Raw genomic sequence first — 57671 nt, forward strand, 5'->3', positions numbered from 1 at the left:
GCCGTCGCCGCGGCGCTCAACGGCCGACCCCGCAAGACACTCGGCTGGATGACCCCCGCCGAAGCCCTCGACGGACACCTACGCTCAGCTCAACAAGCCGGTGTTGCGAGGACCGGTTGAGTCCGGGCAGAAAGCCGGGCTCGTACACAGGTCACAACCCCTGTGCGAGCCCGGCTTCTTGTGTGCGAGCGCGCTACTTCGGGGTCGGCGTCTTCTTGCGCGCCGGCGCCTTCGCCGCGGGCTTCCTGGCGGCGGGCTTGCGCGCTGCCGGCTTCTTCGGCGCCGGGGCCTTCGCCCGACGCTCGGCCAGCAGCTCCGAGGCGCGCTCGTCCGTGATCTCCTCGACGCTGTCGCCCTTGCGCAGCGACGCGTTCGTCTCGCCGTCGGTGACGTACGGCCCGAACCGGCCGTCCTTGATCACCATGGGCTTCTTCGTGGCGGTGTCGACGCCAAGCTCACGCAGCGGCGGGGTCGCCGCCGCCGAGCGACGGCCACGCTGCTTGGGCTGCCGGTAGATCTCCAGCGCCTCGTCCAGGGTGACGGTGAACAGCTGGTCTTCGCTCGTCAGCGACCGCGAGTCGGTGCCCTTCTTGAGGTAGGGCCCGTAGCGCCCGTTCTGCGCGGTGATCTCCTCGCCGCCGTCGGGGTCCGTGCCCACCACCCGCGGCAGCGACAGCAGCTGGACGGCCTGCTCCAGCGTCACCGTCTCCACCGACATGTCCTTGAACAGCGAGCTCGTGCGCGGCTTGGCCTTCGCCGGGGCCTTCTTCTTCGTCGCACCCTCGGCCGGGGCAGCGGGCTCGGGGAGGATCTCCGTCACGTAGGGCCCGTACCGGCCCTCCTTGGCGACGATCTCGTGCCCCGTCAGCGCGTCGACGCCCAACGAGCGGCCCTCCTGCGGCACCGAGAACAGCTGCTCGGCGACCTCGGCCGTCAGCTCGTCCGGCGGCAGGTCGTCGGGAAGGTTCGCGCGCTGGGAGACCCCGTCGCGGATCCGCTCCAGGTACGGCCCGTAGCGCCCGACCCGCACCACGACGTCGTCGAACATCGGGATCGAGTTGATCTCGCGGGCGTCGATCTCCTCGAGGTTCAGCCCGACTAGCTTCTTCAGCCCGCCCGCGCGCGCCACGGAGCCCTCGCTGCCCTGCGCGCCGCCGAAGTAGAAGCCGTTGAGCCAGGCCGTGCGCGAGTCCGTGCCCGACGCGATCGAGTCGAGCTCGTCTTCCATCGCGGCGGTGAAGTCGTAGTCGACGAGGCGCCCGAAGTGGTGCTCGAGCAGTCCGATCACCGCGAAGGCGATCCAGGACGGCACCAGGGCGCTGCCCTTCTTCCAGACGTAGCCCCGGTCCTGGATCGTCTTGATGATCGACGCGTACGTCGACGGGCGCCCGATTCCGAGCTCCTCGAGCATCTTGACCAGGCTCGCCTCGGTGTAGCGGGCGGGCGGGTTGGTCGTGTGGCCGTCCGGCCGCAGCTCGACGGCGGTCAGTGCCTGGCCCTGGGTCAGCTCCGGCAGGCGCGACTCGGCGTCGTCCGCCTCGCCGCCGGCCTGGTCGTCGACGGTCTCGACGTAGGCCTTGAGGAAGCCCGCGAACGTGATCGTGCGCCCGGACGCGGCGAAGACGCACTCCTCGCCGGTGCCGGCGGTCCCGGTGATCCGGACGCTGACGGTGGTGCCCCGGGCGTCGGCCATCTGGGAGGCGACGGTCCGCTGCCAGATCAGCTCGTAGAGCCGGAAGTCGTCGCCGTCGACCTCGCGGGCCACCTGGCCAGGAGTCCGGAACGTCTCGCCGGACGGTCGGATGGCCTCGTGGGCCTCCTGCGCGTTCTTGACCTTGCGGGTGTACTGCCGCGGGCTCGGGGAGACGTACGCCTCGCCGTAGAGCTCGCGGGCCTGGGTGCGGGCGGCGGTGATCGCCGACTCGGACAGCGTGGTCGAGTCGGTACGCATGTAGGTGATGTAGCCGTTCTCGTACAGCCGCTGGGCCGAGCGCATGGTCCGCTCCGCCGAGAAGCGCAGCTTGCGGCCGGCCTCCTGCTGCAGTGTCGAGGTCATGAACGGTGCGTACGGCTTGCGCGTGTAGGGCTTCGACTCGACCGAGGTGACGGCGAGGTCGCGGCCGTGCAGCGCCTCCGCGAGACGGCGGGCGCTGCCCTCGTCGAGCACGCGGGCAGCCGAATCTCCTGAGCTGCGCAGCTGTCCGTTCGGGCCGAAGTCGCGGCCCGTCGCGACGCGGTCGCCGTCGACGGTGAGGAGCCGGGCTCCGAACGTGCGGGGGGTCGCCTCGGCGCCCGCGTCCAGCGTCGCGGCGATGTCCCAGTAGCCCGCGGCGACGAAGGCCATCCGCTCGCGCTCGCGCTGCACGATGATCCGCGTGGCCACCGACTGCACACGGCCCGCCGACAGCCGCGGCATGACCTTCTTCCACAGCACGGGGGAGACCTCGTAGCCGTACAGGCGGTCGAGGATTCGGCGGGTCTCCTGGGCGTCGACGAGGTCCTGGTCGAGGTCGCGGAGATTGGCCGCGGCCGCGCGAATCGCCGGCTCGGTGATCTCGTGGAAGACCATCCGCCGGACCGGCACCTTGGGCTTGAGCGTGTCGAGCAGGTGCCAGGCGATGGCCTCGCCCTCACGGTCGGGGTCCGTGGCGAGCAGCAGCTCGTCGACGCTCTTGAGCGCGTCGCGGAGCTCGGAGACCTTGCCCTTCTTCTCCGGCGTCACGATGTAGAGCGGCTGGAACTCGTTGTTGACGTCCACGCCGAGGCGGGCCCACGACTCGCCCTTGTACTTGGCCGGGACGTCCGCTGCCCCGCGGGGAAGGTCGCGGATGTGACCGACCGACGACTCGACGATGTAGTTGCTACCGAGGTACGGCGCGATCTTCTTGGCCTTGGTCGGCGACTCGACGATCACCAGACGGCGCGTCGGGCGCCCCACGACGGTGGCGGGAGGCGTGGTGGAACGACGGCCCGCGCCCGCCTTGCGCGCAGGCGCTGCCGGCTCGGTGTCGGGCTTCGGGCTCGTTCCGGTCGTCACGTCGTAACCACTCCATCGTCCGCCGCGTGCGGCACTTCTGCGTCGTCCCCGTGTTCGCCAGTATCCACGGACGGGGACGCTCCTCCCGTCGTGCACGCCACGTGTTCTGTCTGTCACACACTGCGCGGCGCCGATCGGACGGACGGGAGCGTAACCGCGTCGTCAACCGAGCGTGTCACCCCCGCCTCCGGCCACTCGTCCGGCGCAACGCCCCGCGGACATGGACCGACCAGCTCGGCGAAGCGTCCCACACGCCGGGCTCCGGTGATCCGCAACGCGCTGCCGCGACCACCGCGAGCTGGGGATATGCCGGCGCGAGTGGCTGCGGCGATCAGCGCCAGATGCGTCTGCGGGGCGTGCGGATCGAGCAGCAGATCGACACCGCGACCGTCCCAACGGCCGGCCGCGAGCATCCACACCCGCAACACGGCCCCGTCGAGCTGCATTCCTGCCGGCACCGTCTTGACCGCCCCGGTCGTCCAGGCCTGTGCGAGGCCGACGAGGTCGCGGCGGAACGCGGTGCGCACCGCGGTCGCGCCGCTCTCGGTGACGGCCACCTGCGCGTCGATGCCGACCGCCGCGCAGGTGGCGACGACGGCCGGCGCCCGGCAGGGGTCGGCGAGCACGACCGACAGTCGTGCGGTGTCACCGGAGCCGAAGCGGACGATCTGTCCCGGGCCGCACAGCAGGCCCGCGAGGTCGCCCGGCCGCGGCGCACGGGCGCCTGCGGAGAAGAGCGACGGCTGTGACACGGGGGACACGGGGCGCACCGTAGAACACGCGTTCGAGATCGGACAGGCCGGTCAGCCGGGCGGGCTGCTGTTTTGAGCAGACAGTTGCTGGCAGTTGGCGGCCTTCGCTGCTGCCTTCTGCAGCCGCGGTGATGCGCTGAGGTCGGCGAGCGCGTCCGGCGCGCTGATCTTCCCGAGCTGCGTCTCGGCGTCGGTGATCGTGGCGAGGAACTCCTGCGGGTCGTCCGGATCGGCGGAGTCGACCTTCGCCTTCGCGGCCGTGATGTCGGTCTCCAGCTCGGTCAGGACGTCGTTGATCCGGGTGACGGCCTCGTCGCCCCCGCCCACGGGCGAGCGACCGACCTGGCCGAGCTGGGAACGGCTCTGCTGCAGCCCGGTGATGATGCCGTTGAGGTAGTCGGTGAGCTTCTGCTTGATGCCGGGCAGGTTCGGCGAGTCACCAAACTGCGGTTGGGCCAGCGCCGGGCCGGTGAACGTCAGCAGCGACCCGCACACCCGGTCCACCCACAGCACCGGGTCGCTGCCCGGCCCCTCGGTGGGGGCGGGCGCGGGATCCGCGGTGGGGGTGCCGGAGACCGTGGCCGTGCAGCCGGTCCCGAGCAGCACGGCGCTCAGCACGGCAGCGAGCGCCAGCCGGCGGTGGCGGGGCGCGGGGGGCATAAGCCGCTCCGGGGTCGAGGACGCAGATCCCCGGTAGTGTGCCCCGGCCCGCCGACCGGTGCAGTCGGCGGGCCTGCGGCGCGCCGGAGCGGAAACGACGACGGCCCCCACCCGGAAGGGCAGGGGCCGTCGACGTGCGGCTGTCCGTCAGCTGACGGGGTCGACCGCCGGGGTGTCGGCGATGGAGGTGGTGCGCCGCTTGGTGACGACCACCGCGGCGACGATGATCAGCACGGCGACGGCCGCGATGGCCAGCCGCACCGCTGGGTTGGCGTCGGCGCCGACCGAGAACGCCACGATGGCCGGGGCGATCAGCACCGAGACCAGGTTCATCACCTTGATCAGCGGGTTGATCGCCGGGCCTGCGGTGTCCTTGAACGGGTCGCCCACGGTGTCACCGATGATGGTGGCCTCGTGCGCGGGCGAGCCCTTGCCGCCGTGGTGCCCGTCTTCGATGAGCTTCTTGCCGTTGTCCCACGCCCCACCGGAGTTGGCGAGGAAGACCGCCATCAGGGTGCCGGTCGCGATGGCGCCCGCCAGGTAGCCGGCCAGCGGGCCGACGCCGAGGCCGAAGCCGACCGCGATCGGGGCGAAGATCGCCAGCAGGCCGGGGGTGGCCAGCTCGCGCAGCGAGTCGCGGGTGCAGATGTCGACGACGCGGCTGTAGTCGGGACGCACCGAGTAGTCCATGATCCCGGGGTTCTCCCGGAACTGGCGGCGCACCTCGAACACGATCGCGCCCGCGGCGCGGGTGACGGCGTTGACCGCCAGACCCGAGAACATGAACACGACCGAGGCGCCGATGATGACGCCGACCAGCGTGTTCGGGCTGAACACCTCGTAGAAGAACCCCGAGCCGGCGTCCTCGATCCGGACGCCCGCCGTCCGCAGCGCGGTGTTGATGGCGTCGCGGTACGAGCCGAACAGCGCCGTGGCGGCCAGAACGGCCGTCGCGATCGCGATGCCCTTGGTGATCGCCTTGGTGGTGTTCCCGACCGCGTCGAGCTCGGTGAGGATCTCCACGCCCGGGCCGGTGACGTCGCCCGACATCTCCGCGATGCCCTGCGCGTTGTCGCTGACCGGGCCGAAGGTGTCCATCGCGACGATGACGCCGACGGTGGTGAGCAGGCCGGTACCGGCCAGCGCCACCGCGAACAGCGACACGACGATCGAGCCCGAGAGCAGGAACGCCCCGTAGACGGCGGCGGCGATCACCAGCGCCGTGTAGACGGCCGACTCGAAGCCGATCGAGATGCCCGAGAGGATGACCGTGGCGGCGCCGGTGCGCGACGACTCGCCGACGTCCTTGACCGGCTTGTGCTCGGTGCCGGTGAAGTAGCCGGTCAGCCACAGGATCACGCCGGCGAGCACGATGCCGATGATCACCGCGACCGAGGCGATGACCCGCGGGTCCGCGGTGAGGGTGGCTACGGTCTCGTCGCTGGGGTTGACCAGGTCCGCGAAGCTCGACGGGAGGTAGAGGAACGCCGCGGCCACGCACAGCACCGCGGAGATCACCGCGGAGATGTAGAAGCTGCGGTTGATCGCCTTGAGGCTGCCCTCGCCCTCGCGGGTGCGGGTGATGTAGACGCCGATCACGGCGGTCAGCACGCCGATCGCCGGCACGATCAGCGGGAAGAGCAGACCCTGCAGGCCGAACGCCGCGGTGCCGAGGATGAGCGCGGCGACGAGCGTGACGGCGTAGGACTCGAACAGGTCGGCGGCCATGCCCGCACAGTCGCCGACGTTGTCGCCGACGTTGTCCGCGATGGTCGCGGCGTTGCGGGGGTCGTCTTCCGGGATGCCCTGCTCGACCTTGCCGACGAGGTCGGCGCCGACGTCCGCGGCCTTGGTGAAGATGCCACCGCCGACACGCATGAACATCGCGAGCAGCGCCGCGCCGAAGCCGAAGCCCTCGAGCACGCGGGGCGCCTGCCCGGCGTACACGAGCACGACGACGGCTGCGCCGAAGAGGCCGAGGCCGACGGTGAACATGCCGACGACGCCACCGGTGCGGAAGGCGATGCGGGTGGCCTTGTCTCGGCCCCCCTCCTCGCGGGCCGCAGCGGCGACGCGGATGTTCGCGCGGGTGGCCAGCCACATGCCGAGGTATCCGATCGACGCGGAGAACACCGCGCCGATGACGAAGAAGATCGACCGGCCGATCCGCTCGCCGATGTCGTCGGCGGGCAACGCGAACAGCAGCACGAATACGATGACGACGAAGATGCTGAGCGTTCGGAACTGGCGATTGAGATAAGCAGTGGCGCCTTCCTGGACCGCTCGGCCGATCTCCTGCATCTTGGCGGTGCCCTGGCCGGCGGCCAGCACCTCCCGGAGCAGGACGAAGCCGATGGCCAGAGCGGCGAGGGCCACCACCGCGACCACACCGACGACGATGCGGTCACCCGCGGCGAGCTCGAGGCCCGGCGCGACTGTGGCGGATAGGGACATCCGTCCTCCTGGTTCATGGGAACACTGCGCCCAGGGAACGTGACATGACGGCACCCCTGGCGTCTTACGCCCCCTAAGCCGCACGTCAGAATGCGGCGAGGGCGCGTGCAGTGTAAATGCCCTGCTCGGCGAAGCTGCCGGGGGACGTCCGTCACACCTCGGATCGTGGGTCCGTGCAGAATCGTACGAGTACGGAAGAGAGGCGAACTCGGACGGTGTCGCGTACGTGAGGACAACGTGACGGGCAGACACGGGCGGCGTACGTGGTGGGGTCCGGCGCTGGGCGCGCTCGTCGCGCTGGTCGCCGGGATGTCTCTCCTGGCGACCGACGGCGCCCCGCTCGCGCAGACCCTCGACCGCGTCTCCGCGGCGCCCCTGACCGAGGCCGCGCCGGCTCCGGCCGCTCCCCCCGACACACCCGAGGCGCCGCCCGTGGAGCGCGGGCTCGCGCAGGCTGCGGTGAACGCGGCACAGGAGCAGGCCGCGTCGGCGACGCAGCTGGGTGTCGCGGTGCTGGACCGGACCACTGGCGAGCTGGCCGTCGGCGACCGCGGCCACGAGCGGTTCTACACCGCGTCGCTGGCCAAGCTGATCGTCATCGTGGACGTGCTCGACCGCCGCCGGACCGAGGGTCTGAAGGTGACCGACGCGGACCTCAAGCTGTTCGAGCGGGCGCTCGGACCGAGCGACGACAGCGCGATGAGCGCGCTGTGGGAGAAGTTCGACGGGCCCGGGGCGCCGGCCCGCGTGAGTGCGCGGCTCGGCCTGGAGGGCACGGCGGCGCCGAAGCGGTTCGGCCAGTGGGGCGAGGTCGAGGTGACGGCAGCCGACTACGCCACGCTCTGGAAGTACGTGCTCGACGACATGCCCGCCGCGGATCGCGAACTGCTGACCACGGACATGGCTGCGGCGCCGTCGACCGCGAAGGACGGCTTCGACCAGGGCTTCGGGCTCCTGTCGTCCGAGATCCGCGGCGACGGGGCGGGCGCGGTGGCCAAACAGGGCTGGATGTGCTGCTTCTCCGGCCGGTACTACCTGCACAGTGCGGGCGTGCTGGGGCCGGAGAACCGCTTCGTCGTGGTGCTGCTCACCCGCCAGCCGCGGACGAAGGGCTGGCCGGCGGCCCGGTCGGAACAGACCGGGATCGCGACGAAGGCGGTCGCGGCGCTGCGCTGACGCCTCTTGTCGGTGGTGTGTGCGAACCTCGACGGGATGACCGGACGGGTGTGGGAGGCGGAAGCGCCGCAGGTTCCGGCCGGCTCGGGCCGGGGGCAGCGGCTGCTGGGCCGTGTGCTCGCCGGCAGCGGACCCTCTCCTGCCGGTGAGGTCGACAGTCCGCTCCGGCACGCCGTCCACCTGCCGCCCCGCGACGGTTGCGCGGTCGACTGGCCGGACTGGGTGCCGCCCGCCGTCCGAACGGCGTTCGTCAACCGGGGCGTGCGGCAGCCGTGGAGCCATCAGGCGCGCGCGGCCGAGCTGGCGCACGGTGGCCACGACGTGGTGGTGGCCACCGGGACGGCCTCGGGGAAGTCGCTGGCATACCAGCTGCCGGTGTTGACGGCCTTCGCCGCCGACCGGCGGGCGACGGCGCTCTACCTCTCGCCCACGAAGGCGCTGGCCGCCGACCAGCTCCGGGCGCTTGCCGCGCTCGACCTTCCGGAGGTGCGGGCCGCGCCCTTCGACGGCGACACCCCGCTCGCCGAGCGCGACTGGGCCCGCCACCACGGCCGGTGGCTGTTCAGCAACCCGGACATGCTGCACCGCTCGCTGCTGCCGCAGCACGGCCGCTGGGCCGGCTACCTGCGCCGCCTGCGCTACATCGTGCTCGACGAGTGCCACACCTACCGCGGGCTGTTCGGGTCGCACGTGGCGCTGCTGCTGCGCCGCCTGCTGCGGATCTGCGCCCGCTACGGGGCGCGGCCCACGATCGTCCTCGCGTCGGCGACGGTCGCGGACCCGGCGGCCTTCGCGGCACGGCTCACGGGCCGGGAGGTGGCAGCCGTGTGTACCGACGGGTCGCCCGCTGCGGGCCGCACCGTGGCGCTCTGGGAACCCCCGCTGCTCGACGAGCTGACGGGGGAGAACGGTGCGCCGGTGCGGCGCTCTGCAGGCGCGGAGTCGGCCCGGATGCTCGCCGACCTCGTGCTCGAGGGCGCGCGGACGCTGGCCTTCGTCCGGTCCCGGCGAGGTGCGGAGCTGACGGCACTCGGCGCGCAACGGGTGCTCGCCGAGGTCGACCAGGATCTCGTGGCCCGCGTGTCGGCCTACCGCGGCGGTTACCTCCCGGAGGAGCGGCGGGCACTGGAAGCCGCGCTGGTCCGCGGTCATCTCCTCGGCGTCGCCACCACGAACGCGCTGGAGCTCGGCGTCGACATCGCGGGGCTGGACGCCGTGGTGGTGGCGGGCTTCCCCGGCACGCGGGCCTCCTTCTGGCAGCAGGCGGGCCGCGCCGGGCGGGGCTGCGACGAGGCGCTGGTCGTGCTCGTGGCGCGCGACGACCCGCTCGACACCTACCTCGTCCACCACCCCGACGCCCTGCTCGGTACGCCGGTGGAGGGGTGCGTGCTCGATCCCACCAACCCGTACGTGCTGGGCCCACACCTCGCCTGCGCCGCCGCCGAGCTGCCCCTGACCGAGGCCGACGTCGATGCGTTCGGCGGGGCTGCGGCCGGGGCGGTGCTGGCCGATCTGGTGGCCGACGGGGTGCTGCGCCGCAGGCCGACGGGGTGGTACTGGCCGTCGTCGGCGCACCGGCCCACCGAGACGGTGGACCTGCGCGGGGCCGGGCAGGGGCAGGTGGCGGTGGTCGAGGTCGACACCGGCCGGATGCTGGGCACGGTCGAGGGGGCCGCCGCACCGGCGAGTGTCCATCCGGGTGCGGTCTACCTGCACCGGGGCGAGAGCTACGTCGTCGACGATCTCGACCTGGACGCCGGGCTCGCCCTGGTGCACGCCGCGGCGCCGGAATGGCGGACCGATGCCCGCTCGACCGCGGACGTCGCGGTGGTGCGGGTCGCCGAACATCGCGACCACGGCGCCGTACGCGTGTCGTTCGGCGAGGTCACCGTGACCACGCAGGTGACCGCCTACCAGCGCCGTACACCGGACGGCGTCGTGCTGGAGACCGTCCCGCTGGACATGCCTGCACAGACGCTCGCCACCCGCGGGGTCTGGTACGACGTCGACGACGACGCCCTGCTCGCCGCGGGCCTGCCGGCAGCCCGCATCCCCGGGGCACTGCACGCCGCCGAGCACGCAGCGATCGGGTTGCTGCCGCTGTTCGCGACCTGCGACCGGTGGGACATCGGTGGGATGTCGACGGTCGCGCACCCGCACACGGGCTGCCCGACCGTCTTCGTCCACGACGGCCATCCCGGCGGGGCCGGTTTCGCCGAGCGCGGCCACGCGGTGCTCGCGCCCTGGCTCGCCGCGACCCGCGCCGCGATCGTCGACTGCGAGTGCCGGGCGGGCTGCCCGTCGTGCGTCCAGTCGCCCAAGTGCGGCAACGGCAATGCTCCGCTCGACAAGGCCGGTGCGGTGACCGTGCTCGATGTCGTGCTCCGCGCCGTGGCGACCTGAGATCCGCACTGTCGGTGACGGCTCCGGCCGTCGCCGGCCGGCCCGTCGGGGGCCGAACCGGCCGGCGGCGGCCGCGGCGCGGTGGAGCCGGTCGGGGGTGGAGCGTCCGAAGACGCGCCGACCCCACCGCAGACTGGGGAGCGACATCGTGAGTCGCAGATCCGGCGTGAGCCGGACCGTCGAGCAGGTTCCAGTAGGCGCCGTGACGGGCCCGCATGCCAGCGGCGGTCGCCGATCGGACTGGTGGCGACGGTGAACGCGCGGTGTCGGGGCAGAGGCGGGACGACTCGAGATCGTCTCCAGCTGGGGCCCCGCCCGTCTCGACCGCCGTCCGTTCGGCTGTCGAGAACGACCGCTCGGCGTGATCTGCGGCACGCCGCCGGCGTCGCCGAGCGGACCCGGCGCCGGTACCAACGGTGACTCTGCGGGGCCGGCACGCGCCCGGCCACGCGCGGTGACCGCGCCGAGCACCGCGACGTGCAACGCCACCTCGACCTCGATGAGGGCCTCCCCGCCGCGCACGCGACACAGCACGATCCGGCCGCCCGTGCCCGCGGCGACGTCGCCCGCGCGCCGGCACGCCACCTCCTCGCCGCGCACCGCCTGCCCGGCCGCGGCGAGCGCGGCCAGATCCGCGGCGGCCGCGGCGCGGTGCCGCCCGCCGACGGCCGCGACGAGCCCGAGCACTGCGGTCGACAGCGCGACCAGCGCGGCGACCGTGATCGCCGCCCATACGGTCGCCATGCCGCAGTCGTCCGCACGCCGGCGTCTCATGGCCCACCGCCGGTGACCTGACCGAGTGCCGCACCCGGCTCGAGCACCGCCACGGCCCGGCCCGAGACGTGGACCGGCAGCAGACGCAGGGGCGCGGCCGTCACCTCGCCGATCGCCTCGTCGCCGCGCACCTCGAGCTCGATGCGGGCACCCGAGGGAGCCAGGCGTGCCGCCACCGCACGCCCACGGTCGGGCTCGCCGCGGGCGGCGAGACGGACCAGCTCGCGGGCCGCGTCCGTGCACCGGACCGACGCCGCCGCGGCGCCGATCCCGCCGACCGCCAGCGCGGCCGCGACGGTCAGGCTGCACAGCGCGAGCGCCGCCTCGACCGTGACCGCACCGCGGTCGGTCCACCGCATCCCCGTTGGCGTCCGCCGGGGTGGCAGGCCGGCGTCAGAAGCCGGTTGTGAGCGCCCGCTGCACGAGCTGGGTGAGGGCGGCCGTGACCGAATCGCCGGTGACGACGCTGTAGAGCAGGGCCGCGAACCCCGCGGCGGCGACGCACCCGATGGCGTACTCGACCGTCGACATCCCGGCGTCGTCGCGCAGTAGCCGGCAGAACCGCCGCCGGATCCCGGAACGGGCCGCGGGGAGGCCGACCGGGGTGGGGTCGGACCGTCCGGCAAGGGCGCGACGGGTGCGGCTGCGGGGCAGGGTGGACCGGGACATGAGTTCCTCCTGGTGGTGGTGCGATCGACGGTCGGGCTGGTCACCATTGCGGGAGCACCTCTCCGGCGAGGCCGATCACGACCGGCACGACGCCGAGCACGAGGAAGGCCGGGAGGAAGCACAGCCCCAGCGGGGCGGCGATCAGGACACCCGCACGCTGTGCCCGCGCCTCGGCGGCGTCCGTGAGGGCGGCGCGCACGCGGGTGCTTTCGGCGCGGGCGGTGCGTGCCAGCGCAGCACCCGTGGCCGCGGAGCGGGCCGCGGCCCGGGCGAACGGGGCTGCCGAGGGATCGTCCGCCGCGGTGCGCCATGCGTCGGTGGGATCCGCGCCCAGTTCGAGAAGTCCCGCGACCCGTCGCAGGACGACACCGGTGGAGCCGCCGAGTGGCTCGGCTGCCGCAGCGACCGCTGCCGCCACCGGCAGCCCCGCTTCGAGACAGACCGCCAGCTCTGCCCAGGCGGCGGCCACGTCGACGGCGTCGTCCGTGCGGGTGGGGCGTGCGGCGAGCCGGCGGAGGACGATCGGCAGGCCGACGCCGATCGTCGCAGCCAGAACGCCTGCCGTCGCTGCGCCCGTGAGCGCCCAGACCAGCAGACCGACGCCGACGCTCGATACGCCCCGACGGATCTGGGCTGCGCCGGTCGTCGGGGCCGGGCCGGAGACCATGTCGTGCAGGCGCACCGATCCGTGCCTGTGCCCGGACGTCAGCAGCGCAGCGGCGAGCGCCAGGGCGGCGAGAGGCTCGGCTGTGCTGGTCATCGCGGCACCGCCGACCGCAGGATGGCTCCTGCCCAGGCCGCGCCGGCCGCAGCCAACCCGACACCGCACACCACGAGCACCTGGCCCAACACACCGCCGCGCAGCACCTGCAGCGGAGCGGCGCCGACCAACTCGCCGAGGAGGATGCCGAGCACGGGCAGGCCGGACAGGACCGCTGCCGTGGCTCGCGGACCGGCCAGGGCGGCGCCGACGCGGCCTGCGTAGGCGAGCCGCCAGCGCAGGTCGGCATGCACCCCGGCAAGGAGATCCGCCAGCGGGACACCGTGCTGCTCGGCGAGCGACCATGCGCCCGCCACCTGCCGCAGAGGGCGGTCGACCTCCGGTCGGCGTGCCGCCTCCGCAGCGATCGCTGCACCCACGCCCTCGCCGAGCGACGCTGCCGTGGCCGCCGGTCCCAGCACGGCCCGGGCCGGTTCCGCGTCTGCGGCCACCCCACGCAGCGCCGTGGCGGGATGGGCGCCCGCCCGCAACTCCTCGGTGATGCGGTCGAGCGCGTCGGCGAGGGCCGCCGTGGTGGCAGCCGCGGCGCGGTCATGCCGGGCGCGCTCCTGCCGGCGACGCCACAGCACCGCTGCGGCCCCGCCGACCAGCGCACCCGCCGGACCGAGTGCCAGCAGCCCGGCGAGCGCACCTGATGCCGTCACGGCCGTCGCCGGCAGGACCCTCGCCGCAGTGGATCGGCCCGAGCTGCGCTGCAGCGTCGCCAGCCGGAGCGGCGCCGCGGGACCGGGCAGGACGAGGACGGCCAGTGCGAGCACACCGCAGGCCAAGGCTGGAGCCGGATTCACCACGGGAGCGGCACCTCCCGCTCGGCGAGGACGGCGCCGAGCGCCGTCCGCCCCTCGGCCCACCCGCCGGTGCGCGTCCACGCGGGGCGCACCTCGACCATGCCGTCTGCGCGTACCGGGACCCCGACGACGTCCAGCACGCGAGCCCCGCCCCGGAGCCGCCGCATGTGCAGGACGACCTGGACCGCGGCCGCGAAGTGGCTGTGCAGCGCCGAGCGGGACAGCCCACCCGTCGCGGCGAGAGCCTCCAACCGCGCGGGAACCTCCCGTGCCGAGTTGGCGTGCACTGTGCCGGCGCCGCCCTCATGGCCGGTGTTGAGCGCCGAGAGCAGATCGCAGACCTCGGCACCACGAACCTCGCCGACGACCAGCCGGTCCGGCCGCATCCGGAGGGCGTGGCGGACCAGGTCGCGCAGCGGCACACCGCCCGCTCCCTCGACGTTCGCGGCCCGCGCGACGAGCCGGACGACGTGCGGATGCCGGGGACGCAGTTCCTCGCTGTCTTCCACCAGGATGATCCGCTCCCGCGGCTCCACCTCACCGAGGAGGGCGTTGAGCAGCGTCGTCTTCCCGGTTCCGGTGCCACCGGAGATCAGGAGCGCCAGCCGGGCGGCGAGGACCGACCGCAGGAGCGCCTCGGCGGTGGCGTCGAGAGCGCCACCGGCGCGCAGGCTGCCGAGGTCGTGGGCAGCCGGCCGCAGCACGCGCAGCGACAGACAAGTGCCGTCCGCGGCGACCGGGGCGAGAACTGCGTGCAGGCGGACCCCCGAGTCGGTGAGCCAGCCGTCGACGCACGGGCTCGCGTCGTCGAGGCGGCGACCGGCCGCCAGTGCGAGCCGCTGGGCCAACCGCCGCACCCCCGCCTCGTCCGGGATGCGGACCGCCGCCCGTTCCAGCCCTGCGCCCCGGTCCACCCACACCATGCCGCCACCGCCGACGAGGACGTCCGTGGTGCGCGGATCGCGCAGCAACTCGTCGAGAGGACCGGCGCCGACGAACTCCTGCCGGACCACCCGCAGCGCGGCCAGGACGTCGAGATCGGTGACGACACCGCCGGTCTCCGCCCGGACGGCGGCCGCGACGGCGGTCGACGTCGGCTGACCACCTGCCGCCGCGAGCCGGGTGCGGACCCGCTCGACGAGCAGCGGATCCACACCGCGCGGTTGCGCGGGCGGGCCGTCGACCCGGTGCCGGTCGGCCGTGGCCGGGCGGGTCACGAGGCGGCCCGCCCCGCGGCCACGCGCAAGGCCTCGAGCACGGTGGCGGCCGCATCCGAGAGCGGGCCATGGGCCCGGCCCGGAGCGTCGCCGCGTTCCAACGCGCGGCCCAGCCCGCGCTGTGCACGCATCGCCGCCACGAGGGGCAGGCCGAGCGCCCTGGCGACCTCGTCCGGGGAGATGCCACCCGGTGCGGGCCCGCGCACGACCAGCCCGACGGATGGACAACTGTGCTCGGCGACGACGGCCGCGACCCGTGCCGCGGCGGCGCAGGACCGCACGTCCGCCGGGACCACCAGGACGGTCAGGTCGGCGGCCTCGAGCGCCGCGACGGCCGCCTCGGTGGGGTAGCGCGGGACGTCGCAGATCACCGTGTCGCCCGCGCGCCGGCCGGCGTCCAGGACCGTGCCGACCGCTGCCGGGGAGGGGCCGTGCGGCGACCGGTCGCACGACAGCACGGCCAGCCCACCCGTGCCGTCCAGCTCCGGTGCCGGGAGCGCGGCGTGCAGTGCATTCGCCGGCACCCGGCCGACTCCCGTGCCGACCCCGGGCCAGCGCAGACCGCCGACGTCCTCGGCGCCGAGGACGAGGTCCACCCCGCCACCCAGGGGATCGCAGTCGACGAGCAGCACCCTGCTCCCGTCGCGCGCCGCGCGAACGGCCGTCGCCGCGGCGAACACGGATGCACCGGCACCACCCCGGCCTCCGACGACGGCCAGCACGGCGCCGTCGCCGCCCGCGCCCTCGACGGCCTGCGCGAGCGCCGCCACGAGCCAGGGCTCCGCCTCCGGCAGGGAGATCACGTGATCCGCGCCGACCGCCACCGCGTGTTTCCACGCCTCCGGCGGTGGCTCGCCGGACACCGCGACGACCACGCCCCGCCGCCGCGGCAGACCGCTGTCGGCACACGCACGTGCGGCGCCCGGGTCGAGCACCACGACCGGCGCACCCGGCCAGGTCCGGCGGGCCTCGGTGGGGTCGAGAGCGCGGACGACCTCGCATCCGGCCGCCGCGGCCGTCCGCAGCACGGCGTCGAGCAGGTCCGTGTCGGAGACCATGACGAGACCGCGCCGGCCCTCGGCCTGCCCTGCGCCGTCATGCGCCTGCGCGCCGTTCTGTCGTCCGCTCATCTGCGCCCACCCCCCGATGTGTGGCCCGTGCGGGCCGCATGTCGAGCGTGGGGCAATGAGGGGTCTCTGGAGCGACGACCTGGTCTGCTGTGGATGGTCCGAGTCGGATGTGGACAACTCGGTGGTTCCCGCGGAAGGCGACGCCGTTCCGTGCAGCTGGTGGGGCACCATCCTGCGCGGGGGTGCCAATCGGACGGCCCCCGTCAGGGGGATTGACGGGGGCCGCCGGTGGTTCAGCTCCGGGGGGTTGAGCTGAACCTCACCCGGCCGAGCCGGGCAGCCAACTGTAGCTCGATCGGGCACTTGCCCGCGACGTCCGTCCATGATTGCGCCGAGCGGTTGTGCCGTCCACCTGCGGATCCCTGCGCGACTCCCGTGCCCGCCACTGTCCACTGATCTGGCAAGCTCGCTCGACGTGTCCGGCCCGTCATCGAGCACGCCCGCCGCCGCGGCGTTCTTCGACCTGGACAAGACGATCATCGCGGGCTCGAGTGCGCTCGCGTTCAGCAGGCCCTTCCGCCGGCAGGGCCTGATCACCCGCCGGGCGGCGCTGCGCAGCGGCTACGCCCAGCTGCTGATCATGCTGTCGGGAGCCGACGCCGCCACGGTCGAGGCGCTGCGGCGGCGGATCACCGCGTTGTGCACCGGATGGGAGGTCGCGCAGATCCGCGCGATCGTGGCCGAGACGCTGCACGAGATCGTCGAGCCGCTCGTCTACGCCGAGGCCACCGAACTCATCGCCGAGCACCGGGCGAACGGCGACGAGGTGGTGGTGCTCTCGGCGTCCGGGTTGGAGGTCGTCGAGCCGATCGCGGCGCTGGTCGGCGCGGACCGTTGTCAGGCCACCCGCATGGCGATCCGCAACGGTCGCTACACCGGCGAGATCGATCTCTATCTGTACGGCGAGCAGAAGGCCGAGGCCGCCCGCGACATCGCCGCGGCCCGCGGGTACCGGTTGGCGGACTGCCGCGCGTACTCCGACTCGATCACCGACCTGCCGCTGCTGGAGGCGGTCGGCCACCCCACCGTCGTCAACCCGGACCGTGCGCTGCGCAGGGTGGCCGAGGAACGCGGCTGGCCGATCCTCACCTTCGCGGTCCCGGTCGCCCTGCGGCCACGGATCCGACCCGGCACAGCCGCCGCGTTCGCGGGTGCCGGGCTGGGCGCGGCCGCGTTGGTCGGTGCCGGCTGGTACGGGCTCCGGCGCTCCCATCGCTGAGCCGCTACGAGTCGTCACCGAGCGTAATTCTTCTGAGCTGAACCGGTGCACCCGCCGAGCGGTCTTGCCCTGCGCGGGGAAGGCGATTACAAAGTGGTCACGGACTCCTGGTCGGCCAGGGGCGGTGCGGCAGAGAAGCACCCGTCCTCCCCGACTCGGGCTCCGTGTGCGAGGACCGGGCCCTCCACGCGCGGCACGCCGCGGGAGGCATGTCGTCGTGGGCCTGCGTATCGGGACGCCGAACGCCGAGGCCACCAACACGGCACGTAGTGCACGCTGGATCCCGGGCACCTCGCACGTAGTCGGGCGGCGCCTTCCGGGGCGCCGCCCGACTCATGTCCGGGTCATCGCGTCAGGCGCGGGCCTCCGTGATCGACAGCCCCTCGCGCGCACCGGCCTCCCACTGTGCACAGCAGTGCCGCACCCAGGCGGCCACCCCGTCGGCGGTTCCGGTCGCGAACCCCGCCGCCGCCGCCCGGTATTCCGGCCGGCGCCGCAGGTGTCCGACCTCCGGTACCGCGAGCCCCTTCGGGTCCAGCCCGGTGGCCACCGCCGTCAACCGGGCCGCTGCCCGGGCCACCACGCCGTCCGCGGAGCCGAAGGGCGCCAGAGCGAGCAACTCGCCGTGGACGACCGCGACGACCACGGGAGCCGGGGCCGCCGTCCCGCCGGTGACCAGCTCCGCGAGCAGAGCGAGCCGCGCGGACACGTCCGCGTCCGGCCGAGGCCTGCCCAGCCCCGGCTCGGCGACGAGATCGGCCGCCGCGAGCATGTGCAGCCGGGCCAGTGCCTGCAACGGTGAGGTCCGCCAGACGCCCAGCAGCCGGCCCTGTTCCTCCGCGACGCGCACCGCTCCCGCCAGCACCGGGCCGGCCACGGCGTCGTCGGTCCGGTCCAGCGGCGCGCCGTCGAGAACCGCCGAGGCCCGAGCCGCCCGCAGCCCCGCCTCCGCGGCGGTCGCCGGCCAGCCGCGGCGGTTGGTCGGGTGGTTGTGCAGGCCGACGAGGGCGTCGCGAGCCCTGTCGACCGCCGCGGCGATGCCCGGCAGCGCGACGATCGGGGCGAGCGGATCGGTCGTCAGGGCCACGCGGGCATGGTCGCAAATCGGGCCCGAATCTGCCCGGACCGACAGTGCGCAGGGGCCCCTCCGCGCACTACGGTCAGTCCTCACACGGCGAGGCCGGGCGATGCTGCCCAGCCCACGACGAGGAGGGCAACAGAAGATGTCGGGTGCCACGCTGGATAACCTGTCCACCGAGAGCCGCAGCTTCCCGCCGCCGGAGGGGTTCGCCGATCAGGCCAACGCGACGGCCGACTGGTACGACCGCGCCGACGCTGACCGCGAGGCGTTCTGGGCCGAGCAGGCCGACCGGCTCGCGTGGGCGGAGCGCTGGGACCAGGTGCTCGACTGGCAGCCTCCGTTCGCCAAGTGGTTCGTCGGCGGCAAGCTCAACGTCGCCTACAACTGCGTCGACCGCCACGTCGAGGCCGGCCACGGCGAGCAGGTCGCGTTCCACTGGGAGGGTGAGCCCGGCGACACGCGGACGGTCACGTACGCCGAGCTGCAGCGCGACGTGTGCAAGGCGGCGAACGCGCTGACGGAGCTGGGCGTACGCGCCGGCGACCGGGTCGCGATCCAGCTGCCGATGATCCCCGAGGCCGTCGTCTCCATGCTGGCCTGCGCGCGCCTGGGTGCGGCGCACAGTGTCGTCTTCGGCGGCTTCTCCCCGGGTGCCCTCAAGGCCCGCGTGCTGGACGCCGAGGCCAAGCTGCTGATCACCTCGGACGGCCAGTTCCGCCGCGGCAAGCCCGCGCCCATGAAGGAGAACACGGACCAGGCCATCGCGGAGACGCCGTCCATCGAGCACGTCCTCGTGGTCAAGCGCACCGAGACCGAGGTGCCGTGGACCGAGGGCCGTGACGTCTGGTGGCACGAGGCTGTCGACCGCCAGCCCGACACCCACGAGGCCGAGGCGTTCGACGCGGAGAACCCGCTGTTCATCCTGTACACCTCGGGCACCACGGGCACGCCGAAGGGCATCCTGCACACGTCCGGCGGCTACCTCACCCAGGCCGCGTACACGCACCACGTGGTGTTCGACCACAAGCCCGGCGAGAGCGTGTACTGGTGCACCGCCGACATCGGCTGGGTCACCGGGCACAGCTACATCGTCTACGGGCCGCTGGCCAACCGGGCGACGTCGGTGATGTACGAGGGCACCCCGAACACCCCGCACGAGGGCCGCCACTTCGAGATCATCCAGAAGTACGGCGTCACGATCTACTACACCGCGCCGACGCTGATCCGGACGTTCATGAAGTGGGGCAAGGAGATCCCCGAGAAGTACGACCTGTCGTCGTTGAAGGTGCTCGGCAGCGTGGGCGAGTCGATCAACCCCGAGGCCTGGATGTGGTACCGGGAGAACATCGGCCACGACAACTGCCCGATCGTCGACACCTGGTGGCAGACCGAGACCGGCGCCATCATGATCGCCCCGTTGCCGGGGGTGACGGCCGCGAAGCCGGGCTCGGCGATGCGGACACTGCCCGGCATCAGCGCGGAGATCGTCACCGAGGAGGCGGAGCCGGTCGGCCCGGGTGGCGGCGGTTACCTCGTCCTCGACAAGCCGTGGCCCGCGATGCTGCGCGGTATCTGGGGCGACGAGGAGCGCTACCGCGACACCTACTGGAGCCGGTTCGCCGATCAGGGCTACTACTTCGCGGGCGACGGCGCGAAGTACGACGACGACGGCGCCATCTGGCTCCTCGGGCGCGTGGACGACGTCATGAACGTCTCCGGGCACCGGATCTCGACGACAGAGGTCGAGTCGGCACTGGTCAGCCACCCGACGGTGGCGGAGGCGGCCGTCGTCGGTGCCGCCGACGCCACGACGGGCCAGGCGATCGTCGCGTTCGTGATCCTGCGGGGCAACGCCGCGTACGACGAGTCCACGAGCGAAACGGTGCTCAAGGAGCTGCGCGACCACGTCGCCAAGGAGATCGGGCCGATCGCCAAGCCGCGCCAGATCATGGTCGTCCAGGAGCTGCCGAAGACCCGTTCCGGCAAGATCATGCGACGGCTGTTGCGGGACGTCGCGGAGAACCGTGAGGTCGGTGACGTCACGACGCTGGCCGACTCGTCGGTGATGAACCTGATCTCGGACGGTCTGAACAAGGGCAAGTCGGAGGACTGACCGACCCCGATGCCCGAGGGTGACCTCCCCGTCCGGGGACCGCTGGTGCTGCCCGCCCGCGAGCTGCACTGGCGGTTCTCCCGCTCGTCCGGGCCGGGCGGGCAGGGGGTGAACACGGCCGACTCCCGCGTCGAGCTGTCGTTCGACCTCGCCCGCTCGCCCACGTTTCCCGAGCACCTGCGGGACCGGGCGGAAGGCCGGTTGGCGGGACGGCTCGTCGACGGGGTGCTGACCGTCGTCGCCTCGGAGCACCGCAGTCAGCTGCGCAACCGGGAGGCGGCGCGGGAGCGCCTGGCCGCGATGCTGCGGGCGGCGCTGGCGCCCGACCCACCGACCCGGCGCCCGACCCGACCGACCAGGGGCTCCCAGCGGCGCAGGCTCGACGCGAAGGCCCGCCGAGGGGCCGTCAAGCGCCTACGCGGCCGCCCGCCCGAGTAGCTTGCGGGAACACGCGTGGTGCGGGTGGCGCGGTCAGGGCGGGGACGTGGCACGATGGCGGCCCGATCCACGTCAAGATCTACGTCAGGTTCGTGCAGGAGGACTGCGGTGGCCAGCCCGACCAGCCCCAGCGGGGCGGACGTTCCGCCCGTGCTTCCGTCGATCCCGCTCGCACCCGAGCCGTTGAGGCGCGCGGACGACAAGTCGATCGGCGCTCTGGTCACCGACGTCACCACGCAGCTGAGCAATCTCGTGCGGGCCGAGGTCGAGCTGGCCAAGGCCGAGGTCACCGCCGAGGTCCGCAAGGGCGTCACCGGCAGCGTGTTCTTCACCGTCGCGGCGGTGATCGGCCTGTTCAGCCTGTTCTTCCTCTTCTTCACCTTCGCCGAGCTGCTGAGCGTGTGGCTGGTCCGGTGGGCGGCGTTCGCCATCGTCTTCGGTGTGATGCTGCTGGCCGCCGGGCTGTTCGGGCTGCTCGGGTACCAGAAGGTCCGCAAGATCCGGAAGCCGGAGCGCACCATCGAGAGCCTCCGCGAGTCCGCCCACGTGCTGCAGCACCGCGGGCGGCCCGAGGTCCAGGTCGAGCTGGACGCCCCGAGCGCGTCGGCGCGCTGACCGGAACCCCGGAGAAGGTGCTGCGGGCCCGGCGGCGTGGCCGGCCCGGGCGGGCGCCCGACGCATCGTCGGTACGGCTGCCCGGTCCGTGGCACCACCGCGACATCTCCGCCAACGGCATCCGCCTGCACGTCGCGGAGTGCGGTGCCCCGGGAGCACCGCTGGTGGTGCTCCTGCACGGCTTTCCCGAGTTCTGGTGGACCTGGCGGCGGCAGCTGCCCGCGATCGCCGACGCCGGGTTCCGCGCCGTCGCGGTGGACCTGCGCGGCTACGGCGACTCGGACAAGCCTCCCCGGGGCTACGACCTGTGGACGCTCGCGGGGGACGTCGCCGGGCTGATCCGCGCGCTCGGCGAACCGTCGGCCTGGGTCGTCGGCCACGGCTGGGGAGGCATGATCGGCTGGACCGTCACCGCACTGCACCCCCGCCTGGTCGCCGGGCTCGTCGTGCTCGGCGCGCCGCACCCGCTGGCCGTGCGGCGCAACGTGGTGCGCGACCCGCGCGGGCAGGGTCGTGCCGTGCTGGCCGGCCGGGGCCACGTGCTCGCCGCGCAGGTGCCCCGTAGGCCGGAACACCTGCTGCGGGTGGACGACGGTGCGCACGTCGAGCGCCTCATGCGGCAGCGGGCCGGGGCCGACTGGGTGGACACCGAGGACTTCACCGTCAGCGTCGAGGGCAATCGCCGCGCGATCCAGGTGGCGGGCGCCGCGCACTCCGCGCTCGAGTACTACCGCTGGGCCGTCCGGTCGCAGGTGCGCGCGGAGGGCCGTCGGTTCGCCGCGGCCGTCGAGCGCCGGCCGTCGGTGCCGGTGCTGCAGGTGCACGGCGCCGACGACCCGTACCTGTTCACGAGCACCGCGGAGACGTCGCAGCGATGGGGCGGTCCGCACCTGCGGACCGAGGTGCTCGCCGCGACGGGGCACTTCCCGCACGCCGAGCGGCCCTCCGCCACTACGTCACTGCTGCTCGACTTCCTGCCTCGTTGACAGCCAGTGCGCCGGCTGCGGGAGCCGGTGCGGGATCTGCGTGGCCGCGTCGCCCGCGGCCGCCTGCACCTGCCCGCGGGTCAGGAACAGCGCGCCGGTGAGGTCGGCTCCCCGCAGGTCCGCGGCCCGCAGGTCTGCGCCGATCAGATCGGCCTCCCGCAGGTCCGCGCCGCGCAGATCGGCCCCGATCAGCAGGGCGCCCCGGAGATCCGCCCCGGACAGGCGGACGTTCCGCAGATCGGCTCCCGCGAGATCCCTCCGGGCGAGCGCGGCGCCGGGTCGGAACGCGCCCCGGCCCTGGCGCCGGTTCCGGAAGGGCGCCCGCACCAGCGCGCTCGCCTGCCGGAGCAGCGGGTCGACCGCGGCACGTTCGGCGTCGACGTCCACCGCGCGCAGCGCCTCCACGTCGCCGTTCGTCAGCCGTGCGACGCGCTCGGAGGCCTCCCGGGCCGCACCGTGGACGGGGCCGGCTGCGGTGCGTTCCCGCACCTCCGCGAGGTACCAGAGCAGCTCGTGGAGCGCGCGCACGACCGGCAGCACCCCGAACATCGCGGCCTCGCGCTCGCGTCCGCCGAAGGTCACCTGCACGACGTGCTGACCGGCGCCGAAGCAGTCGTACGCCACGCATCCCGGAAACCCCCGCTGCCGCAGCTCGGTGTGGATCCCGCAGCGCGCATCCCCCCGCAGGTGTCGGCACGGCTGCCCCGCAGGCTTGTCGACGGCGAAGTCGGCCGACCGCGCGAAGGCCGGGCCGACGCAGCACAGCGCCCGGCACCGGTCGCAGTCGGCCTGCAGTTCGGCGAACGGGTCGGGGTGCTCAGTCGACGGCATCGCGGTCCAGCGTGGCCTCCTCGAGGTCGAGCTCGCGCATCACCCGGCGCAGCACGTCGTCGTCGATCTCACCCGCGTCGCGGCGCGCGACGAACTCCGACCGCGTGGTCGTGAGCATCTCGCGACGGAGCCGCCGGTAGACCGTGCTCGGCGCCTCCCCGGTCTCGGCCTCCGGCCGTCCCAGCTGCTCCCACGCGCTGTTGGCCCGCATCTGCGTGATGTGGCGCAGCTTCATCGCGGCGTGGCCCGCCGGGCTGTCCTCGGGCTGGTCCGCGGTCAGCTCGTCGAGGCGGGCGATGCCGGCCTGCGCCGCCGCCTGCTGGGCCTGGGCCTCGGCGAGGACGTCCGCCGTCGTCGTGGTCTCGCGCACCCCGAGGAAGCGGATCACGGCGGGCAGCGTCAGGCCGTGCAGCAGCAGCGTGGCGACGGTGACGAAGAAGGCGAGGAAGACCAGCGTCTCCCGCTGCGGGACCGTCGGCGGGATGGCGAAGGCGGCCGCCAGCGTGACCACGCCGCGCATCCCCGTCCATGAGATCACCGCCGGCACCTGCCAGGGCGGGTACGGGTCGTTCTTCCGGATGCCACGGAACAGGGCTCGCGGCAGATAGGTGGCCGGGAACACCCACAGTGGACGCGCCAGCACGGCCGCCGCCGTGACGACCAGGCCGTAGCCGATGAGCGCCGCCCCGGCGCCCGCGTCCCGCACCACGGCGGTGAGCTGCAGCCCGATCAGCGCGAACACGACCGACTCCAGGATCGTGTCGCTCGCCTGCCAGACGGCCTGGTCCTGCAGGCGGGTGGCGTAGCCGCCCTCCGGTGAGCGGTAGCCGAGGTAGATGCCCGTGACGACCACCGCGAGCACCCCGGAGCTGTGCAGGTTCTCCGCGAGCAGGTAGACGCCGAAGGGTACGACGAGCCCCAACGCGCTCTCGACCTGCGGGTCGTCGAGCTTGCGCCGGATGCGGTGCACCAGCCAGCCCACGGCGAGCCCGACGATCACACCTCCGACCGCCGCGAGCACGAACATCCCGATGCCGCCCAGCACGGTCGCACCGGTGCCGGCCGCGACGGCGACGAACACCCGGAACAGCGTCAGCGCCGTCGCGTCGTTGCCCAGGCTCTCGCCGTTGAGGATCGTCATGGTCCGTCGCGGCAGCCCGAGTCGGCGGCCCACCGTCAGCGCGGACACGGCGTCGGGCGGCGCGACGATCGCGCCGAGCACGAGGGCCGCCGAGAGCGTCAGACCCGGCACGACCCACCAGGCGACGAGCCCGACGACGACGGTGGTGAACCCGACGAGGCCGACGGCGAGCAGGCCGATCGGCCGCAGGTTGGCCCGGATCCCGGCGTAGGACGACCCGAGGCCCGCGGAGTACAGCAGCGGTGTCAGCACCAGCAGCATCACCACGTTGGGGTCGAAGGTCACCTCGATGACGCCGGGCAGCAGCGAGACCAGCAGGCCTGCGACGACGAGGACGAGGGGAGCCGGGAGCCCGTAGCGGCGGCAGACGGCGGTGATCGCCAGGGACCCGAGGACGAGCGCGATGAGGGCCAGCTCGGTGCTCACGGTTGAAGGCCTCCGTACGGCCGGGCGCTGATGCCCGGAGGGATCGTGCACTGCGGTGTCACAAGGACAATGATTGACGACGATGAGCTGCGCACACACCACCGAGTACGACGACCGGTCCTGGACCGCCCCCGAACCCGACAGCACGGACGGCTGCGCCGACTGCGCCGCGATCGGCTCCACGGTCTGGGCACACCTGCGGATGTGCCTGGCCTGCGGCCACGTGGCCTGCTGCGACTCCAGCCCGCACCGCCACGCCACCAACCACCACCGCGACACCGGCCACCCGGTGATGCGCTCGTTCGAACCGGGCGAGGACTGGCGCTGGTGCTACGAGGACAAGCGCATCGTCTGATCGCTGAACAGGGCCCGTGCCGCGACTGCCGTGTCCGGGTGATCGGCGAACACCCCGTCCACGCCCGCCTCGAAGAAGGCGACGCACTCGGCGAGGCCGTCGCCGCGTCCGGCGTCGCCCGGGCCCCAGCGCAGGTCGGTCGGCAGGAAGGCGTTCTCGTCGCGGAAGGTGAAGGCGTGCACGGCCAGCCCGGCGGCGTGCGCGTCGGCGACGAGCGGGCCGGGCTCGCCGAGCGTCCCGGAGGCCGTCCGCGGGATGACGAGGCTCTTGTGCACGCCGACGGCGTCGGCGTAGTCCGCGATCGTGGCCAGGTTCTCGCGGGCGACGAGGTGCGGCGCGTCGTCGTCGACGAGGTGCACCAGCGGTACCCGCAGCTCCGACCGCAGCAGCCGCAGGCTCGCGGGGTCGAAGGACTGGACGAACACCGGCGCGCCGGGATGGTCGAGCCCCGCACCTTGCAGGGCGTCGACCAGCGCCGGTTCGAGCGGGATCCCGCGGTCGGCGAAGTATCCGGGACTCTTCGTCTCGGGATAGACACCGATCGCGCGGCCGAGTTCGGCGGACATCCGCGCCCGAAGGCCGAGGATCTCGGCGAAGGTCGGGACCGGGTAGTGGCCGTCGAAGCGGCTGTTCGCCGGCCGGAGCGCCGGTAGCCGCTCGACCACGCGCAGGGTGCGGAGCTCGGCGAGCGTGAGGTCGTCGACGAACCACCCGGTGCACGGCGCCCCGTCGACGAACCGGATGGTGCGCCGGTCGGCGAACTCGGGGCGGGTCGCGATGTCGGTGCTCGCCCCCAGGTCCGGCTCGTGCCGCGCGACCAGGACGCCGTCGGCGGTCGCGACGAGGTCGGGTTCGAGGTGGTCGGCGCCCATCCGGGCGGCCAGCTCGTAGGAGGCGAGCGTGTGCTCGGGGCGGTGTCCCGATGCGCCGCGGTGGCCGATGACGAGGGGCCGACGTGCCGTCATGCGACCAGCGTGGCGGGGGCGGGAATCCGAACGGTGCCGATGCGGTGTCGGTCCGGTGAACTCGTGTGCCGGATCCGCGCATTCGCGCTGCTGAACGTGCCGACTCGCGCTGTTGAAGGTGCCGACTCGCGGGGGTGAACGTACCGACTCGGGGGGGGGGGGGGGGGGGGCTCTAGGCTTGCCGACCGTGCGCGTCCTGGTCGTCGGTTCCGGTGCCCGTGAGCACGCCATCGTCCTCGCCCTCGCGCAGGACCCCGCCGTCACCGCGTTGGCGTGCGCTCCGGGCAACGCCGGTACCGCCGCCGTCGCCGAGCAGCACGGGCTGGACGTGCGCGACCCCCGGGCCGTCGCCGCGGCGGCGAAGACGTGGGCGGCCGACCTCGTCGTGATCGGGCCCGAGATGCCGCTCGTGGCCGGGGTCGCCGACGTCGTGCGGGCCGCCGGGATCGCCTGCTTCGGGCCGGGTGCCGACGCGGCCCGTATCGAGGGCTCGAAGACGTTCGCCAAGGACGTCATGGCCGCCGCCGGGGTCCCCACCGCTTCGGCTGTGACCGTCGACACCCCGGCCCGCCTCGACGCCGAGCTCGCCGGTTTCACCCCGCCCTACGTCGTCAAGGACGACGGCCTGGCCGCCGGCAAGGGCGTGGTCGTCACCGACGACCTCGACGCGGCGCGCGCCCACGCCATGCGCCTGCTGGAGGACGGTCACCCGGTCCTGCTCGAGTCGTACCTCGACGGCCCGGAGGTGTCGCTGTTCTGCCTGGTCGACGGGCCGACCGTGGTGCCGCTGATGCCGGCGCAGGACTTCAAGCGGGTCGGCGACGGCGACACCGGGCCGAACACCGGCGGCATGGGCGCCTACGCGCCGCTGCCTTGGGCGCCGCCCGACCTGGTGGACGACATCGTCACGCGGATCGTGGCCCCCGTGGCCGCGGAGCTGGTGGCTCGCGGCACGCCGTTCTCCGGCCTGCTCTACGCCGGGCTGGCGCTGACCTCGACCGGCCCGCAGGTGGTCGAGTTCAACTGCCGCTTCGGCGACCCCGAGACCCAGGTCGTCCTCCCGCTGCTCAGGACCCCGCTCGCCGGGCTGTTCCACGCGGTCGCCACGGGCACGCTCGACCGGCAGCCGCCGCTGGAGTGGAGCGAGGGTGCCGCGGTGACCGTGGTCGTCGCCGCCCACAACTACCCGGGCACCCCGCAGCTGGGCGACGTCGTGACGGGGTCGGAGGGCGAGGGTGTGCTGCACGCCGGCACTCGCCGCCGCGACGACGGCGCGGTGGTCTCCGCGGGCGGCCGGGTGCTGTCGGTGGTGGGCACCGGCGCGGACCTCGCCGCGGCCCGCGACGACGCGTACCGGCGGCTCGAGGGCGTGCGGCTGGTGGGCTCGCACCATCGCACCGACATCGCGCTGCGCGCGGTGCAGGGCGAGGTCGCGGTCCCGACCCCGGCCTGATCCGGCCCGGCCTATCGTCAGGCCGTGAGTCGATCCGTCGCGTCCCTCCACGAGGCCGCCCGCGCGGCGATCCCGCCGTTCCACGTCATGGATGTCTGGGCCGCGGCCGGTGAGCGGCAGCGCACCCACGGCGACCTGATCAACCTCTCCGCGGGCCAGCCCTCCACTCCCGCGCCCCGGCCCGTCCGCACGGCGGCCGCGGCCGCGTTGGAGCGCGACGTGCTCGGCTACACCGTCGCGCTCGGCCTGCCGGAGCTGCGGGCCGGCGTCGCCGCGCACTACGGCCACACCTACGGCCTGCCCGTCACCACCGACGACGTGATCATGACCACCGGCTCCTCCGGAGGCTTCCTGCTCGCGTTCCTCGCCGCGTTCGACCCCGGCGACCGCGTGGCGATGGCCTCTCCCGGCTATCCCTGCTACCGCAACATCCTCACGGCACTGGGCTGCGAGGTCGTCGAGCTCCCGTGCGGCCCGGAGACGCGCCACCAGCCCACCGTGTCGATGCTGGAGGAGCTCGGGGGCATCGACGGCCTGATCGTCGCCAGCCCGGCCAACCCCACCGGCACCGTCCTGCCCCCCGACGAGCTGGCCGCGCTGGCGTCCTACTGCGAGAGCGCCGGGATCCAGCTCGTCAGCGACGAGATCTACCACGGCATCTCCTACGCCGGTGCCCCTGCGACGTCGAGCGCGTGGACGACCTCGCGCGAGGCGATCGTCGTCAACTCCTTCTCCAAGTACTTCTCGATGACCGGCTGGCGGCTGGGCTGGCTGCTCGTCCCGGAACGGCTGCGCCGCGCGGTCGACCGCTTGACCGGCAACTTCACGATCTGCCCGCCCGCGCTCGCCCAGCACGCCGCCGTCGCCGCCTTCACGCCGAATGGCTACGCGGAGGCCGACGGGCACGTCGCCCGGTACGCCGGCAACCGCGCGCTGCTGCTCGACGGACTGGGCCGGCTCGGCATCGACCGGCTCGCCCCCGCCGACGGCGCCTTCTACGTCTACGCCGACGTCGCGCACCTCACCGACGACTCCATGACCTGGGCCTACCGCCTGCTCGCCGAGACCGGGGTCGCGCTCGCGCCGGGCGTCGACTTCGACCCGGCGAACGGGCACCGATGGGTGCGGTTCTCGTTCGCGGGCGCGGGCGACGACGTCCGCGGTGCGCTGAACCGGTTGGCGAGCTGGCTGCCCGCAGGGCACTAGCCTGCGGCGATGGAGGACGAGCCGCGGATCGCCGCCTGGAACGCCAAGGTCGACTGGCCGCTGACCGGGCTGACTCTGGTGTTTCTCGCCGGTTACGCCTGGCAGGTCCTCGACACACAGCTCGACCCGCGTGCACGCGGTGTCCTGGACGTGGTGCTCACCGGCATCTGGCTGTTGCTCGGCCTCGACTACCTGGTCCGGCTCGGTCTCGCCCGGCGCAAGCTGCGCTTCGTGCGCCGGCACCTGCTCGACCTGCTGATCCTCGTACTGCCGATGTTCCGGCCCCTGCGCGCGCTGCGGATCATCACCGTGATCGGGGTGCTGAACCGCCAGCTGCGCGACGACTTCCGCGGCCGCGTCCCGATCTACGTCGGCGCGACCGTCGGGCTCGTCGGATTCGTCGCCGCGCTGGCGGTGCTGGAGGCGGAGCGGTCGGCACCCGACGCGTCGATCACCACCTTCGGCGAGGCGGTGTGGTGGACGATCACCACGATCTCGACCGTCGGGTACGGCGATCGCTACCCGGTGACGGTCGAGGGGCGGATCGTCGCGGCCACGCTGATGGTCGCGGGGATCGCCCTGCTCGGCGTGGTGACGGCCTCGATCGCGGCCTGGTTCGTGGAGAACGTGCGCCGGGCGGGCGAGCAGGTGAGCGAGGAGGTCGAGGAGGTCTCCGCCGACGTCGAGGCGACGCAGGTCCAGCTGGCCGACGTGCTGGCCGAGCTGCGGACGATCAGCGCCCGACTCGACGCACTGGAGCGCGACCGCCGTGGCGGGACGACGACCCCAGACCCGGACCGGTCAGCCCCATCCGTTCGACCGTCGGCGTGGGGTCGACCGGACCGATCCGGTCCAGCGCAGCGGTGATGTCGGCCTCGCTGACGTCCGCGTGCGGCATCAGCCGGACCTTGCCGGCCATGCTGCTGGCCATTACACCCGCGTCGGCGAACCGGCGCAGCGTGCCGCCCACGTCGGCGACCGGGAGCAGCACGATGTTGGTCTCCGGATCGGCCACGGACCAGCCGCGCTCGCGCAGCCCGGCGACCAGCAGGCGCGCCTTCGCGTGGTCGTCGGCCAGCCGCTCCATGTGGTCCAGCCCGACCAGGGCCGCCGCTGCGAGCACCCCGCCCTGGCGCACCCCGCCGCCGAGCATCTTGCGCAGCCGCCGCGCCTCCTGCACGAACTCCGTGGATCCCGCCACCGCGGAACCGACAGGTGCGCCGAGGCCCTTGCTGAAGCAGACCTGGACCGTGTCGACACCGACGGTCAGCGTCGCCGGGGGCACGCCGAGCGCGACGGCGGCGTGCCAGAGCCGCGCGCCGTCGAGGTGCACCCGCAGACCGGCCGCGCGGGCGGCGGCCGCGACGGCGGCGTGCTCGTCCGGGGCGGTGACGGTGCCACCGGCCGAGTTGTGGGTGTTCTCCAGGCACAGCAGCGTGGTGCGCAGCGTGTAGTACGGCCCGGAGCTGCCCGCGGCCCGGCGGACGGCGGTGGGGGAGACCTTCCCGGGACCGGCGTCGTGCGGCAGCGGCTGCGGCATGCCGCCGGCGAGCCAGGCGGCGGTGCCCAGCTCCGCGTCGAGCACGTGGGCGCCCGCCGGCGCGAGGAACGCGTCGCCGCGCGTCAGGTGGCTCATCAGCGCGATGAGGTTGCCCATCGAGCCGCTGGGCGTCCAGAGCGCGTCGTCCGTACCGAGCAGGCCGGCGACCCGGGTCTCGAGCTCGCGCATCGTGGGGTCGTGGCCGAGGACGTCGTCGTCGACCTCGGCAACAGCCATCGCCTCACGCATCTGCCTGGTCGGACGGGTGACGGTGTCCGAACGCAGGTCGACCGGGCCGTCGTGGGACGGTCGGCGGGTACGGGCTGAGCGCATCAGGGTAATCCAACCACGTCGGCATCGAGACGTGCCCTCCTGGGTCACGGATTGGTCACAGCACTACTCTGCCCGGGTGATGTCGCAGGGCCCGCACAACCACACGGACGGGGCCGTCCGTCCTGTGGAGGTGGCGGGAGCCGGGCAGGAGTTCGATGCGTACTTCCGCGCGCGCCGCGACGCCGTCCGGCGCACCGCGTACCTCCTGTGCGGCGACTGGCACCGCGCCGACGACCACGCGCAGGCGGCGTTCGTCGCCCTGCACCGGCACTGGCGCAGGATCCGCGACCGCGACGCGCTCGACGCGTGGATGCGCAAGACGCTGGTCCGGACCGTGGTCGACGAGTCGCGGCGGCCGTGGCGGCGGGAACGGTCGACCGAGGATCCCGTGCTGACCACGGCGGTCGCCGACCGCGCGGACGGCCCCGCGGATTCCGTCGTCACCCGGCACGTCCTGGTCGACGGCCTGCGGGTCGTGCCGCCCCGCCAGCGCGCCGTGCTGGTGCTGCGGTTCCTCGAGGGTCTGGACGTCGCCGCGACGGCGGAGGTGCTCGGGTGCTCCGAGGGCACCGTGAAGAGTCAGACGGCGCACGGGCTGGCCGCACTGCGCGCCGCCCTCGGCGACGCGCTGGACGACCTGCGACCGGCAGGCTGATCGGGGGACGGGATGCAGGAACACGGGGAGGCCGACGAGGCGCGCATCGCGGCGCTGTTCCGCGACGCGGCGTCCGGGGCGCCGCCGCCGGCGTTCGACGCTGCACAGGTCATCGCCACGTCGAGGCGGATCACGCGCCGGCGGCGCTCGGCCGTGGCGGGCGCGGCGCTGGCGGTCCTGGCGGTCGCCGGGGTGGGAGTGGTCGCCGGCATCGGCGGACCGCGTGACGCGACGGTGACGGCTGCGTCGGGGCAGGCGGCAGACCAGGCGGCTCCGGGCGCAGGGGCGGCGGGGGATGCGGCGCGCGCCGCGGCCCCGGAAGCCCCGGAGGCGGCGGCGGCGCCGAACGCCGCCGTCCCACCGGCCGGCCCCCCGCTCGGCCCGGGCACGAGGGAGTGCGCCGACCGTCAGGACCCGGCGCTGCGGAGCCTCGTCGACCAGGCGCTGCCCGAGGTCGTCGGTGCGTCCGAGGCCGCCACCACGATGGAGTGCCGTCCGGGAGGCGAGCGCGGCGTCGCCCTCGAGGCCGGAGGTGGAGTGCTGGTGGTCACGTACCTGCCGCCCGGACCGGTCACGGAGCCTCCCGACGGGGCGCGGTCCGCGCCGACCGCCTCCGGCGGCACCGTTCTGGTCTCGTCGCGCGCGGACCGGTCGGGCGACGCGGCGCCGTTCGCGGACCGCCTCGACGCGGTGGTCGCGTTCCTCGCGCCTCGGCTGTAGCGGGGACACTGGTCGCGTGGCGACGGAGAAGGGCGAACGCCGGCGCGCGGCGCTGGTCGCCGCCGCGGCGGAGCTGCTGCGCACCGGCGGGTTCGAGGCGGTGCGGCACCGGGCCGTCGCCGAGAAGGCGGGGCTGCCGCTCGCGTCCACCACCTACTACTTCGCGTCGCTCGACGACCTCGTCGTCGCGGCCGTGGAACACAGCGGACGAGGCGAGCTGGCGGAGGTGCGGGCAGAGCTGGAGGCGCTGCCGCACGGCGCCGGGCTCGACGACGTGGCCGAGCTCGTCCTCGACCAGCTCCTCGGTTGCGAGTCGCGGCGCAGCCCGGAGGCGGTGATCCTGCGCTACGAGCGGTTCGTCGGCGCCGGACGCCGGCCCTACCTCGCGCCACTCATGCGGGAGATGCGGGCGGAGTTCGACGCGCTGCTCGTCGCGGTGCTCGTCCGGGCCGGGGTGACGTTGGACCAACGAGCGCTGATGCGCCTCGTCGCACTCGTCGACGGCACCGTCGTGAACAGCCTGATCGAGGCCGACCCGGATCCCCGCGCGGCCGCCCACACCGCCCTGCTCGCCGAGCTCGGCACATAGCGCGGTCACCGCACTAGGCTTTCTCCACGTGATCCCCAACGTCCTCGCCGCGCGGTACGCCAGCCCCGAGCTCGTGGCTCTGTGGTCGCCGGAGAACAAGATCGTGCTGGAGCGCCGGCTGTGGATCGCCGTGCTGCGCGCACAGCGCGACCTCGGCATCGACGTCCCCGAGCAGGCGATCGCCGACTACGAGCGGGTCGTCGAGCAGGTCGACCTCGCCTCGATCGCGGCGCGCGAGCGGATCACCCGGCACGACGTGAAGGCGCGCATCGAGGAGTTCTGCGCGCTCGCCGGGCACGAACACGTGCACAAGGGGATGACCAGCCGCGACCTGACGGAGAACGTCGAGCAGCTGCAGATCCGGCTCTCCCTCGAGCACGTCCGCGACCGCTCCGTGGCGCTGCTCGCCCGACTCGCGCGGCGCGCGGCCGAGCACGCGGAGCTGGTGTTGACCGGGCGCAGCCACAACGTCGCCGCCCAGGCCACCACCCTGGGCAAGCGGTTCGCGACGGCCGCGGACGAGCTGCTCGTCGCCTACGCGCGGCTGGAGGACCTGCGTGGCCGGTACCCCCTGCGCGGGATCAAGGGCCCGGTCGGGACGGCGCAGGACATGCTGGACCTGCTCGGCGGTGACGCCGGCAAACTCGCGCAGCTGGAGGAGCGCGTGGCCGCGCACCTCGGCTTCGCGGGCGTGTTCACCAGCGTGGGGCAGGTCTACCCCCGGTCGCTGGACTTCGACGTGCTCACCGCCCTGGTGCAGCTCGGCGCCGCGCCGTCGTCGCTGGCCCTGACGATCCGCCTGATGGCCGGGGCCGAGCTGGCGACCGAGGGGTTCAAGCCCGGGCAGGTCGGGTCGTCGGCGATGCCACACAAGATGAACTCCCGCTCCGCGGAGCGGATCAACGGCCTGCTGGTGCTGCTGCGCGGATACGCCGGCATGGCGGGCGAGCTGGCCGGGGCGCAGTGGAACGAGGGCGACGTGTCCGACTCGGTGGTCCGCCGCGTCGCGCTGCCCGACGCGTTCTTCGCGCTCGACGGCCTGTACGAGACCGCGCTGACGGTGCTGGACGAGTTCGGTGCGTACCCGGCAGTGATCGCCCGCGAGCTCGACCGCTACCTGCCGTTCCTCGCGACGACGGCCGTGCTGATGGCCGCGGTCCGGGCCGGCGTGGGCCGGGAGACCGCGCACGAGGTGATCAAGGAGCACGCTGTGGGCGTCGCGCTGGCGATGCGGGAGAAGGGCCAGGCCGACAACGACCTCGTCGCCCGCCTGCAGGGCGACGAGCGGCTGGGCCTCGCGCCCGGTGAACTCGACGGCCTGATGGCCGACCCGCTGTCGTTCACCGGAGCGGCGTCGGCGCAGGTCGCGGCGGTCGTGGCCCGGGTCTCGGAGATCATGGCCGCACATCCCGACGCGGCCGCCTACACCCCCGGGGCGATCCTGTGAGGCTCCTGCACTCGGGCAAGGTCCGCGACGTGTACGAGGACCGGGGGGACCTCGTGCTCGTTGCCTCCGACCGCATCTCGATCTACGACGTGGTGCTGCCGACCGCGATCCCGGACAAGGGTGCGGTCCTCACGCGACTGTCGCTGTGGTGGTTCGACCGGCTCGGCGACCTCGTGCCGAACCACGTGATCTCGGGGACGGACGTCCCGCCGGAGTTCACCGGGCGGGCCATGCGCTGCCGGCGCCTGGAGATGCTGCCGGTGGAGTGCGTCGCCCGCGGCTACCTCACCGGATCCGGGCTCAAGGACTACGAGAAGACGGGCACCGTGTCCGGTGTGGCACTCCCACCCGGGCTCGTCGACGGGTCGGAACTGCCTGAGCCGATCTTCACCCCGTCGACGAAGGCGCCGCTCGGGCAGCACGACGAGGCCATCACCTTCGCCGACGTCGAAGACCTCGTCGGTGCGGAGACCGCGGCCAGGCTGCGGGACCTGACCCTGGCCGTCTACGCCCGCGGAGCCGGGACCGCGGCGGCGAACGGCATCCTCGTCGCCGACACGAAGCTCGAGTTCGGCCGCGACCCGGCGACGGGCGAGATCGTGCTGGGGGACGAGGTGCTGACCCCCGACTCGTCGCGGTTCTGGCCTGCCGACCGCTGGGAGCCGGGCCGTCCGCAGGCCTCGTTCGACAAGCAGTTCGTGCGCGACTGGTCGGCGACGCTGCGCTGGGACCGCACCGCGCCCGGCCCGGAGGTCCCCGAAGAGGTCGTCGAGGCGACCCGCGCCCGGTATGTCGAGGCCTACGAGCGCCTCTCCGGCCTCCGCTGGGTCTGAACGACCACTCGGCGCTCGCCGCCCACCGTTCACCCGATCAGTGAAGATTTGCAGCAACCTTCACTCGACCAGCCGATCGGACACGGTGATATCGAGACGTTACGTAGCCGACTACGACGTTCGGGTGGCATCAAATGATTCCCGAAACGGTGTCCGGAGCCTCCACGATGACCGAGCGTGTTGTTGCCGGAAGGTGACCACTTCGTGCTGAAGGTCGGGAGCCCGTACGGCTGACCGGCTGCAGATCGGGGCACACGCGCCGGAGGGCGCGGGACGGCGGCGAGATCGGGTCGCCGCGTCGTGAGCGGTTCGGTCGCTCCCAGGCGTGTGCGCGCTGCATCGAGAACGCCAAGGGGGACCTGCATGAGCCTGCTCGACGATCTGCGCATCACCCCGAGCCCGTCCGTCTCGGGCGAGCTGCCCGGGCCGCGTTCCGCCGCCCTCCTCGCCCGGCAGGAGCGCCGGGAGTCGAACGCCCGCGTCTACGGCCGCCACTTCCCCATCGCGGTCGACGAGGCCGAGGGCAGCTTCCTGCGCGACGTCGACGGCAACGTCTTCATCGACTTCCTCACCGGGGCGGGGGTCCTGTCGCTGGGCCACAACCACCCCGAGCTGATCGCCGCGGCGGCCGAGCAGCTGGGCCGTTTCGTGCACGGACTGGACCTGCCCACGCCGGCCAAGGACGCCTTCACCGAGGCCCAGCTGTCGATGCTCCCCGGCCGGATGGCCGACCGCATGAAGATGCACTTCTGCGGTCCGACCGGCGCGAACGCCGTCGACGCCGCCATCAAGCTGTGCAAGACGGCCACCGGCCGCGGCGACGTGATCTCCTTCCAGGGCGGCTTCCACGGCACCACCCACGCGGGCATGGCGCTCACCGGGAACATCGGCAACAAGCGCCCGATCGCCAACGGGGTGCCGGGCGTCCACTTCTTCCCGTTCTCCCACTGCGCGAGCTGCCCGCTGGGGCTGCGCCGCGACACCTGCGCGACGAACTGCATCACCGTGCTCGAGAACGCCCTGCACGACCCCAACGGCGGCATCGCACTGCCGGCGGCCGTGCTGGTGGAGATGGTGCAGGGCGAGGGCGGCGTCGTGCCCGGGGACCGCGACTTCATGCGACGGCTCCGGGACCTCACCCGCGAGCTCGACATCCCGCTCGTGGTCGACGAGGTGCAGACCGGCTGCGGCCGCACCGGTACCTGGTTCGCCTTCGAGCGCTACGACATCGAGCCGGACGTGATCGTCGCCTCGAAGGCGCTCTCCGGCATCGGCCAGCCGGTCGCCGTGATCATGTACGACGAGCGGCTCGACGTGTGGACGCCCGGCGCGCACACGGGCACCTTCCGGGGCAACCAGCTCGCCTTCGCGGCCGGCGCCAAGGCGGTCGAGATCGTCCGGCGGGACGACGTGCTCGGCAACGTGCGGGCCCGGGAGGCGCAGATCCGCGACCGGTTCGCGGTCCTGCGCACGCACCCCTGGGTGCGCGACGTCCGGGGCGTGGGCCTGATGTGGGGCATCGAGCTGGCCGACCCGCTGACCGGACGGCGGGCGAGCGGGCTCGCCGAGCAGGTCCAGGCCGCTGCGCTGCGGGCGGGGCTGATCCTCGAGCTGGGTGGGCGCGACGACTGCGTGGTGCGGCTGCTGCCGCCGCTCAACGTCACCGCCGAGGTCGTCGACATCGCCTGCACGATCATCCTCGACTCGCTGGACGCCTGTGCCGCCGGCCTGCCCGTGGTGCCCGTGCAGTCGTCCGGCTCGGCCCTGGGCCGGCCGGCCACTTTCTGAGCCGATGCGTCACTCGGTGGACCACGACACGGCGCCCACGGCTCCGGTCCCCCCTCGCGGACGGCGGCCGGACCCGGATCCCACCGAGGTCCTGCAGGTGCCTGCGGAGGCCCTGCCGACCCAGGCGCTGCGCACGGTGCCGCGACGGCAGCGCCGCCCGCGGCCGGATGCGACCAAGGCGCCGTCGCGGCAGCCCGAGGCGCCTCGGACGGAGGTCCTGCGCCGGGTTCCTGCGCAGGTCGACCGCCGGGCCAACGCCTGGTCGACCGATGCGCCGGTCACCGAAGTGCTGCCGTACGTGCAGAGATCGCCGAGATCCGCGGCCGGACTGCACACCGAGGCACTGCACCGGGTCGTGTACTGGCACGGCGACCACCTGCGCACCCAGACGTTGCGCGTCGTCCCCGAGCACGCGGACGGGCTGCGTCCCACCCCGCGTCCCGGTCCGAAGCACCGGGCGATGCCCGCGACGACGCCCCCGGGAATCGCCGCGCCGGCGACGGCCGCGCCGGACGCCACGCCCGGGATCCTCGCTCCCGACGACCAGCGTCCGCGCTGGCGGCCCGGCGACCGCATGGAGCACCTGTTCGAGCAGCGCTGCGACGCCACGCCGCACCACCCGGCGGTGGAGCCGGAGAACGGGCCGCCGCTGACGTTCGCCGAGTTGGACGCCCGGGCCAACCGGCTGGCCCGCCACCTGCGGGCCCGGGGAATCGGCGCGGGCGACCGCGTCGCACTCATGTTCGACGACGCGGTGTGGGCGTACACGGCGATGCTGGCGGCGCTCAAGGTCGGGGCGGCGTTCGTGCCGCTGGACCCCGGGTTCCCGGCCGACCGCGTCGGCTACATCGTCAGCGACGCCGCGGCGTCCGCCGTGCTGACCCTGGAGCACCTGAGCGCGGACCTCGCCGAGATGCAGGCCGACGTCCTGTGTGTCGACGACCCCGCTGCCCGGCTCCGCGCGCTGCCCGCCGGACGGCTGACCCCGGCCGAGCGCGGCCCGGCGAGCGCCGACCAGCTCGCCTACATCATCTACACGTCCGGCTCGACCGGCCGCCCCAAGGGCGTCGCGATCGGCCACCCGAGCATCGTCAGCTTCGTCCGTGTCGCGGCCGAGGTGTACGGCGTCCGGCTCGGCGACCGGATGTACCAGGGCATGACGATCGCCTTCGACTTCTCCGTCGAGGAGATCTGGGTCCCGTGGGCCGCCGGCGCGACGCTCGTGCCCAAGCCGGCAGGCGGGTCGCTGCTGGGGGCGGACCTGCACGACTTCCTGCTCCGCCGCCGGGTCACGGCGATTGCCTGCGTGCCCACGCTGCTGTCGACCATCGAGGAGGACCTGCCGGACCTGCGGTTCCTGCTCGTCTCCGGCGAGGCGTGCCCGCACGACCTGATCGTGCGCTGGCACAAGACGGGCCGGCGGTTCCTCAACGTCTACGGGCCCACCGAGGCCACGGTCACCGCCACCTGGACCCCCGTCGACCCCGACCGCGCAGTGACCATCGGCGTGCCGCTGCCCACCTACTCGGTCGTCGTCCTCGACCCCGAGGACCCGCACCGCGCCCTGCCCCTCGGGGGGATCGGCGAGCTGGGCATCGGCGGGATCGGGCTGGCCCGTGGATACGTCAACCGCGACGACCTGACCGAGAAGGCGTTCATCCCGGACTTCATCGGGCTGCCTGCCAACCCGTCGAAGCGCATCTACCGGACCGGCGACCTGTGCCGGATCAACGAGCAGGGCGAGATCGAGTACCACGGACGGATCGACCTCCAGGTCAAGATCCGCGGGTACCGGATCGAGCTGACCGAGATCGAGTCGGTGCTGCTGCAGGTCCCGGGGGTCTCGGGCGCCGTCGTCCACACCTACGAGCCGGTGCCGGGCACCGTCGAGCTGGTGGGCTACTACAGCCTGCGGACCGACACGGCGTCCGTGGACCCGGAGGCGATCTACGCGGTCCTGCGCGACCGGCTGCCGTCGTACATGGTGCCCGCGTACCTGGAGCAGCTCGACGTCATCCCGCTGACGACCAGCGACAAGGCGGACCGCAAGAACCTCCCGCCGCCCTCGGCGCGACGCACCTCCGGGTCGGCGCGCGAGCACGTCGCCCCGGTCGGGCCGGTCGAGACGGCCCTGGCCGGGCTGCTCGGAGAGGTGCTCGGGCTCGAGAAGGTCTCCGCCGACGCCCACCTGTTCGACGACCTGGGCGCCAACTCCCTGTTGCTGGCCCAGTTCTGCACGAGGGTCCGCCGGCACCCCGACCTGGCACCGGTGTCGACCCGCGAGGTGTACCAGCACCCGACGGTGACGGCGCTGGCGACGCTGCAGCCGGCCCGCTCCGCGCCCGGCACACCTGCGCGCCCAGCGGCTCCCACGACCTCGCCCGTGACGCGGGTGGGCGCACTGACCCACGCGGCGTGCGGCACCGTGCAGCTGCTCCTGTTCCTCGCCTCGCTGGTGACGGCGGCGAAGGTGCTGGAGACAGGCTTTCTCTGGGTGGTCGCCGCCAACGGGGTCGTCGACGCCTACCTGCGTGCGCTCGCCTGGGGCGCGGGAACCTTCGCCGGTTTCACGCTGCTGCCGATCGTGGCCAAGTGGCTGCTCATCGGACGTTTCAGGCCGCGCGAGTTCCCCGCGTGGGGTCTCACCTACCTGCGGTTCTGGCTGGTCAAGACGCTGATCCGGGTCAACCCCATGACGATGTTCACGGGGTCGCCGCTGCACCTGATGTACCTGCGCGCCCTCGGCGCGCGCATCGGGAAGCGCGCGGTCGTGCTCACACCGCGCGTGGCCGCGTGCCCGGACCTGCTCACGATCGGGCCGGGCACGGTGGTCCGCGAGGACTCCTCGCTGCTGTGCTTCCGCGCCGAGGCCGGACGGATCCGGCTCGGCGCGGTCACGCTGGGCGCGAACGTGATCGTGTCCGAAAAGACGGTGCTGGACGTCGACACCGCGATCGGCGACGGCGGGTGGCTCGGGCACTGTTCCTCGCTGCAACCCGGCCAGCGGGTGCCGGCGGGCCAGTACTGGCACGGATCACCGGCCCAGGCGGCGGACGAGGCCCCCCACCAGGTCCCGCCCGCGCGCTGCGGCACGGCACGCCGGTTCTGGTACTCGATGCTGCAACTGTTCAACCTGTTCCTCCTGGCCCCCATCGGCTTCGCCGCCACCGTCGAGCTGTCGCAGCTCGTGCCGTGGACTGCCAAGCTCGTCGCGGCCGGCGCCCACAGCGCGTCGGATCCGGTGCTGTACGCCCAGATCGCGGGCCTCTCGCTCGCGCTGTTCTACGGCGGCATGCTCACGGCGCTGGCTTTCGTGACCGTCGTCCCGCGGCTCGCGCACAAGCTGTTCGTGCGGCCGGACGAGGTGCACGCGCTCTACGGCATCCGCTACTGGGCGCACCGGTTCATCCGGCGCACCACCAACGTCACGCTGTTCAACGACATGCTGGGCGACAGCTCGTTCATCGTCGGCTACCTCAAGGCGATCGGCTACGACCTGTCCGAGGTGCACCAGACGGGCTCGAACTTCGGCAGCGAGCTGCGGCAGGACACGCCCTACCTCACCCGGATCGGGACCAGGACGATGGTCTCCGACGGCCTGAGCGTGCTGAACTCGGAGGTCTCCAGCACGTCGTTCCGCACCTCCCAGGTGAGCATCGGCGAGGACAACTACCTGGGCAACAGCCTCGCCTGGCCGGTCGGAGCCCGCGTCGGTGACAACGTCCTGCTCGCGACGAAGGCCGCGCTCCCGCTGGACGGGCCGGTCCGCCACGACGTCGGACTGCTGGGCTCGCCGGCCTTCGAGATCCCGCGGTCGGTGCAGCGCGACGCGGACGAGCAGCGCGACGCCGAGGACCTGAGCCGGGGCCTGGCCGCCAAGAACCGCTACAACCTGCGCACCATCGCCCTGTTCACGCTCGTGCGCTGGTTCGCGGTCTTCGTCCTGCTGGTCATCGGCGTCGTCGCCATCGACCTGTACGACGAGTACGGGATCTGGGCGCTGGTCGTCGGCTTCGTCGCGGCCACGGTGTTCGGCATCGGCTACGCCGTCCTCGTGGAGCGGCTCGCGGGCGGGTTCCGCCGGCTCAGCCCGAAGCTCTGCTCGATCTACGACCCCTACTTCTGGTGGCACGAGCGGCTGTGGAAGCTGCTCGCCCCGCCGCCGTTCGCCGGCACCCCGTTCAAGCCGCTGATCGCGCGGATGCTGGGCGTCCGCGTCGGGCGGCGGGTGCTCGACCTGGGCTGCTCGATGCCGGAGAAGACCCTGGTCGAGATCGGCGACCACGTCACCCTCAACGAGGGCACGGTCATCCAGTGCCACTCGCTGGAGGACGGGGTCTTCAAGTCCGACCGGACCACGATCGGCTCGGGTGCGACGGTGGGTGTCGCGGCCTTCGTGCACTACGGCGTGACCGTCGGCGACGGCGCCGTGATCGATGCGGACGCCTTCCTGATGAAGGGCGAGGAGGTCGAGCCCGCAGCCCGGTGGGTCGGCAACCCGGCCCGGGAGGTTCCGGAGGCCCCGGAGCTGTCGTCGTCGTCCGAGGTCCGTCCCACCGTGGCACCGCTGGTTCTGGCCGGCCTCGTCGCCGTGATGCTGCCCGTGGGGGTGCTGATGGGGGTGCGGGGGACGACGTTGCCGTTCGTCCAGGCTGCCGCGACGGCTCCTGCACCTGCGGCGCCGGTGGACGACGCCGAGGATGGCGCCGCCGGGGACCCGGCCGACGACACCACCGACGACACCGCCGACGACGCCGATACCGACGAGGCCGACGACGCGGCAGACAGCGTCGCGCCCACCGCCGCGGTGGCGCGACCGGCCGCCGCCGGGGCCACGGTCGCGAAGACGTCGGCGACGACCACCACGAAGACGAAGGCCACCCGGACGTCGGCAAGAGAGCCCTCGCCCGCGCCGCGGAGCGCCACGACGACGAGGTCGAGCACCGACCGCTAGCCCGTGCCGAGCGGGACCCGTTCACGGCCGCGAGCGACCAATTGGCGCCCGAGCAAAACCGTTCAGCTAGTCGACGAAATTGGGAAGCAACCTCCACTCGACTGGCTGCTACCAGGGCTTATGCCGATTCCGGGCGCAGTCTGATGCGACGTTCGGGTGATGTCCGGACGTTCCGGAAACGGTCCTTCATGACCCCACGATTACCCAGCGGGTTGTTGCCGGAGGATGACAATCCCGTTGCAAAACGTCCGAAAGGCCGGGAGGGCTGCTCGGACGGTGGGGACGCGCGTCGCAGTGGCGCGCGGGGCCGGCGCGACTCGGCTCACCTGCGGCAACGAGCGGTGGTCGCCGCGCGGAGGGAGCGCGCGGCGGCATGAGATGCAAGGGGGCACTGCATGGACCAGCTCGACGATCTCGACCCGCAGCCGTCCGTGACGGATGTCGGCGGTCCCTAGCCAGTTCCGTTCCCGGAGTCGGCGAACAGCGGTAGGCAAAGCAGCCGAGCCCACTCCGAACATATGGCTGAGCAGTCAATGTCGAACTGTATGGGGGCATCATGCCGATAATCTCCAGTCCTGAGGAGTTCAACGAAGACGGCCTGTACGTCGACCTTCGGTCGATCTTCGGCCATTCCCTCGCGCTGAAATGTGAGGGCTTCAACTTCGCCGGCTCGGTCAAGCTGAAGGCCGCGCTCGAGATGGTGGAGGCCGCGGAGCAGGACGGACGGCTCCGTCCGGGTGCATTCCTCGTGGAGTCCTCGTCAGGCAACCTGGGCGTGGCGCTGAGCGTGATCGCGGCAAGCCGCGGATACCGATTCCTCTGCGTGACCGACTCGCGCTGCAACCTGACGACCCGGCTGCTGATGGAGGCGCTGGGAGCCCGGGTCCAGATCATCACCGAGCCCGATCCGGTGGGTGGGCTGCTCGGTGCGCGCGTGAACTTCATCAAGGAGCTGTGCGCCGACGACGACCGGTACGTGTGGCTCAACCAGTACACCAACGCCAACGCCTGGAAGGCGCACTACCGCCGCACGGCGCCGTCGATCGCCCGGCAGTTCCCCAACCTGGACGTGCTCTTCGTCGGAGCCGGCACGACCGGAACGCTGATGGGCTGCGCCCGCTGGTTCAAGCAGCGGCGGCCCTCGGTGCGGATCGTGGCGATCGACCCGGTCGGCTCGGTCAGCTTCGGTGCTTCCCCGGCCCGCAGGATGATCCCGGGGCTGGGCATGAACATGCGCCCGCCGCTGCTCGACCCGTCCTTCGTCGATGAGGTGATCTACATCGAGGAGGCCGACACCATCCGCACCTGCCACCGCCTGGCCCGTCACGGATTCCTGTTCGGCGGCTCCACCGGCACGGTGGTCAGCGGGGCCATGAGCTGGCTTGCCGCACACGACGGCGACGACCTGACCGCGGTGGCCATCGCTCCCGACTTCGGCGAGCGCTACCTCGACACCGTCTACCAGACCAACTGGGTGGCCGACCTCTACGGCGCAGACGTCGTCCAGTCGGACGAGTTGGCGGCCGATTCCCAACTGGCCTGATCGCCACCGACCAGTCGGCACATTCGGTTCAAGGAGTTCATACGGTGGCAAGTCCGGTCGACGCTCGTACGGTCGCGCTACGCCGACCTGTCTCCGCCTCTGCGGAGGCGCCGCCCACGACGCGGGTGCCGCGGGTGTCGGCCGAGACCGGCGAGGCCCCTGCGGAGGTGCCGCCCACGACGCGGGTGCCGCGCGTGCCTGCCGAAACCGGCGAGGCCCCCGCGGAGACGCCGCCCACCACGAGGGTGCCGCGCGTGCCGCGGTCGGCTCCCCGGACCGCGATCGCCGCTCCGCCCACCGCGCCGACCACGCGGGTCCCCGTCCAGGCTCCGGGCGCTGCGGCGGCCGTTCCGCCGACGACGCGGGTGCCGCGGGTGCCGTGCGCGGCTCCCCGCACCACCGTCGTCGCTCCGCCCACCGTCGCCATCACGCGGGTCCCCGTCCCGGCGCCGGTGGTCACCCCACCCGCTCCGGCTGCCGTGCCGGCCCCGGCCACGGCTGCGCCGACCGGGACAGCAGCGGCGCTGGCCGAGGTGCTCGCGGGTGTGCTGAGCGTGGACCGGGTGTCCGTCGACGCCCACTTCTTCGACGACCTGGGTGCGGATTCGATGGTCATGGCCCGGTTCTGCGCGCAGGTGCGGAAGCGGGACGACCTGCCGTCGGTGTCGATCAAGGACGTCTACCGGCACACGACGATCGGCGGTCTGGCCGGCGCGCTGGCGCCCGCCGCGGCGCCTGTCGCCGTGCCCACCTCGGCTGCGTCGTCCGCCCCGATCGCCGACGCATTCGCCGAGGTGCTCGCGGGCGTGCTGGGTGTGGACCGGGTATCGGTCGACGCCCATTTCTTCGACGACCTGGGTGCCGACTCGATGGTCATGGCCCGGTTCTGCGCGCAGCTGCGGAAGCGGGACGACCTGCCGTCGGTGTCGATCAAGGACGTGTACCGGCACACGACGATCAGCGGACTGGCCGGCGCGCTCGCACCTGTCGTCGCGCCCGCCACGTCTGCGCCGTCTCCCGTCGCCGACGCGTTCGCCGACGCGTTCGCCGAGGTGCTCGCGGACGTGCTGGGCGTGGCGCAGGTGTCGGTCGACGCTCACTTCTTCGACGACCTGGGTGCCGACTCGATGGTCATGGCGCGGTTCTGCGCCCGGGCCCGCAAGCGCGACGACCTGCCGTCGGTGTCCATCAAGGACGTCTACGCGCACCCGACGATCAACGGTCTGGCCGCCGAGTTCGCGCCCGCCGCTTCGACCACGGCTGTCGCGCCGACCACGGCCGTCCCGTCCACGAGTGCGGGTGCACCCGTGCAGGCCGCGGCGCCCGTCCGGACCTCCGATCCCGTCGACGAGGCGGGGCCGCCGACCGGGACACCCCGCTACGTGCTCTGCGGGGCGTTGCAGCTCCTGATCTTCCTCGCCTACTCGGCGGTCGCCTCGGTGGTGGCCGTCCGCGGTGTCGAGTGGGTCACCGGCGCCGTCGCCGTGGCGGACGTCTACCTGCGGTCGGTGGCGTTCACCACCGGGACCTTCGTCGCGCTCTGCTTGCTGCCCATCGTGGCGAAGTGGGTGCTGATCGGCCGGTGGCGGCCGAGGCAGTTCCGGGTCTGGAGCATGGCCTACCTCCGGTTCTGGGTCGTCAAGGTCCTCATCCGGTCGAACCCGCTGGCTGCCTTCGTCGGCTCGCCGATCTACGTGCTGTACCTGCGCGCGCTGGGCGCGAAGATCGGCAGGGACGTCACGATCCTCTCCGGCCCCGTGCCCGCCTGCCCGGACCTGCTCACCGTCGGCGACGGCACGATCGTCCGGAAGGAAGCCCTCGTCAGCTGCTACCGGGCCCACGACGGCGTGATCCAGACGGGTGCGGTCACCCTCGGCCGCGACGTGCTCGTCGGCGAGAAGACGGTCCTCGACATCGGGACGTCGATGGGCGACGGCGCTCAGCTGGGCCACTCGTCGTCGCTGCACAGCGGGCAGGCGGTGCCGGCAGGCGAGCACTGGCACGGTTCGCCCGCCGAGCGCACCGATGTCGACTACCGGACGGTCGCGAACGAGCCCCGCAGCGTCGTGCGGAGGGTCGCATTCCCGGCCGTGCAGCTGCTGAGTCTGCTCGTGTCCCTGCCGCTGGGGCTCGCGGTCGTGCGCCTGCTGTACCTCGAGTTCCCGGTCATGGCCCAGCTGCTGGACGACGGGACGGCGGCGCTGCAGCGCGGCAACTTCTACCTCGAGGTCCTGATCGTCTCGACGGTGCTCTTCTTCGGCGCCATCCTGATCGGATTCGTCGTCGTCGTCACCGTTCCCCGGTTGCTGAACCTGTTCATCACGCCGGACCGGGTGTACCGGCTCTACGGCTTCCACTACCTGGTGCACCGGCTGATCGCCGCGCTGAGCAACCAGAAGTTCTTCACCGAGCTCTTCGGTGACAGCTCCTACATCGTCGGCTACCTGCGCAGCATCGGGTACAAGCTCACCCCGGTCGTCCAGACGGGGTCGAACTTCGGCATGGCAGTGCAGCACGAGAACCCGTTCCTGAGCGCGGTGGGTCGCGGGACGGTGGTGGCCGACGGGTTGTCGCTCCTCAACGCCGATTACTCCAGCACGTCCTTTCGGGTGTCGCGGGTGTCGATCGGCGGCGAGAACTTCCTCGGCAACCACATCGCCTACCCCGCGCAGGGCCGCACGGGTGACAACTGCCTGCTCGGAACGAAGGTCCTGGTCCCGATCGACGGCGAACTCCGGGAGGGCGTGGGCCTGCTGGGCTCGCCCAGCTTCGAGATCCCGCGGACGGTCGCGCGCGACAGCAACCTCGACGTGGCGGACCCCGACGAGCTGCGCCGCAACCTGGCCGCCAAGAACCGGCACAACGCCGTCACCGTCCTGCTGCGCCTGCTGTCGCGGTGGGGCCACATGTTCGTGCTCACGCTACTGACGCTGGGCGCGCTGAACCACTACCAGGCGTGGGGCGCGCTCGCCTTCGTGCCGCTGACGATCGTCGGCCTGCTGTTCACCGTCGTCTACTTCGTGGCGGTCGAGCGGGCCGTCGACCGCCTCCAGGTCCTGGCGCCGCAGGGCTGCTCGATCTACGACCGTGCCTTCTGGCGCCACGAACGGGCCTGGAAGGTGCCGTCGGAGACGTACTACAAGGCGTTCGACGGCACCCCGTTCAAGACCCTCGTCTGGCGGATGCTGGGGGTCCGGATCGGGCGCAGGGTCTTCGACGACGGGTGCACCTTGACCGAGCGGTCGTTCGCCGCCGTCGGCGACCACTCCACGCTCAACGCCGGCAGCACCATCCAGTGCCACTCCCAGGAAGACGGCGCCTTCAAGTCCGACCACACCGTCGTCGGAGCGGGGTGCACCCTCGGAGTCGGCTCGTTCGTCCACTACGGCGTGCGGATCGGCGACGGCGCCGTGCTCGCCCCCGACTCCTTCCTCATGAAGGGCGAGGAGATCGCCCCGCACGGGCGCTGGGGCGGAAACCCGGCCATCGAGATCTTCGACACCCTTCACGACCTGCGTGACGTCCTCGGCACGGCGGCCACCGGGCTCTCCGGTCGGCCGGACGGCGGGTGGGCGGAGCCGTGGGGACCTGACGGCCGGCCCGGACGTCAGGTCCCGGCGCGCCGCGTTCTGCGGTTGGCCGCCCCCGCCGCCCTGGGCACGCTGATCGTGCTGGCGCTGTCCGGAGGGACGGCGGTGGCGACGGGGATGTCGACACCGTTCGGGCCCGCGGTGGCTGCGCCGGTGCCCGCCGTGGCGGGGCCGACGACGCCTCCGCCGTCTAGCGCGCCGGTACCCGGCCCACCCGTCGAGTCGACGGTGGCACCAAAGCCGACGGCGACGACTGCTCCCGTGAAGCGCAGGATCTCCCGTCCGAACTCGACCTCCACCCGGACGACGGCGCGGGCGGCCACGACGGCGACCACGACGGCGACCACGACGGCGGCCGCGACGTCGGCCACGACTTCGGCCCGCGCGACCCCGACGACGCGGGCGACCACCACATCACCGCGGACGACCACGACGTCGCCGCGATCGACCACGACTTCGCCACGAGCCACCTCGACGGCGTCGACCACGAGCACGAGCGGCGACACCGGCGACGGCGAGAGGTGACGACGATTGAGGCACGGAGGTAAGGATCTGATGGGAATGCCTGCGAACGCCGGTCTGGAGTACTGGCAGGACGTGCTGGTCGCCGGAGGGTCCACCGTGATTCCGCGGTGGACCCTCGAACCGGTGCCGGGCGTCGGCGAGTGCACGGTGACCATTCCGCAGGAAGCCGTGCCGGCGCTGCGCGAGCCGGACGTGGCGTCGGGTGCGGTGCTGTTGGCCGCGCACGCGGTGGTCCTGGCGGCGTTGTCGGGGGAGCGCGACGTCGTGACCGGATACGTCGCCGCAGGTGGTCGGGTGTTGCCGTGCCGGTTGACGACCGACCCGGGACCGTGGCGGAGCGTGGTGAGCGAGGCGGCCCGGGCGGAAGGCGACCTGCTGACCCACGCCGAGGTCGAGGTCGAGGACCTGCGGCGCCGGCTGGGGGTGGCGGGGCCGTCGTTCACGACGATGTTCGACCCTGCGGGCGACGGTGACCTGGCGGCCGACGCCGTCCTGCGGGTCGGGGTGGTCGACGCGGCCGGCGGGCCGGCGTTGCTGTTGCGGTACCGGACCGACGTGCTCGACGGGGAGGCCGCTGCGCGCATCGCCGGCTACCACCTGACCGCCCTCACGCTGATCGCGATTGACCCCGACGCCGATCACCACGGCCAGACCCTGCTGTCGGGCGAGGAGCTGCGCTTCCAGCTCGACGGCCTGGCGGGTCCGCACCAGCCGTTGCCGGACCGGCGGTTCCACGAGCTGTTCGAGGACCGCGTGGCGGCGCATCCGGACGAGGTCGCCGCGGTGCACGCGGGCCGGGAGTGGAGCTACCGGGAGCTGAACGCCCGGGCGAACCGCCTCGGTCGCGCGCTGCTGGCCCGCGGGCTCCAGCGCGAGGACGTGGTCGCGGTCGTGACCGAGCGCAACCTCGACTGGATGGCGTCGGTGCTCGCGGTGTTCAAGGCAGGCGGCGTGTACCTGCCGATCGAGCCCCACTTCCCGGCGGACCGGATCGCGAAGACGCTGACGCGGTCGGAGTGCCGGCTCGTGCTGACCGAGACCGGCAGCACCACCACGCTGGACAAGGCGATGGACTCGGTCCCCGAGGCCCGCCTCCTGCTGGTCGACGACGCCTATGAGGAATTCCAGGCTGCGGAGGACCACGCCGACGGGAACCTCGGTGTCGCGGTCGGGGCGGACCAGCTGGCCTACATCTACTTCACCTCCGGCTCCACGGGCGAGCCGAAGGGGGCGATGTGCGAGCAGGCGGGGATGCTCAACCACCTCCAGGCCAAGATCCACGACCTGGGAGTGGGCGAGGGGGCGGTCGTCGCCCAGATCGCGCCCCAGTGCTTCGACATCTCGCTGTGGCAGCTGGTGTCGGCGCTGCTGGTGGGCGGCCGGACGCTGCTCGTCGAGCAGGAGGTGATCCTCGACGTCGAGCGGTTCGTCGACACGATCACCGCCGGTCGGGCCAACGTCGTGCAGGTGGTGCCGTCGTACCTGGAGGCGGTGCTGTCGTACCTGGAGCAGCATCCCCGTGACCTGCCGGACCTGACCTGCGTGTCGGCCACCGGTGAGGCGCTGAAGATGGAGCTCGTGCAGCGGTTCTTCGCGGCACGGCCCGGGACCACGCTGGTCAACGCCTACGGGCTGACCGAGACCTCGGACGACACGAACCACGAGGTGATGCGCCGGGCCCCCGAGGGCGACCGGGTCCCGTTGGGGCCCGCGGTGCAGAACGTGGCGGTGTACGTGGTCGACGAGAACCTGGTGCCCGTGCCGCTCGGTGCCCCCGGCCTGATCTGTTTCTCCGGTGTCTGTGTGGGGCGCGGATACGTCAACGACCCCGAGCGGACCCGGGCCGTCTACCTGAGCGACCCGCACCGGAGTGGGACACGCATGTACAAGGGCGGCGACTACGGGCGGTGGTTGCCCGAGGGCAAGCTGGAGTTCCTCGGCCGCCGCGACTCGCAGGTCAAGATCTCGGGCTTCCGGATCGAGATCGGGGAGATCGACAACGCGCTGCTCAAGGTGCCGGGTGTCGACGACGCGGCCGTGGTGGTGGCCGAACGGCCCGACCGCGGCAAGTACCTCGTGGCCTTCTACGCCGGTGCGGCGGCGATCGAGGTCGAGGTGCTGCGGGAGTGGTTGGGCAGGTCACTGCCGCACTACATGGTGCCGGTGTCGTTCCACCGCCGGAACAAGCTGCCGCTCACGGCCAACGGCAAGATCGACGCGAAGGCGTTGACGGCGCTCGCCACGGAGCTGGAGGTCGTCGAGGAGGCGGGGGATCCGCCGCGCACGCCGGCCGAGCAGCGGGTAGCGGCCGCCTACGCGAGCGTCCTCGGAGTCGCCGAGGACCAGATCGGCCGCCTCGACCACTTCTTCGACCGCGGTGGTTCGTCGCTGTCGGCGGTGAAGCTGGCCATCGCGTTGAAGAAGACGGTCTCGCTCAAGGACGTCACGCGCTACCCGGTGCTGGCCGACCTGGCCGCGTTGATCGACGGTCGGGCCGCGGCGGACGCCGGGAACGCCCCGGGGTCGGGCGACGGCGTCGCCGAAGTGCGGGCGGGGCTGTTGCAGGTGCTCGCGGAACCCGACGGTGTCCCGGCGAGTGCGTTGATCTGCTTCCCGTACGCGGGTGGGAACGCCGTGAACTTCGAGCCGATGGCCCGGGCCCTGCGTCGGGGCGGGGTGGCGGTGTACGCCGTCGAGCTGCCCGGGCACGACCTGGCTGCGGAGCGCGAGCCGTTCGCGTCGGTCGAGCAGGTCGTGGGGCAGGTCGTGGAGCAGGTCGTGGAGGAGGTCGCCCGCCGGGGTGCGACCGACATCCTGCTGTGGGGCCACTCCTCGGGCACCGCCCTGGCCGTGGCGGCGGCCCGCGCTCTCGAGGAGCGGGGCGTGCCGGTGCGGAGGGTGTTCCTGGGCGCCCAGCTGCTCGGTGACGCCGACCGCCGTCGGGCGGCTGTGGCGGAGCTGTCCGGCCTGACCGACACCGACATCGCGGCTCGGCTCGCGACCGACGGCGGCTACACGGCCCTCGGGGAGCTCGACGCCCAGCGCGCCGGGCACGTCGGCGCCGCCTATCGGCACGACTGCACGTCGGCCCACCGCTTCTTCCTCGACGCGCTCGAGACCCCACCCGCCACGAAGCTGGCGGCACCGGTCACCGTCGTCGTCGCCGACGACGACCCGAGCACGGCCGACCACGCCCGGCGGCACGGCGAGTGGCGGCTGCTCACCGACGAGGTCGACCTGCGGCAGCTCGCCGACGGCGGCCACTACTTCCTGCGCACCCGACCCGCCCAGGCCGCGGAGGCCGTGTTGCAGGCCGCCGCGCTCTCCCCCTCCTTCGCGTAGTCCCGACCGATCGACCACAGACGACCTGAAAGGACATCGACATGTCGTCCTCACTTTCCAGCTCCGCACTCGCGGTGGAGCGGGCCCCCCGCAAGCCGCCGCTGCTGCGGGTCGCCACCCCGGGTGACCCGACCGCTTGGGCGGTCGCGCACCGCGACGCGCTGCGCGCCACGGTGCGCGAGAACGGCGTGGTCCTGGTCCGCGGGCTCGGGCTCCGTGACGCGGCCGCGGTGGGCGCGGTCTTCCGCGGCCTGGCCGGCACCGGCCTGATGGCCGAGCGCGAGTCCTTCGCCCCGCGGCAGGCCCTCGGCGGAGGCGTGTACTCCTCGACCAAGTGGCCTGCCAACCAGCAGATGTGCATGCACCACGAGCTGAGCTACACCCTGCAGTTCCCCGGCACGATGATGTTCGCCTGCCTCACCGCGCCCGCCCAGGGGGGCGCGACCGCCGTGGTCGACTCACCGACCGTGCTCGACGCGCTGCCCCGGCCGCTGGCCGACCGGTTCGCGCGGGAGGGGTGGATGCTCACCCGCACGTACGGCGAGGAGATCGGGGCCGACTGGACCGAGGCGTTCGGGACCACGGACCGCGCCGCGGTCGAGCAGTACTGCCGGGCCAACGGCATCGAGTTCTCCTGGCAGCCCGACGGCGGGCTGCGCACGCGGCAGCGCCGCAGCGCGATCGTGCGACACCCGGTGACCGGGCAGTGGTGCTGGTTCAACCAGATCGCGTTCCTCAACCAGTGGACGCTGGCCGACGACGTGCGCGAGTACCTGGTCGAGCTCTACGGGGAGGACGGGCTGCCGTTCAACACCCGCTTCGGCAACGGCGAGCCGATCGGCAAGGACATCGTCGATCTGATCAACGGGATCAACGAGGCCAACACGGCCCGCGAGGCGTGGCGGCCCGGCGACCTGCTGCTGGTGGACAACATCCGCACCGCGCACGGCCGCGACGCCTACACCGGCCCGCGCGAGGTGCTCGTCGGCATGGCGGACCCGGTCGACCTGGCCGACTGCGCACCCACGACCGGGATGCCGCGATGAACGCCGACACGCGAGGGCCCGTGGTGCCGCCGTTCTCCGTGATCAGCGGCGCCCAGGTGCAGCGGGCGCTGCAGGGCCAGGAGAAGCAGATCACCGAGCTGGTCGAGGCCACCTACCGGTGGCACGGGGCGGGTGACTCGGTCAACCCGCCGTCGTACTTCCTGCGTTTCCCGGACCGCCCCTCCTCCCGGATCATCGCCCTGCCCGCCTCGATCGGCGGGCAGGTGCGGGTGGACGGGCTGAAGTGGATCTCCAGCTTCCCGGAGAACGTGGCCGCCGGGATCCCGCGCGCCTCGGCGGTGCTGATCCTCAACGACCACGAGACCGGCTATCCGTTCGCCGTCCTGGAGAGCTCGATCATCAGCGCCACCCGGACCGCGGCGTCCGCGGCCCTGGCCGCGGACCGGCTGAGCCAGGGACGGTCGCGGCCCACCCGGGTCGGGTTCTTCGGGGTCGGCCTGATCGCCCGCTACATCCACACGTTCCTCACCGGAACCGGCTGGACGTTCGACGAGACCCACGTGTTCGACCTGTCAGCGGACAGCGCGGCCGGCTTCCGCGGCTACCTCGAGCAGTCCGGCACCCCGGGGCGGGTCACCGTGCACGACAGCGCCGAGGCGCTGATCCGGTCCAGCGACCTGGTCGTCTTCGCCACGATCGCCGGCGAACCGCACGTCCACGACGTGTCGTGGTTCGACCACAACCCGTTGGTCCTGCACGTGTCGCTGCGCGACCTCGCCCCGGAGGTCCTGCTCGCCTCCACCAACGTCGTCGACGACGTCGAGCACTGCCTCAAGGCGAACACCTCGCCGCACCTGGTCGAGCAGCGCACCGGCAACCGGGACTTCCTCGCCGGCACCTTGGACGACGTCATGGCCGGGCGGGTCACGGTCCCGGCGGACCGACCCGTCGTGTTCTCCCCCTTCGGCCTCGGCGTCCTCGACCTCGCCGTCGGGAAGTACGTCTACGACGAGATCGCCCGCCTCGGCGAGCTCAACGTGATCGAGGACTTCTTCCACGAGCTCAAGCGCTACGGCTGACGCTCGCGCCGCTCGGCGCCGGGTCGGTACCGGAGTTCCGGATGCCGGCCCGGCGACGACGGTGTTCCGGTGCGCGACATCCCGCGCTCACGTCGTGGAGACCTGCCGTTCCTGCAGGCAGGTTGAGATGAGAGCGTGGTTGGACGACTGATCGTGTCACTGCCCGTCGCGGACGACGCTCTCGCGGATGCCGAGTCGTTCGCCGATGCCCTCGCCGGCCGCGGCGTGTCGCTGTCCCTGCTGGTCCGGCCGGTGGGGCCGGAAGGCCCGCTGGCACCGAGGGCCCGACTCGCGGGGTGGCTCCGCGAGCGGCGCAGCGGCGGGGACGTGCTCGTCCTGCACGGCTACGACCACAGCCGCCGGCCGCTGGGCCCGCAGCACCGCATCCGCCGCGCCGAGTTCTCGGCGCTCCCCGCCCACGAGGCGACGCTGCGCCTCGCGGCGGCGCGCTGGGTCATGGAACGTGCCGGGCTGGACACCACGTCGTTCACCCCGCCCGGGTGGCGCGCCTCGCCCGGAACGCTGACGGCGCTGGCCGCGCGAGGGTTCGCGGTGTGCGCCGACGAGGGGGGCGTCCACCTGCTCGCGGCACCTGTCGCGGGACCGGTGCGCAGCCGGTTGCTCGGGTTCGAGACCGGTCCGCGCGGTCCGGAGGCCATGTGCGGCCGCCTGCTGATCGCGAAGGCCGCGCGGACGGCCCGGTGCGGCGGCCTGGTCCGGATCGCGGTGCGCCACGACGACCTCCGCCGGCCCGAGCGCCGCAACGCGGTGCTCGGCGCGGTCGACGTCGCGCTCGGCCACGGCGCGACGGGCGCGACCTACGACTCGATCACGACGGCCGCGCTCGCGGCCTGAGGCCGCGGTCCGGCTACAGCCGGGTGGGGGTGGCCGGGTCCAGGACCTGCACCGTGGTCTGCTCCGGCCCGAGCCGCTCGAAGTGCCCGTAGTACATGCCCGGCACGGAGAGGATCCCCTGGTGGATCGGCACCGCCGTCCGCGGGGCCACCTCTCGGAGGTAGGTCACGGCGTCCGACAGCTTCTGCCACGGCGCCGCCGTGGGCAGGAACAGCACCTCCAGCGGCTCGGCGGGCACCACGGTGAGGGCGTCGCCGGGATGAAGGTGCGTGCCGTCCACGAGGTAGGCGTTGTTCGGGATCACCGGGATGTCGGGGTGGATCACGGCGTGCCGACCGCCGAGCACCTCCACCCGCGCCCCGCCGATCTGCACGGCCGTGCCCGGCTCGACGATCTCGGGGTCCACGTCGATCTTCGTGGCACCGAGTTGCCCCGCCGTCCCGCTGTCGACGACCAGCCGCGCCTGCGGGTTCGCCTTCAGCAGGGCGGGCAGCCGTTCGGGGTCGAGATGGTCCGGGTGCTGGTGCGTGACCAGCACGGCGTCGATGCCCGTCAGCCCTTCGAAGTCGGCCGAGAAGTTGCCCGGGTCGATCAGCAGCCGGGCCGCACCGGTGTCGAGCAGCACGCACGAGTGTCCGAAGTGGGTGACCTCCATGGGCCCACTCTTCCACCACCGTAGGCTGGACGTCGTGGCCAGAGTTGTGGTGGACGTGATGCCCAAGCCCGAGATCCTCGACCCCCAGGGCCAGGCCGTCGCGGGGGCGCTGCACCGCCTCGGGGTGGCCGGCGTGACCGACGTGCGGCAGGGCAAGCACTTCGAGCTGGAGGTCGACGACGCCGTCGACGACGACACCCTGCACCGGATCGCCGGCAGCCTGCTGGCCAACCCCGTGATCGAGGACTGGCGGGTCACGCGGGCATGAGGGCGCGACATCTGCTTGTCAGGATGGAGCCATGAGAGTCGGCGTCATCACCTTCCCCGGCACCCTGGACGACGTCGACGCCGTCCGCGCCGTCCGTCTCGCCGGCGGCGAGGCCGTCAACCTGTGGCACGCCGACCGGGATCTGCACGGCGTCGACGCCGTGGTCGTCCCGGGTGGCTTCTCCTACGGCGACTACCTGCGCGCCGGGGCAATCGCCGCCCGGGCGCCGATCATGGACGAGGTCGTCGTGGCCGCGGACCACGGCATGCCGGTGCTCGGCATCTGCAACGGTTTCCAGATCCTCTGCGAGGCCGGGCTGCTGCCCGGCGCGCTGACCCGCAACGTCGGCCTGCACTTCGTCTGCCGTGATCTGCGGCTGCGCGTCGAGTCGTCGGCCACGGCGTGGACCGGGGCGTTCGCCGCGGGCCAGGAGATCGTCGTCCCGCTCAAGTCGGGCGAAGGGCGCTACGTCGCCGACGCCGCCACGCTCGCACAGCTCGAGGCCGACGGCCGGATCGTCTTCCGCTACGTCGACGCCGCCCCGAACGGGTCGACGAGCGACATCGCCGGGATCGCCTCGGCGAACGGGCGAGTCGTGGGCCTGATGCCGCACCCCGAGCACGCGATCGAGCCGCTGACCGGGCCCTCGGCGGACGGCCTCGGCCTGTTCACCTCTGTGCTCGCCGCGGTCATGTCGGCCTGACGTCCTCTGGTGCCGCCCGCCTGCGTGCCGGACCGACGCCCTACTACGCTGGCACGAGCTGTTCCGGCGCGCAGGTCGACCCCGCGTGGCGGACCGGACCCGCCGCCGCCCTGCATGGCCCGTTCTGCGGCACCTGGGCGTGCCCGAGTGGGAGGTCGATCGCGTGCCGACTCCGTATCCGTCCGGTGAGCATCGCCGTGTCCTCCTCGTCGAGGACGACGACGGCGACGCCTTCCTCGTCCGTGAGCTGCTGGCCGAGGTCGACCCCGACGTCGAGCTCGCAGTCGTCCAGTCCGTCGACGAGGTGCTGCGCCGCGGCGAGCTGGAGCGCGCCGACTGTGTGCTGCTCGACCTGAACCTGCCCGGTACCACCGGGCTCGACGGGCTGCGGGCGATCCTGCAGGCCGACAGCGTCGCCGCGGTCTGCGTGCTGACGGGCCTCGACGACCAGCACCTCGGCATCGCCGCCGTGGCCGCCGGCGCGCAGGACTACCTCGTCAAGGGCAAGGCGGACGGCGAGGTGCTCGTCCGGGCGATCCGCTACGCGGTGGAGCGGCGCCGTGCCGAGGCGAGCCTGCTGCGGCTGCGCGAGGAGCAGCTCGCGGCGGCCGAGTCGAGCCGCCTCGAGCGCGGTCTGCTGCCGTCGCCCCTGCTGGCAGGCAGTCCCGTGCGGGCGCACACGTTCTACCGCTCGGGACGCACCCGGGCGGTGATCGGCGGCGACTTCTTCGACGCCGTGCTCGGGCCCACCGGCACCGTGCACGCGATCGTCGGCGACGTGTGCGGGCACGGGCCGGACGAGGCGGCACTCGGGGCGCTGCTGCGGGTGTCGTGGCGCGCGCTCGTCCTCGCCGGCGTCGACGAGCCCCAGCTGCTGCCGAAGCTGCAGCAGGTGCTCGTCAGCGAGCGGCACGACCGGTCCCTGTTCACCACCGCCGCCACGGTCGCCCTGCGTGCCGCGGACGACGGATCCTCCCGGCTGCACGCACTGGTCCGGCTCGCCGGACACCCGCCCCCGCTGGTGCTCGGCCGGGCGCCGCACACCGTCGCGCCGCCCGTGGGTCTGCCGCTGGGGGTCCGGCCGAACGTGCGCTGGCAGGCGGCGGAGGTGGTGCTGGAGCCCGGCTGGGCGCTGCTCCTGCACACCGACGGCCTCATCGAGGGCCGGGGTGCCGATCCCGACGAACTGCTCTGGACCGAAGGACTGATCGACGTGCTGGCCGCAGAACGAGACCGCGACCTGGACCGGCTGCCCGAACGGCTCGTGGAGCGGGCGGAGCAGCTCAACGGGGGAGCCCTGGTGGACGACGTGGCGATCCTGCTGCTGTCGCACGACGCCACCCCGTCCGACGCCGCACCGGCCGGTGTGGTGGTCGCCGTAGGAGACCGGGCATGACACTCACCGACCGTCCCTCGCCCCCGCCGTCGACGGAGCTGCCGGCCCTCGCCGTCCCGAACGCGCCGATGGTCGATCCCCGGGGCCGTGACGGCCGCGACGGACAGACCCAGACCCTGCGCCGCACGTTCGCGGCCGGGGCGGGCGTGACCGTGCTGATCATGTTGGTGGCGATCCTCGCGAGCTCGGTCTCGCTCGGCCGGTTGACCAATGCCCGGCAGACGCTGCTCGACGACATCGGGCCCGCCGTGCGCGCCAACCAGAGCCTCGAGGTGGCGCTGCTCAACCAGGAGACGAGCATCCGCGGCTACGCCCTCACCCGCGCGCCCGACTTCCTCACCCCGTACCGCGACAGCATCTCCGACGAGGCCGCGGCCATGGCGACGCTTCGCGGTTACTTCGCAGGCCGGCCGGAGGAAGCCCAGGTCGACGAGCTGGGGCGGGCCGTGGAGGCCTGGCGCAGCGGGTACGCCGAACCGGTGGCCGCCGCCACGGACGTCGCCCCCGCTCCGGACCCGACCACCGGCAAGGCGTTGTTCGACAGGGTCCGGGTCCTGCAGGGCGACCTGACCAGGGTCCTCGACGGTCAGCGGGTGGAGGCGCGAGACCAGCTGAACGATGCGGCCGACGCCCTGCGCTGGGTCGGGATCGCGATCGCCCTGGTGATCGTCGCGTTCCTCGCGGCCGCGGCGTGGGGTCTGCGCCGCGGGGTCCTCGATCCGCTCGCCGAGCTCGCCGACCAGGTGCGCGGCGTGGTCTCGGGCGACGTGCACCGTGAGGTCCGGGGCAGCGGACCGCGCGAGATCGTCGCGCTCGGAGCGGACATCGACGCCATGCGGGTGCACATCTCCAACGAGGTCGACCTGCTCCAGGAGGTCAACCAGCGCCTCGACGAGCAGGCCCAGGACCTGGAGCGGTCCAACCGCGACCTGGAGCAGTTCGCGTACGTCGCCAGCCACGACCTGCAGGAGCCGCTGCGCAAGGTCTCCAGCTTCTGCCAGCTCCTGCAACGCCGGTACGGCGGGCAGCTCGACGAGCGGGCCGACCAGTACATCGGGTTCGCGGTCGACGGTGCGCAGCGCATGCAGCGCCTGATCAACGACCTGCTGGCGTTCTCCCGGGTCGGCAGGTCGACGGCCGCGTTCGAGACCGTGGACATGCGCGAGATCGCCCTGGCCG

43 protein-coding genes and 2 pseudogenes (1 of these 45 running past the window's edge) are annotated in these 57671 nt (G+C 73.0%); 28 read left to right on the forward strand and 17 right to left on the reverse strand.

Annotation, left to right across the window (positions count from 1 at the left end):
* Window positions 1-193 precede the first annotated feature (193 nt).
* The 4 genes from topA to RM445_RS14265 form a co-directional block, all read right to left on the reverse strand.
* Window positions 194-2938 (reverse strand): type I DNA topoisomerase, encoded by a 2745-nt coding sequence (topA, locus tag RM445_RS14250; protein ID WP_449619181.1) that lies wholly within the window; start codon window positions 2936-2938, stop codon window positions 194-196.
* A 212-nt stretch (window positions 2939-3150) separates the two neighbouring features.
* Complete coding sequence (locus RM445_RS14255) at window positions 3151-3798, reverse strand: hypothetical protein (RefSeq protein WP_311556725.1); 648 nt, start codon at window positions 3796-3798, stop codon at window positions 3151-3153.
* Window positions 3799-3840: 42 nt separating this feature from the next.
* Window positions 3841-4449, reverse strand: a complete 609-nt coding sequence (locus RM445_RS14260) for a hypothetical protein (protein ID WP_311556726.1) — start codon at window positions 4447-4449, stop codon at window positions 3841-3843.
* Window positions 4450-4596: 147 nt separating this feature from the next.
* The gene (locus tag RM445_RS14265) at window positions 4597-6903 is read right to left on the reverse strand and encodes a sodium-translocating pyrophosphatase (protein ID WP_311556895.1); all 2307 of its coding nucleotides are present in this window, start codon (window positions 6901-6903) and stop codon (window positions 4597-4599) included.
* A gap of 237 nt (window positions 6904-7140) precedes the next feature.
* Here RM445_RS14265 and RM445_RS14270 point away from each other — a divergent pair, with 237 nt between their 5' ends.
* Both RM445_RS14270 and RM445_RS14275 read left to right on the forward strand, forming a co-directional pair.
* Window positions 7141-8079 (forward strand): serine hydrolase, encoded by a 939-nt coding sequence (locus tag RM445_RS14270; RefSeq protein ID WP_311556727.1) that lies wholly within the window; start codon window positions 7141-7143, stop codon window positions 8077-8079.
* A gap of 36 nt (window positions 8080-8115) precedes the next feature.
* Window positions 8116-10482, forward strand: a complete 2367-nt coding sequence (locus RM445_RS14275; RefSeq protein ID WP_311556728.1) for a DEAD/DEAH box helicase — start codon at window positions 8116-8118, stop codon at window positions 10480-10482.
* 486 nt (window positions 10483-10968) lie between these two features.
* Here RM445_RS14275 and RM445_RS14280 read toward each other — a convergent pair.
* From RM445_RS14280 to ssd, 7 genes and pseudogenes are all read right to left on the reverse strand, one after another.
* Window positions 10969-11256 (reverse strand): annotated as a pseudogene (locus tag RM445_RS14280) (Rv3654c family TadE-like protein); the annotation flags it as partial.
* Window positions 11253-11615: a TadE family type IV pilus minor pilin gene (locus RM445_RS14285; protein WP_311556729.1), complete on the reverse strand. Its 363-nt coding sequence runs from the start codon at window positions 11613-11615 to the stop codon at window positions 11253-11255. The gene RM445_RS14285 and the pseudogene RM445_RS14280, both read right to left, overlap by 4 nt.
* 34 nt (window positions 11616-11649) lie before the next feature.
* On the reverse strand, window positions 11650-11925 hold the full coding sequence (locus tag RM445_RS14290; RefSeq protein WP_311556730.1) for a DUF4244 domain-containing protein: 276 nt from the start codon (window positions 11923-11925) through the stop codon (window positions 11650-11652).
* Between the two features lie 40 nt (window positions 11926-11965).
* Window positions 11966-12685, reverse strand: coding sequence for a type II secretion system F family protein (locus tag RM445_RS14295; RefSeq protein ID WP_311556731.1), 720 nt, complete (start codon window positions 12683-12685; stop codon window positions 11966-11968).
* Entirely contained in the window at window positions 12682-13494 is an 813-nt protein-coding gene (locus RM445_RS14300; RefSeq protein WP_311556732.1) for a type II secretion system F family protein, read from the reverse strand. Before RM445_RS14300 ends, RM445_RS14295 begins: the two co-directional genes overlap by 4 nt.
* Complete coding sequence (locus RM445_RS14305; protein WP_311556896.1) at window positions 13491-14648, reverse strand: TadA family conjugal transfer-associated ATPase; 1158 nt, start codon at window positions 14646-14648, stop codon at window positions 13491-13493. The genes RM445_RS14300 and RM445_RS14305 overlap by 4 nt, the downstream gene beginning before the upstream one ends.
* Window positions 14649-14707: 59 nt before the next feature.
* Window positions 14708-15841, reverse strand: a complete 1134-nt coding sequence (ssd, locus tag RM445_RS14310; protein WP_311556733.1) for a septum site-determining protein Ssd — start codon at window positions 15839-15841, stop codon at window positions 14708-14710.
* Window positions 15842-16256: 415 nt separating this feature from the next.
* Between ssd and RM445_RS14315 the strand changes: the two genes are divergently transcribed.
* Window positions 16257-17060 (forward strand): HAD family hydrolase, encoded by an 804-nt coding sequence (locus RM445_RS14315; protein ID WP_311556734.1) that lies wholly within the window; start codon window positions 16257-16259, stop codon window positions 17058-17060.
* 352 nt (window positions 17061-17412) lie between these two features.
* Here the strand turns inward: RM445_RS14315 and RM445_RS14320 are convergent, their stop codons facing one another.
* Window positions 17413-18147 carry an oxidoreductase gene (locus RM445_RS14320; RefSeq protein WP_311556735.1) on the reverse strand — a complete coding sequence of 245 codons (735 nt, stop codon included), beginning with the start codon at window positions 18145-18147 and terminating at the stop codon, window positions 17413-17415.
* Between the two features lie 136 nt (window positions 18148-18283).
* On the opposite strand from RM445_RS14320, the gene acs reads away from it, so the two are divergent.
* The 4 genes from acs to RM445_RS14340 all read left to right on the forward strand — a co-directional run bounded on the left by acs (window position 18284) and on the right by RM445_RS14340 (window position 22293).
* Window positions 18284-20254 (forward strand): acetate--CoA ligase, encoded by a 1971-nt coding sequence (acs, locus tag RM445_RS14325; protein ID WP_311556736.1) that lies wholly within the window; start codon window positions 18284-18286, stop codon window positions 20252-20254.
* A 9-nt stretch (window positions 20255-20263) separates the two neighbouring features.
* Window positions 20264-20692 (forward strand): alternative ribosome rescue aminoacyl-tRNA hydrolase ArfB, encoded by a 429-nt coding sequence (arfB, locus tag RM445_RS14330; protein ID WP_311556737.1) that lies wholly within the window; start codon window positions 20264-20266, stop codon window positions 20690-20692.
* A 108-nt stretch (window positions 20693-20800) separates the two neighbouring features.
* Window positions 20801-21307, forward strand: a complete 507-nt coding sequence (locus tag RM445_RS14335) for a phage holin family protein (RefSeq protein ID WP_311556738.1) — start codon at window positions 20801-20803, stop codon at window positions 21305-21307.
* 17 nt (window positions 21308-21324) lie between these two features.
* Window positions 21325-22293 (forward strand): alpha/beta fold hydrolase, encoded by a 969-nt coding sequence (locus RM445_RS14340; RefSeq protein ID WP_311556739.1) that lies wholly within the window; start codon window positions 21325-21327, stop codon window positions 22291-22293.
* On the opposite strand, the gene RM445_RS14345 is transcribed toward RM445_RS14340, so the two are convergent.
* Both RM445_RS14345 and RM445_RS14350 read right to left on the reverse strand, forming a co-directional pair.
* Entirely contained in the window at window positions 22264-23124 is an 861-nt protein-coding gene (locus tag RM445_RS14345) for a pentapeptide repeat-containing protein (RefSeq protein ID WP_311556740.1), read from the reverse strand. The two genes, RM445_RS14340 and RM445_RS14345, sit on opposite strands and share 30 nt — an antisense overlap.
* Window positions 23111-24691 carry a Na+/H+ antiporter gene (locus RM445_RS14350; protein WP_311556741.1) on the reverse strand — a complete coding sequence of 527 codons (1581 nt, stop codon included), beginning with the start codon at window positions 24689-24691 and terminating at the stop codon, window positions 23111-23113. The genes RM445_RS14345 and RM445_RS14350 overlap by 14 nt, the downstream gene beginning before the upstream one ends.
* Window positions 24692-24773: 82 nt before the next feature.
* On the opposite strand from RM445_RS14350, the gene RM445_RS14355 reads away from it, so the two are divergent.
* Window positions 24774-25046 carry a UBP-type zinc finger domain-containing protein gene (locus tag RM445_RS14355; protein ID WP_311556742.1) on the forward strand — a complete coding sequence of 91 codons (273 nt, stop codon included), beginning with the start codon at window positions 24774-24776 and terminating at the stop codon, window positions 25044-25046.
* Here RM445_RS14355 and RM445_RS14360 read toward each other — a convergent pair.
* Window positions 25022-26011, reverse strand: a complete 990-nt coding sequence (locus tag RM445_RS14360) for a glycerophosphodiester phosphodiesterase family protein (RefSeq protein ID WP_311556743.1) — start codon at window positions 26009-26011, stop codon at window positions 25022-25024. The two genes, RM445_RS14355 and RM445_RS14360, sit on opposite strands and share 25 nt — an antisense overlap.
* 187 nt (window positions 26012-26198) lie before the next feature.
* Between RM445_RS14360 and purD the strand changes: the two genes are divergently transcribed.
* The 3 genes and pseudogenes from purD to RM445_RS14375 form a co-directional block, all read left to right on the forward strand.
* The gene (purD, locus tag RM445_RS14365; protein ID WP_311556744.1) at window positions 26199-27464 is read left to right on the forward strand and encodes a phosphoribosylamine--glycine ligase; all 1266 of its coding nucleotides are present in this window, start codon (window positions 26199-26201) and stop codon (window positions 27462-27464) included.
* Between the two features lie 87 nt (window positions 27465-27551).
* Complete coding sequence (locus RM445_RS14370) at window positions 27552-28670, forward strand: aminotransferase class I/II-fold pyridoxal phosphate-dependent enzyme (protein WP_311556898.1); 1119 nt, start codon at window positions 27552-27554, stop codon at window positions 28668-28670.
* Window positions 28671-28679: 9 nt separating this feature from the next.
* Window positions 28680-29282: pseudogene (locus RM445_RS14375) on the forward strand (potassium channel family protein); the annotation flags it as partial.
* Between the two features lie 121 nt (window positions 29283-29403).
* Here RM445_RS14375 and RM445_RS14380 read toward each other — a convergent pair.
* Complete coding sequence (locus RM445_RS14380) at window positions 29404-30543, reverse strand: threonine aldolase family protein (RefSeq protein WP_311556745.1); 1140 nt, start codon at window positions 30541-30543, stop codon at window positions 29404-29406.
* A gap of 76 nt (window positions 30544-30619) precedes the next feature.
* Here RM445_RS14380 and RM445_RS14385 point away from each other — a divergent pair, with 76 nt between their 5' ends.
* The 13 genes from RM445_RS14385 (at window position 30620) to RM445_RS14445 (ending at window position 53470) form a co-directional block, all read left to right on the forward strand.
* Entirely contained in the window at window positions 30620-31198 is a 579-nt protein-coding gene (locus RM445_RS14385; RefSeq protein WP_311556746.1) for a SigE family RNA polymerase sigma factor, read from the forward strand.
* A 12-nt stretch (window positions 31199-31210) separates the two neighbouring features.
* On the forward strand, window positions 31211-31918 hold the full coding sequence (locus RM445_RS14390; protein ID WP_311556747.1) for a hypothetical protein: 708 nt from the start codon (window positions 31211-31213) through the stop codon (window positions 31916-31918).
* A 16-nt stretch (window positions 31919-31934) separates the two neighbouring features.
* Window positions 31935-32507 (forward strand): TetR/AcrR family transcriptional regulator, encoded by a 573-nt coding sequence (locus RM445_RS14395; protein WP_311556748.1) that lies wholly within the window; start codon window positions 31935-31937, stop codon window positions 32505-32507.
* A gap of 28 nt (window positions 32508-32535) precedes the next feature.
* A complete protein-coding gene (gene purB, locus RM445_RS14400) occupies window positions 32536-33954 on the forward strand; it encodes an adenylosuccinate lyase (protein WP_311556749.1) in 1419 nt (472 codons plus the stop codon).
* Complete coding sequence (locus RM445_RS14405) at window positions 33951-34787, forward strand: phosphoribosylaminoimidazolesuccinocarboxamide synthase (RefSeq protein WP_311556750.1); 837 nt, start codon at window positions 33951-33953, stop codon at window positions 34785-34787. Before purB ends, RM445_RS14405 begins: the two co-directional genes overlap by 4 nt.
* 363 nt (window positions 34788-35150) lie before the next feature.
* A complete protein-coding gene (locus RM445_RS14410; RefSeq protein WP_311556751.1) occupies window positions 35151-36575 on the forward strand; it encodes an aspartate aminotransferase family protein in 1425 nt (474 codons plus the stop codon).
* A 97-nt stretch (window positions 36576-36672) separates the two neighbouring features.
* Window positions 36673-41529, forward strand: coding sequence for a Pls/PosA family non-ribosomal peptide synthetase (locus tag RM445_RS14415; RefSeq protein WP_311556752.1), 4857 nt, complete (start codon window positions 36673-36675; stop codon window positions 41527-41529).
* A gap of 556 nt (window positions 41530-42085) precedes the next feature.
* On the forward strand, window positions 42086-43072 hold the full coding sequence (gene sbnA, locus RM445_RS14420) for a 2,3-diaminopropionate biosynthesis protein SbnA (protein ID WP_311556753.1): 987 nt from the start codon (window positions 42086-42088) through the stop codon (window positions 43070-43072).
* A gap of 134 nt (window positions 43073-43206) precedes the next feature.
* Entirely contained in the window at window positions 43207-47187 is a 3981-nt protein-coding gene (locus tag RM445_RS14425) for a Pls/PosA family non-ribosomal peptide synthetase (protein WP_311556754.1), read from the forward strand.
* A gap of 36 nt (window positions 47188-47223) precedes the next feature.
* Complete coding sequence (locus RM445_RS14430; RefSeq protein WP_311556755.1) at window positions 47224-50529, forward strand: amino acid adenylation domain-containing protein; 3306 nt, start codon at window positions 47224-47226, stop codon at window positions 50527-50529.
* Between the two features lie 41 nt (window positions 50530-50570).
* Window positions 50571-51575 carry a TauD/TfdA family dioxygenase gene (locus RM445_RS14435; protein ID WP_311556756.1) on the forward strand — a complete coding sequence of 335 codons (1005 nt, stop codon included), beginning with the start codon at window positions 50571-50573 and terminating at the stop codon, window positions 51573-51575.
* Window positions 51572-52615 (forward strand): 2,3-diaminopropionate biosynthesis protein SbnB, encoded by a 1044-nt coding sequence (gene sbnB / locus RM445_RS14440; protein ID WP_311556757.1) that lies wholly within the window; start codon window positions 51572-51574, stop codon window positions 52613-52615. Before RM445_RS14435 ends, sbnB begins: the two co-directional genes overlap by 4 nt.
* Window positions 52616-52768: 153 nt before the next feature.
* Entirely contained in the window at window positions 52769-53470 is a 702-nt protein-coding gene (locus RM445_RS14445) for a DUF2334 domain-containing protein (protein ID WP_311556758.1), read from the forward strand.
* 13 nt (window positions 53471-53483) lie between these two features.
* Here the strand turns inward: RM445_RS14445 and RM445_RS14450 are convergent, their stop codons facing one another.
* Window positions 53484-54125 (reverse strand): MBL fold metallo-hydrolase, encoded by a 642-nt coding sequence (locus RM445_RS14450; RefSeq protein WP_311556759.1) that lies wholly within the window; start codon window positions 54123-54125, stop codon window positions 53484-53486.
* 34 nt (window positions 54126-54159) lie between these two features.
* Between RM445_RS14450 and purS the strand changes: the two genes are divergently transcribed.
* The 4 genes from purS to RM445_RS14470 all read left to right on the forward strand — a co-directional run.
* On the forward strand, window positions 54160-54393 hold the full coding sequence (purS, locus tag RM445_RS14455; protein WP_311556760.1) for a phosphoribosylformylglycinamidine synthase subunit PurS: 234 nt from the start codon (window positions 54160-54162) through the stop codon (window positions 54391-54393).
* 31 nt (window positions 54394-54424) lie between these two features.
* Window positions 54425-55096, forward strand: coding sequence for a phosphoribosylformylglycinamidine synthase subunit PurQ (purQ, locus tag RM445_RS14460; RefSeq protein ID WP_311556761.1), 672 nt, complete (start codon window positions 54425-54427; stop codon window positions 55094-55096).
* A gap of 163 nt (window positions 55097-55259) precedes the next feature.
* The gene (locus RM445_RS14465; protein ID WP_311556762.1) at window positions 55260-56492 is read left to right on the forward strand and encodes a PP2C family protein-serine/threonine phosphatase; all 1233 of its coding nucleotides are present in this window, start codon (window positions 55260-55262) and stop codon (window positions 56490-56492) included.
* A protein-coding gene (locus RM445_RS14470) for a sensor histidine kinase (protein ID WP_311556763.1) crosses the window boundary here: on the forward strand, window positions 56489-57671 show its 5' portion. 479 nt of this gene lie beyond the right edge of the window; the window shows 1183 of its 1662 coding nt (coding positions 1-1183); its start codon is at window positions 56489-56491; its stop codon lies off the right edge, out of view. The genes RM445_RS14465 and RM445_RS14470 overlap by 4 nt, the downstream gene beginning before the upstream one ends.

Source organism: Pseudonocardia charpentierae, assembly GCF_031845345.1.
Lineage (GTDB): Bacteria > Actinomycetota > Actinomycetes > Mycobacteriales > Pseudonocardiaceae > Pseudonocardia > Pseudonocardia charpentierae.

Coding starts and splice junctions, on each gene's coding strand:
- ssd (WP_311556733.1), bottom strand. CDS start 15,841: ATGAGCGGACGACAGAACGGCGCGCAGGCGCATGACGGCGCAGGGCAG.
- RM445_RS14435 (WP_311556756.1), top strand. CDS start 50,571: ATGTCGTCCTCACTTTCCAGCTCCGCACTCGCGGTGGAGCGGGCCCCC.
- acs (WP_311556736.1), top strand. CDS start 18,284: ATGTCGGGTGCCACGCTGGATAACCTGTCCACCGAGAGCCGCAGCTTC.
- RM445_RS14370 (WP_311556898.1), top strand. CDS start 27,552: ATGGATGTCTGGGCCGCGGCCGGTGAGCGGCAGCGCACCCACGGCGAC.
- RM445_RS14410 (WP_311556751.1), top strand. CDS start 35,151: ATGAGCCTGCTCGACGATCTGCGCATCACCCCGAGCCCGTCCGTCTCG.
- RM445_RS14390 (WP_311556747.1), top strand. CDS start 31,211: ATGCAGGAACACGGGGAGGCCGACGAGGCGCGCATCGCGGCGCTGTTC.
- RM445_RS14295 (WP_311556731.1), bottom strand. CDS start 12,685: ATGACCAGCACAGCCGAGCCTCTCGCCGCCCTGGCGCTCGCCGCTGCG.
- RM445_RS14355 (WP_311556742.1), top strand. CDS start 24,774: ATGAGCTGCGCACACACCACCGAGTACGACGACCGGTCCTGGACCGCC.
- sbnA (WP_311556753.1), top strand. CDS start 42,086: ATGCCGATAATCTCCAGTCCTGAGGAGTTCAACGAAGACGGCCTGTAC.
- arfB (WP_311556737.1), top strand. CDS start 20,264: ATGCCCGAGGGTGACCTCCCCGTCCGGGGACCGCTGGTGCTGCCCGCC.
- RM445_RS14290 (WP_311556730.1), bottom strand. CDS start 11,925: ATGTCCCGGTCCACCCTGCCCCGCAGCCGCACCCGTCGCGCCCTTGCC.
- RM445_RS14450 (WP_311556759.1), bottom strand. CDS start 54,125: ATGGAGGTCACCCACTTCGGACACTCGTGCGTGCTGCTCGACACCGGT.
- RM445_RS14360 (WP_311556743.1), bottom strand. CDS start 26,011: ATGACGGCACGTCGGCCCCTCGTCATCGGCCACCGCGGCGCATCGGGA.
- RM445_RS14345 (WP_311556740.1), bottom strand. CDS start 23,124: ATGCCGTCGACTGAGCACCCCGACCCGTTCGCCGAACTGCAGGCCGAC.
- RM445_RS14430 (WP_311556755.1), top strand. CDS start 47,224: ATGCCTGCGAACGCCGGTCTGGAGTACTGGCAGGACGTGCTGGTCGCC.
- RM445_RS14260 (WP_311556726.1), bottom strand. CDS start 4,449: ATGCCCCCCGCGCCCCGCCACCGCCGGCTGGCGCTCGCTGCCGTGCTG.
- RM445_RS14265 (WP_311556895.1), bottom strand. CDS start 6,903: ATGTCCCTATCCGCCACAGTCGCGCCGGGCCTCGAGCTCGCCGCGGGT.
- RM445_RS14380 (WP_311556745.1), bottom strand. CDS start 30,543: ATGCGCTCAGCCCGTACCCGCCGACCGTCCCACGACGGCCCGGTCGAC.
- RM445_RS14285 (WP_311556729.1), bottom strand. CDS start 11,615: ATGCGGTGGACCGACCGCGGTGCGGTCACGGTCGAGGCGGCGCTCGCG.
- purQ (WP_311556761.1), top strand. CDS start 54,425: ATGAGAGTCGGCGTCATCACCTTCCCCGGCACCCTGGACGACGTCGAC.
- sbnB (WP_311556757.1), top strand. CDS start 51,572: ATGAACGCCGACACGCGAGGGCCCGTGGTGCCGCCGTTCTCCGTGATC.
- RM445_RS14275 (WP_311556728.1), top strand. CDS start 8,116: ATGACCGGACGGGTGTGGGAGGCGGAAGCGCCGCAGGTTCCGGCCGGC.